This window comes from Ruegeria sp. AB6, from assembly GCF_056542685.1.
In genome coordinates, this window is sequence record NZ_JBQGAD010000002.1 from 166,939 (window position 1) to 222,236 (window position 55,298).

The window sequence follows — 55,298 nt, forward strand, 5'->3', positions numbered from 1 at the left end:
GGCAGAACCGGATTACCGGTCAGCCACGGGTCGATCAACAGCACTTGTCCTCCGGTTTCGATGCGGAAACTGCCGTGGCCCAGCCAAATGATATTCATGAATAATTCCTCCCAATCAGACTGTTGGCTTTACCCTAGCATCGGCTATGTAAAATTCTATGGACTGGTTTCAGGAAATTGACAGCTATTGCGAGCGCTTGTCGCCCGCCTATTGGGCCGAGCCCATAAACGCCGTGACCAACGCTGCCTTTCTGATTGCCGCTTTCATCATGTGGCGTCGGGTGCGTGGGCAGGGGATGGCGCTGGCAATGGTGCTGGTGGCGATTTTGGCGGCGATCGGCGTGGGTAGCTATCTGTTTCACACTCATGCGCAGGTCTGGGCCGCCATGGCTGACGTGCTGCCGATCGTGCTGTATATCCTGGTCTATATCTTTGCCATCAACCGTGATGTCTGGCAGATGCGACCGCTTATTGCCGGAGCCGTAACCGCGCTGTTTATTCCCTACGCTGCCGCGACGGTGCCACTGTTTCAACTGATACCGGGACTGGGCGCGTCATCAGCCTATGCACCGGTCCCCTTACTGATTCTGATCTATGCCTATCTGCTGCGCCATCGCGCCCCCGGCACGGCCAAGGGGCTAGCCATCGGCGCAGCCATCCTGATCGCCTCGATCACGTTCCGCGCACTGGATGAACCGATCTGCGGCCACCTGCCGTTGGGCACACATTTCATGTGGCATATCCTGAACGCCACCATGCTGGGCTGGATGATCGAGGTCTATCGCAGGCACATGACCCGCATGGCTTAACCCCGAAAGGCGTCGGCAAGGTCAGCGGGCAGGTCGAATTCGTCCAATACCCGCGCGCGACCCTCAGCCGACATCTTGCGGGCAGTCTTTTCGACGATGCTTTGGATTTTCTCGGCAGAGTGCTTTGCGGCAAAGGGTGCGAAATACCACTTGAGGAAGACGAAACAGATCACATCTTCCAACGCCTGAACTTCGGCATCGCGCTTGATGCCTTGTTTGCGCAGCATCCGCCGGGCCGCGTCGATGTCGCCAGCGCCATATTCACTCAGCTCCATCAGACCGGCCACCACCTCGGCATGATGCTCCGCCTGAGCCTTGCGCCAGGTCAGATAACCCGTGCGCCCCTCGGGATATTCGCTGCGCGCCAGTTTCCACCGCTCGACATGCTGTCCACGCGCGGCGATCTGCAACGGGTCTGATGCGTCAGGGAACAGCCGGTCCAGCTCGGCGCTCATCCGCTGGCCATAAAGCAATGCGGCCGGCTGACCGTCTTCAAGGGTGGGGTCTTGGGTATTGGCCGCGTCGATTGCGTCCAGAACGGCTTGCTTGCGGGTGGTCATCGGGGGCTCCGTCGGATGAGACATCTTTCGAGCATCGTAACGCGTCATCACGCTAAGCGCAGCACATGATTGTAAAAACCCGGGTCGGGAGGAGGAGTTCCCGACCCGGACGAAGGGGTCATATCATTTACCGACCTTCGTTTTGTCTTGCGAGACAGGCTCTGCGACCGTTTCGGGGAAGTTTAGGTCGCGAGTCAGGCTGTCCATGGTCGGCCCGAATGCCTGTGCTTGGGCGGCCAGAACGGTCGAGGCCAGTACAAGGGCGGTCATGAACGTTTTCATCGTCTTTCTCCGATATAGCGTTTCCGTGTAAATGAAATGAACAGTACAGTTTAGTTTTTCAAGGGCAAAAATGAACTAATTGGTTTACTTTTATGCATGACAGCTATGCGGAATTGATGGCGCAAGGGCGCCGTCTGGGCCGGGACAGGGGAAAACAGGCCTCTGCCGCTCTTGCGACCGGGGCATCAGACGGGTAAATGCCCCCTAACGCACAAGAGGTTTTCCGATGTCGATTGACCAAAGCACCGCCGCCAAGGTGGCCAAACTGGCCCGGATCAAGGTCGAGGATGACGCGCTGCCCGCGCTGGCGTCCGAGTTCAACACCATCCTTGGGTTCATCGAGCAACTGAACGAAGTGGATGTCGAAGGCGTCGAGCCCATGGTCTCGGTCGAGCCGATGCGCCTGAAACGGCGCGAGGATGTGGTCACCGACGGAAACCAGCAGGACAAGGTTCTGGCCAACGCCCCCGACGCCCGCGAAGGCTTTTTCGCAGTCCCCAAAGTGGTGGAGTAAGACATGAGCGATCTGAACAAACTGGGCCTGGCCGAGGCCCGCGATGCGCTGCGCAAGGGTGATGTGACCTCGGTCGAGCTGACCGAATCTTGCCTGAAAGCCATTGATGACGCCGACGCGCTGAACGCTTTTGTCCACAAAACGCCCGAGATTGCGCTGGAGCGCGCCAAGGCCGCGGACGCACGCATCAAGGAAGGCGACGCGCCATCCATGTGTGGTCTGCCGATCGGCATCAAGGATCTGTTCTGCACCAAGGGCGTGCCCTCGCAGGCGGCCTCGAAGATTCTGGAAGGCTTCAAGCCGGAATACGAATCCACTGTGTCTCAGCAACTGGCCGATGCCGGTGCCGTGATGCTGGGCAAGCTGAACATGGACGAATTCGCCATGGGCTCGTCCAACGAAACCTCGGTCTACGGAAACGCGGTCAGCCCGTGGCGGCGCGGCAATGACGACGCGCAACTGACACCTGGCGGCTCGTCGGGAGGTTCGGCGTCTGCTGTGGCTGCCGACCTTTGTCTGGCGGCAACCGGCACCGATACCGGCGGCTCGATCCGTCAGCCTGCCGCTTTTGTTGGCATCACCGGCATCAAACCCACATATGGCCGCTGCTCGCGCTGGGGCATCGTGGCCTTTGCCTCCTCGCTGGATCAGGCCGGTCCGATGACCAAGAACGTGCGCGATGCGGCGATCATGCTGGAAACCATGTGTGGCCATGACCCCAAGGATTCAACCAGCGCCGAGCTGGCCGTACCCAACTTCGAAGCGATGCTGACCGGCGATATCAAAGGTAAAAAGATCGGTATTCCGAAAGAATACCGCATGGACGGAATGCCCGCCGAGATCGAAAAGCTTTGGGCCGATGGCGCCGAGATGCTCAAGGCCGCAGGGGCCGAGATCGTCGACATCTCGCTGCCCCACACGAAATACGCGCTGCCAGCCTACTACGTGATTGCTCCGGCCGAGGCGTCCTCGAACCTCGCCCGTTATGACGGTGTCCGCTATGGCCGCCGAGCGCATCTGGCGCAAGGCGATGGCATCACCGAGATGTATGAGAAAACCCGCGCCGAGGGTTTTGGCCACGAGGTACAGCGCCGCGTGATGATCGGCACTTATGTGCTGTCGGCTGGTTTCTACGACGCCTATTACAACCGCGCACGCCGTGTTCGCACCCTGATCAAGAAAGACTTTGAAGACGTCTTCGCCGCAGGTGTCGATGCGATCTTGACCCCAGCCACCCCTTCGGCCTCGTTCGGTCTTGGCGAGATGACCGAGGCCGATCCGGTCCAGATGTATCTGAACGACGTCTTCACCGTCACCGTGAATCTCGCCGGTCTTCCGGGTGTTTCAGTCCCCGCCGGACTGGATGCGCAAGGGTTGCCGCTGGGTCTGCAACTGATCGGTCGCCCTTGGGAAGAGGGTGATCTGCTTAATACGGCCTACGCGCTGGAAAACGCGGCAGGCTTTGTGGCCAAGCCGGGCAAATGGTGGTAGGTCTGGGCCAAGGCAAGACATCGCAACACGGAGCAGCAGGATGCGCATCACGCTTCTGATCCCCGCACTCGGGCTTGTAACCGCCTGCAATACGGTGGCCCCCATTCAGGGCGCCGGGTTCAACACACCCTCCTATCAAGCACAGCGCGAGGCCGCGCTGACGGGGCAGGGATATACGGGCAACCCGCTGACCGGTCCCGTAGATGTGTCTGAACAGGCTCTGGGTGCGCCGGGCTCCGCGCTGCCCCCGACAGGTGAAAATGCCGACTTGGCCTCGGCCACGGCGGCAGCCTTGGCCAGCACGTCCAATGCGCAGCCAGTGGGCGGCTTTGATCCGGCCACGACGGCCCCGGTTCAAACCGCGATCCCAAGCAACAACACCATCTCTGACGAACAGGATTTCGCCGCTGTATCCGACCGACGCACGATCGAATCGGACGCGGCCCGGATCGAGCAAAACCGCCAGACCTACGAAGTGGTCGCCCCTACCGCGGTCCCGCAGCGTGGCACCGACGGACAGCCCAATATCGTCCAATATGCGCTGAATACATCCAACCCGGTCGGAACACAGCTCTACAGCCGGGCGGGGTTCAACCTGCAGGCCAAAGCGCAGCGCAACTGCGCCAAGTTCCCGTCGGCGGATCAAGCGCAGATCGAGTTCCTGGCCAGTGGAGGCCCGCAACGCGACCGCAAGGGTCTGGACCCGGATGGCGATGGCTATGCATGCAGCTGGGACCCAAGCCCGTTCCGCAGTGCCGTCGCAAACTGAGCTTAGCCCGATCTGGCACCCGTCGCCCAACTTTGGCGTGCGACGGGATAACCTGAAGCCCAGCCTGATCGTCCTGCATTACACAGCGATGAGCAGCGCGCAAGCCGCGCTGACCCGCCTGTGCGATCCGCAATACGAGGTCTCGGCCCACTACCTGATCGGCGCAGACGGAACGCTCTGGCACATGGTGCGGGAAACAGACCGTGCATGGCATGCAGGCGCGGGGGAGTGGATGGGGCAAAGCGACATAAACTCGCACTCCATTGGGATCGAATTGGACAATCGCGGCGATCACCCCTTTTCCGATCCGCTGATGACCTCGCTTGAGGCCCTGTTACCTGCCATCATGATCCGCTGGAATATCCCCGAAACCGGCATTATAGGTCATTCCGACATGGCTCCGGGCCGCAAAATCGACCCCGGCCCCCGCTTCGACTGGCAGCGGTTGGAACGCCAGGCGCTTGCCGCCCGCCGCGGCAACGGCGTCCCGCAGCAAGACACTTCGCCCGCATCCTTCCGCGCCTGCGCGCAAACGGCCGGATACACCGCAGACGCGGACGACAAAACTCTCCTGTCAACAATCCGCCTCAGATACCGCCCCTGGGCGACCGGACCCCTGACCGCCGAAGACTTCATTCCCTTGATGCCGCCTGCCGCTAACGCATGATCCGCCCTTCATCTGGCTAAAAATATCCCGGGGATGAATTGGCCGCAGGCCAAGAAGGGGCTGGCCCCTTCCACCTACCGATCAACTCTTGACGCCGCCGGGCCTAACGCCTAACCCATCCCACGCGCGGAGGGCCGGATGGCCGCTGGGGCCCAAGGGCCCGAGAGGAAAGTCCGGACTCCACAAGACAACGGTGCCGGGTAACGCCCGGGCGGGGCAACCCGACGGAAAGCGCCACAGAAATCAGACCGCCACACGCGTGTGGTAAGGGTGAAACGGTGGGGTAAGAGCCCACCGCGCCGCTGGCAACAGGGGCGGCACGGCAAGCCCCACCGGGAGCAATGCCAAATAGGGTCCCCGCGCGGGCCGGTCGGCGTCCGCCGATACCGCCGCTAAGCCTGTCTTGGCCCAGAGGGACCGGGTTGGCAGCTTGAGCCGCGCAGCAATGCACGGCCTAGAGGAATGGTCATCGAAGGGGGCAACCCCGGAACAAGATCCGGCTTACAGGCCCTCCGCGCATATTCCTCTCTAAGCAAGCGGCAAGACCCCACGCCCGATCACCCAGATACCGGCGATGATCAGGGCAACCCCGGTTGCCGGGACCAACCACCGCCCCTGGGGAAGTAGTTTCTCCAACCCGACATAAAGCGCGATACCGGCGATCCAATAGAGGTTCATCACGCCGCCAACGAACAGCAGCAGCATCAACGCCCAGCAACACCCCAGACAGTAAAGCCCATGCAACACGCCGACCTGAAACGCGCCATAGGGGCCTGGGCGGTTGTGGTCGGCCAGAAACCGCGCCGGACTGCGGCAATGGCGCAGACAGGCCGTCTTGAGGCTGGAAAGCTGATAGAGACCAGCGGCCAGCAAAACAGTACCTGCAAAGACCTCGGACCGGATCGTCATCATCGGCCCGTCCGACAGGCCGATCTGCTCCAACCCCCATTGGCTGCCGGTTGCGAGCATACTGAAGGCGGCCCATGCGACGAGATACCCACTTAGAAACAAAAGGCTCAGCCGGGTTGAGCGCGCCCGCTCAGATCCCATTCGTTTGATCGCCGTATACAGCAGCACCGTTGGTGCCGCGCTGGGTGTCATCATGGCAACCATCATGACCCACCACATCAGGAAGATCAGAATGCCATAGCTTAGGGACCAATGAACCTCACCGCCCATTTGCATCGGAGTGCCGATCGGTCCGGCCATCGCGGTCATATCAACCGCCGTCATGTTCATGCCGATGCCCGCAACCGTATACCAACAGGCAAACAACACGATCATCAGAACGCAGAACAGCACGATACTGCCGTCACGACGCAGCACTTGCTCGACCACCCCAGGCGTGGGTGCAGATGGATTTGGTTTCATCTAAGCGCCCAGAACGCCATGGCCCGAGATATTCAGATGCGCCAGATGGGCATGGGTCGCATCAAAGCTCAGGCTGATCTCACCCCCATGGGTGGTGGTAGTGCCCGAGGCTGATTCTGCGTGTCGGTATTCGAACCCGTTGGGCAGCTGGATCGCCGCACGGTGCGGTTGACCTGAAACGATATGGGGGATCGGGCTGACATTCAGGTCGAAAATACCTTTGACCTTAGCATAGCCTGTGCGGTCCTCACGCGACCAGTCCAGTTCGATGGGCAGATACAGCGTCTCATGTTTGGTCGGTGCCATGGCGCTGTAAACATACCAGAAGGTCGCCATTTCGTCCGTGTCTTGACCGGTCATGATGGCTTGTAGAGCCGCACGTTGCGCGTCGCTGGCGCTTTCGTCGATGATCAACTGCATCTGACCGTTGCCTTCGTGAATCGGGCCGGGCCAGTAGTACACGCCAGCGGCGCGGACCCCGGCAAGGTCAGTGTCGCCGTAATGGCCGGACTCAATGTCATAGACGACAACAGCTTCACAGTTGCCATGGGTGGGAAGAACGCTGAACTGGCACGGGCAGCCGAAATTGCAGTTGCAATTGGCCAGCTCTTCAGCCTGAATTGTCCATTCTGTCATGATTGCCCCCAAGTAAATTTGCACAAAAAAGAACTACTCGGTCAGGGGTTGCCGTCAGATCTGTGCCTCAACTGTCGCGTCGATTTCCAACGTCTTGGTTTGACAAACTGGATGCACACTATCACGGAACCGTGATCTCGCCAAACGAGGGCAGGCTTGTTGTCGGAAACTCGATTGGAAAACTGCGCAATTCGGCCCGATTCCGGTTGACTCGGCTGCGCGACCGGGTAAAAGCGCACGCTCATAGGAATTCAACCGAAAGGCCCCTGCCTTTCCGGACGCAGGAGATAACCATGGCGAAGCCGACGACAATCAAGATCCGTCTGAACTCGACCGCGGGCACGGGCCACTTCTACGTGACCAAAAAGAACGCGCGCACCATGACCGAAAAAATGACCATTCGTAAATACGATCCGGTCGCTCGGAAGCATGTCGAGTACAAGGAAGGCAAGATCAAGTAATCTGCCGATCCGCTTGGACAGTTTAAAAGGGTTGCGCTACGGCGCAGCCCTTTTTTCATGTTCGATCGGCATCCAGTTGCGCTGAGGTCAGCACCTGTCCGTTGCAGCGGCGCATCAGCCACCTGCGCATTCGAGTGAGGTGCGGGTTGCTTTTTGGGACACCTTGCCCATACGCTTCAGCTAACCGTTCCAAAATGTTGGCCGTCATGAAAAAAATCTTGTTATCCACAATCACCGTTCTGGCCCTTGCGGGCTGCGAAGATCTCTATAACCGTCAGGGCGTCGGCTTTGCTGGCCTTAGCGGAGAGCCCCGGACATCCTCGGACGTGCCGGGCACTGTCGCATTTGTTCCCGAGTCGCGGAACATCCCAGCTGATCTGGCGGAATTGACGCCGGTCTCGGTGTCGACAGGCGAGACTGAAGCCCAGAAAGTCGCGCGCGTCGCAATCGACAATGGCGGGCGCGGAGACAGTAACGCGGTTGTTCTGAATGGCTCGGGTACCAACTTGTTCCTAAGCACGGTCAATGTGAATGGCACGCCCTATGGCGTGCTGCGTACAGCTAACAACAGCACTCGCGTGGACAATGAAATCGGTGCCGCCTTTGGCCGGAACGCCGAGCAGTTCACCGGATGCCTTCCCGCCGGAGACGTATTCCGCAAAGGTTCGTCCTCGCGCAGCTCGGGCTTCGCGGTTGCGTTGAACTGTAGCTGACCCCGGTCTGAGAGAACTCCAAAGCCCTCGCCCATCTGGGTGGGGGCTTTTTCTTTTGCCCGATAGGTCTTGGATCTTCAGGCGCAAATGAAAAAGGGCGGGTCAATAACCCGCCCTATGTTTGATGTGTATCGGTTGCTTATTCGCGGTTGCCGAACAGTTGCAGCAGGAACATGAACATATTGATGAAGTCCAGATACAGGCTCAGCGCGCCCATGATTGCGGCCTTGCCCAACCATTCCTGATCGCCCGAATGGGCCATTTGCAGGTAGGTGGTCTTGATGTTCTGCGTGTCATACGCGGTCAGGCCTGCGAAGATCAGGACACCCAGAACGGAAACTGCGAACGCGATGGCCGACGAGGCGATGAAGATGTTCACAACGGACGCAACGATCAGGCCGATCACGCCCATGATCAGGAATGTGCCCATGGCCGACAGGTCCTTTTTGGTCGTATAGCCATACAGCGACAGGCCGGCAAAGGCGATCGAGGTGATTAGGAAGACTTGGATGATCGACTGACCGGTGAAGACCAGGAAAATCCAGCTGATCGAAATACCCATCACTGCGGCGAAGGTGTAGAACACCAGCTGAGCCGCTGCTGCCGACAGGCGGTTGATTGCTGCGCCAAAGCCGAACACAAAAGCCAGCGGGGCAAACATGATCACCCATTTCAGGGGCGATGTGAACAAGGTCGCGCCGAATTGGGTCAGATACGTGTTCGCGCTGATCTGGTATTCGGTCGGAACGCTGGATACAGCCATGCCGGCAATCGCCCATGCAGCAGCAAAAGTAATCAGCATGCCCACGGACATGGTGCCGTAGACTTTGTTCATATGGACGCGCAGGCCCTCGTCAATCTGGGCAGCGCGCGCGCCGGCCGCCGTCCGGATCGTGTCAAATTGTGCCATAAAAGGGTCTCCCTTCGTTAATTCTTTGGTGCGCCTGCAAGCGAGACGCCTTCCCCGCAAATATCGGCAAGTGGGGGCTGTGTTTCAAGAGTTTAACGCTGGAAACTGGCTAAAACACGCAACAAAAATGGCGACCTGCTGACGCGGGTCGCCATTGATGAGAAAAAGATACATTCAGAAATCACTTTTGCCAGAAATCCGGCGCATCCCAAATGGGGCGAGCAGCCTCGGCTTCGGCTTGTTCGCGGGTGATACCGATGTCTTTCAATGCGCGGTCGTCCAATCGGGCCAGCTTGTGGCGCTGGCGAAGCAGGGATAAGGCGTCCAACAGAGTCAAAACGGAAAACCTGCGATGCGGTTTGCAGCGGGATGTCAGTGCAATCTGGGTCATAGGTATTGTCCTTTCTTTTGTTTCCGATGGTTTTTAGAATTCCCATCAACTTCCTTGATCTATATGTCCCGATGTGACACATTTTAAAAATGAATATTTTTGACGTAACACATAAGGGATCGTGAAGATGCGAAATCTGGACATCACCACTCTGCGCTCATTCGTGGCCGTTGCCGATCAAGGCGGCGTAACGCGGGCAGCCGGTTTTTTGCACCTGACGCAATCTGCGGTTTCGATGCAGTTGAAGCGGCTGGAGGAACTGCTGGGGCTTGAGTTGCTGGACCGCAGCGGACGCACGATTGCGCTGACGGCATCGGGGGAGCAACTGCTGGCTTATGCGCGCCGCATGATTGCGTTGAATGACGAGGTGATCTCGAAGCTCACCGATCAGGCGTTCGAGGGCGAGGTCGTTCTGGGTGTGCCGCACGACATCGTTTACCCCGCGATTCCAAGGGTTCTGAAGCGATTCAACGCTGATTTCCCACGCGTGAAGGTACAGTTGTTCTCGTCTTTTTCGATGCAGTTGAAAGAGATGTATAGGAAAGGCGAATGCGATCTAATCCTGACGACGGAATCAAACGCCGCGGAAGGGGCAGAAACGATTGCCGAATTGCCTCTGCGCTGGGTAGGCGCGCCGGGTGGGTCGGCATGGCGCAAGCGACCGATCCCCTTGGCCGAGGGGCGACGCTGTCTGTTTCGGCCCAAGGTCATCAGCGCACTGGACGGAGCCGATATTCCCTGGGAACTGGCCGTTGATTCCGAAGATGACCGCACCATCGAGGCCACGGTCAGCGCCGATCTGGCTGTCTCGGCCATGCTGGAAGGCACTGAGGCCGCCCATCTTGAGCTGATCGAATCGGGCGGCGCTCTTCCCGATCTACCGGTTCAAATGATCAACCTTTACGGCGGCGACTCGGGTCGCGGGGAAATCATCGAAGCCCTGGCGGCGCTGGTACGACAGAATTTCCGCATCATGGCGGGGACACCGTTGAAGGCTGTCGCGGGCTAGGGTGTGATGACGACCTTGCCTGTGGCCGCACGGTCCCTCAGCAGTTGCAGGCCTTGCGCGGCCTCGGTCAGGGGCAGGGTATGGCTGATATGGGGTTTGATTTTCCCCTCCGAATGCCAGCGAAATAGGGTGGCGAAGCTGTCCTGCACGATCTGAGGGCGGAATCTCAGATAGCCGCCGATGTAAAAGCCAATGACAGTCAAGTTCTTGACCAGAAGGTGATTGGCGGGGATTTGTGGCACGTCTCCGCCCGCGAACCCGATGGGCAGCAGACGGCCCTCGGGATTGGTGGCACGAAAGGCGGCCTGGAACACGTCGCCGCCGATAGCGTCATAGACCACATCGGCGCCGCCCAAGTCCTTGACGCGCGATCGAAGATCTTCGGACGCGTCAATCAGGTGATCGGCTCCTGCGGCGCGCGCGACCTCCAGCTTTTCCGCCCCGCGCGCCTGCGCAATCACCGTGGCCCCCATCAACTTGCCGATTTCGACAGCCGTCAATCCGACGCCACCAGCAGCCCCTGTGACCAGCAAGGTTTCACCCGGCTGCAATCGGGCGCGGTGATCCAGCGCAATGTGACTGGTTCCATATGCAATTTGGATGGCGGCGGCGTCCTCAAAGCTCATCGAAGCGGGTAGGGGGATCGCACGATCTGCGTCGAACACCCCAAATTCCGCCAAACCGCCCTGACCTGAATAGACAGCCACACGATCCCCCACGGACAGGGTGGTCACATCTGGGCCAATCTGATCGACAACACCAGAAATTTCCATCCCTTGCGTGAAGGGGGCTGAGGGGGTGTCCTGATAGGTGCCCTTCTGCATCAGCAGATCCGCGAAGTTCAGACCGCAGGCCTTGATGGCGACGCGAATCTGCCCCGGACCAGGGTCCGGACGCGCGATATCGCACAGCTGAGCGTCCGCGCCTTTCGATGAGATTCTGTAGGCCAGCATAAAGGTGCTCCGTGATTTTGGGCGGAGTAGATTCGTTTTCTGGTTGAATTGTCAATCAGTGACCTTGCGCGCAAAAAACTGGCACGAACGCTAATATATACATAATGCAATAAACATAGAGGTATTATGTGTGCGCATCGCACAACCACAAATCCTTACCCTTGAAATCTTACTCAACCTTCTTGAAAAAAAACGCAAATAGGGCAATAGTGCGCTATGGTGCTGATTTGGGGGCATGTTCCAACTTAGTGAGCGGTTAAGAACTGCTCGTTAGTTATGCGATGATGAAATATATCGCACGTCCCCGGTAGTTGTGTAGTAGAGGAGAATACCAATGACCCATCACGTCGATGTCCATGTGGGCAAGCGCGTCCGGCATCGCCGCTGGCTGATTGGAATGACCCAGCAGCAACTGGCGCAGCAAGTTGGTATCAAGTTCCAGCAGATTCAGAAATACGAAACGGGTGCGAACCGCATCAGTGCGTCGCGTTTGTGGGACATCGCCGAAGCGCTGGATGTTCCAGTCAGCTTTTTCTTCGAAGGTTTGGAAGAGGCTGAGAAGGAAACCTCAAGCAAGAAATCGGTGCCTGCTGATCTGATGGGAGACAAAGAGGCGTTGGATCTGGTTCGGTCCTACTATGCGATCCCGGAAAACCAGCGCCGTCGACTGTTCGAACTGGCGCGTGTTCTCAGCGACGTTGCCTGATTAAGCGGGTTGACTTTGATGCGTGTGCCCCGCACGGGTAGCGCATGACACAGCCTATTCTGACCGATCTGGACGTAGCAGAAGAAATGGCCGACGCAGCGCGCGCGGCCATTCTTCCGTTTTTCCGCCAAGCAAATCTGGAAACCTCGAACAAGCTGTCACAGGGGTTCGATCCGGTGACGATCGCCGATCGTGAGGCCGAGCGTGTAATGCGCGACATTCTGGCCAAACATCGCCCTGATGACGGGATTTTGGGGGAAGAATTCGGTCAGGTGCCGGGCAGCAGCGGCCGAACCTGGGTCTTGGACCCGATTGACGGCACGCGCGGGTTCATCAGCGGGACGCCCACATGGGGTGTTCTGATTGCGCTCAGCAGCGCTGACGGGCCGATCATGGGGGTCATTGATCAGCCATATATTGGTGAACGGTTCGTGGGCTCGGTCGATATTGCGCAGGTCAGCGGACCCACGGGAACCCGGCCTTTGGACACGCGGGCGACAACCTCGCTGGCTCAGGCCATCGTGTTTACCACTTTCCCCGAGGTCGGCACCCCGGAAGAACGCGCCGGGTTCGAGGCCGTGGCGCGGCACGCGCGCCTCACGCGATATGGCATGGATTGCTACGCCTATGCCTTGCTGGCCGCCGGGCAGGTGGATCTGGTGATCGAGGCCGGTTTGCAAGCCTATGACATCCAGGCACCCATAGCCGTGATCGAGGCGGCTGGCGGCATCGTCACCGACTGGCAGGGTGGTCCCGCCCACAACGGCGGTCGCGCTCTGGCAGCGGCCAATGCCGATCTGCACGCCGCTGCGCTGGATATCTTGCGCCAATACTGAATCCGGTTGCCCGGACCGGCCCGGTCGGTTATTTTCTGACCGGTTGGTTCTTACGCCCGTTTTCCGCCAGCCCGCATTCTCCAAGCATGAGACGGGTTGATGCGACGGAGGGGCGAGATGACCGAAATCCTTATCAAACACGCAGATACCATCCTCACAATGGATGACACGCGACGCGAATTGCGCGGGGCCGATATTCTGATCCAAAACAGCCAGATTGCGCAGATCGGGCAGGGCCTGACCACGACCGGAGAAATCCATGACGCGACAGGATGCGTGGTGACACCTGGTTTGGTGAACACACATCACCATCTTTACCAAACCCTAACCCGCGCCGTACCCGGTGGGCAGGATGCGCTGCTCTTTGGTTGGCTGAAAACGCTCTACCCCATCTGGGCACGGTTCGGACCGGATGAAATGTTCACCTCAGCTCAGATTGGGCTGGCCGAATTGGCGCTGTCGGGCTGTACGCTTAGTTCGGACCACTTGTACCTCTACCCCAACGGCGCACGGCTGGACGACACCATCGCCGCCGCTGCCGAGGTCGGCCTGCGTTTCCACCCGACCCGTGGCGCGATGAGCATCGGTGAAAGCGATGGTGGCCTGCCCCCGGATGCGCTGGTTGAAACCGAGGATGCAATCCTCAACGATATGATCCGCGTCGTCGACGCCTTTCATGACGCGTCCGAGGGCGCAATGTGCCGGGTCGGCCTGGCTCCATGCTCTCCGTTTTCGGTTAGCCGTGACCTGATGCGCGACACAGCCGTACTGGCGCGAGACAAGGGCGTGATGCTGCACACTCATCTTGCCGAAAACGATGAGGATATCGCCTATTCCCAGGCGCAATTCGGCTGCCGCCCCGGTCAATACGCCGAAGATCTGGGCTGGACCGGCCCCGATGTGTGGCACGCCCATTGCGTCAAGCTGGATGGGGCCGAGATCGACCTATTCGCCCGCACACAGACCGGCGTTGCCCATTGCCCCTGTTCAAACTGTCGGCTGGGCTCAGGGATCGCGCCGGTTCGGAAAATGCGCGATTGCGGCGTGCCAGTTGGGCTAGGCGCGGATGGCTCGGCCAGCAATGACAATGGCAGCCTGGTGCTCGAGGCGCGACAGGCCATGCTCCTCCAACGGGTCGCCAATGGCGCGGATGCGATGTCCTCCCGCGAGGCGCTTGAAATCGCAACCCGAGGCGGTGCTGATGTCCTCAATCGCCCGGATTGCGGCCGGTTGGCGCCGGGCAAACGCGCAGATATAGCCATCTGGGACATAGGCGGTATCGAAAGCGCAGGCAGTTGGGATCCGGCGGCGCTGTTGCTGTCCGGGCCGATGAAGGTGAAACATTTGTTCGTCGAAGGCCGCCAAATCGTGCGCGACGGGGCTATCACCACTATGGACCTGCCACGTGTGATCGAACGGCAGAACGCGCTGGCGCGAGCCCTGCAAAGCTGAAACTCTTCTTCTGTTCAAAAATACCTCCGCCGGAGGCATGCGCCGCAAGGCGCATTCCCTCACGCGACAGCGGCCCCGCCGATCCAAACCTCGGCAATGGCGCGATCATCCCCCATCATGATGGTCGGGAAGATCGCCTCCCATATTTCATCCGCACAAGCCTCGCGCTGCGCGATGGCCGGGGTCGAGGCCAGATCAAGCACGACCAGATCCGCCTCCATCCCCAGTGCGATATTGCCAATCCGATCGTCCAACCGCAGCGACCGCGCCGATCCGACCGTGCCCAACCACAACAGTTGCGCCGCATGCAGAGGCGCGCCGCGCAGTTGCCCGATCTCATAGGCCGAGGCCATTGTGTGCAGCATCGAGAAACTCGACCCGCCGCCCGTATCCGTGGCCAACCCGACCCGATGCCCGTCATGCATCAATCCGGTCATATCGAACAGGCCCGAGCCAATGAAGGTGTTCGAGGTCGGGCAATGGATCAGCGCCGCGTCCACCTCGCGCAGGCGGTCGCGCTCGCGCGCCTCCAGATGGATGACGTGGCCATAGACCCCATGCGAACCCAGAAGACCGAATTTCTCGTAAGTATCCAGATAGTCGCGCGCCTCGGGAAACAACTCGCGGACCCAGGCGATTTCATCCGTTTGTTCACTCAGATGGGTCTGCATTAGACAATGAGGGTGCTCGGCCCACAGCGCGCCCATCGCCTCAAGCTGTTCAGGCGTGGATGTCGGTGAAAACCGCGGGGTGATAGCATAGGTTAAACGGTCAACACGATGCCATTTCTCTAGCAATGCCTCCGATTGGTCATAGGCCGTTTTCGCAGTGTCCCGCAGCCCCTCGGGCGCGTTGCGGTCCATGCAGGTCTTGCCTGCCACCACACGCTGGTTGCGCGCTTGTGCAGCCGCAAAGAACGCATCGACGCTTTCGGGGTGAATGGTGCAAAAGCTGCACATCGTCGTGGTGCCATGGGCCGCTGATAGGTCCAGATAGCGGTTTGCAATTTCGGCGGCATAGGTCGGGTCGCCGAACTTCATCTCTTCGGGGAAGGTATAGGTGTTCAACCAGTCGATCAGACGCTTGCCCCAGCTGGCAATCATCGCGGTCTGTGGATAGTGCACATGCGCGTCCACAAATCCGGCCATGATCACGTGCTGGCCGTGATCGACCACCTGCGCGTCGGGATGCGCAGAGCGCAGCGTATCGGCATCACCCACCGCGGCGATATGGCCACCCTCGACCACCACTGCTTCGCTGAACTCAACGGCGTCGGTTGGCTCGCCCTCGAACGGGGAACCGGTAAAGCTGAGCACACGCCCTTTCAGCAGCGTTTTCTGCGCCATTTTCATTCATCTCCGCCTGTATGGGACCGTCAAATAGCATAGGCGCGGGAAACTTCTGGGTAAATCGGCGCATTGTCATTGTTTTCCGGTAGCTGCTTCTTCTATTTAAAGGGCAATGACCGAAGGATAGCGGGGGCAGACATGACCACAGGCATTGACGAACCCCAAGTCGAGTCGACCAGTGACGACGACGTTTATGCGCTGGACCCGAAGGCTATCACGGCAATTCTTTATGCTGTCGATGTGGATGACCGCGACAAGCTGGTTGAGCTTATGGAGCCGCTGCACGCCGCTGACATCGCCGACCTTCTGGAACAGATCAACCCGTACGACCGCGCCCAGCTGATCCGGCTGTATGACAAAGAGTTTGACGGCGACATCTTGTCCGAACTTGACGAGGCCGTGCGGGAAGAGATCATCGGCATTCTCAAACCCGACGTTCTCGCCGACGCCGTGCGCGAGATGGAAAGCGACGATGTCGTCGACCTGCTGGAGGACCTCGAAGAGCCGCAGCAAGAGGCCATTCTGGACGCGCTGGAGGATTCCGAGCGGATCGCGGCAGAGCAAGCGCTGTCTTACCCCGAGAACTCGGCCGGTCGCCTCATGCAGCGCGAAGTGGTCATGTCGCCCGAACATTGGACGGTGGGTCAGGCCATCGATTTCATGCGCGCTAATGACGATCTGCCCGAGCAATTCTACTATGTCGTCATGGTCGATCCGCGCCTGAAACCTGTGGCGCAGGTGACACTGGGAAAGCTTATGGCGGCGCGCCGCGAAGTGCGGCTGGCCGATCTGGCCGATGAAGAGCTGCACATTATTCCGGTCGATCAGGATGAAGAGGACGTGGCCTATGCGTTCAACCAGTACCACCTGATCTCGGCCCCGGTGGTGGATGCTGATGGGCGGTTGGTTGGTGTCATTACCATCGACGACGCCATGGTGGTTCTGGATGAAGAGCACGAGGAAGATATCCTGCGTTTGGCGGGGGTTAGCGACGAAAGCTCAATCTCGGACAGTGTGGCGGATACCAGCAAGCGGCGGCTGCCGTGGTTGGCGGTGAATCTGTGCACGGCGATCTGTGCCTCGCTGGTGATTTCGCAATTCGAGGCAGCAATTGATCAGCTGGTGGCGCTGGCGATCCTGATGCCGATCGTGGCTTCGATGGGGGGCAATGCAGGTACGCAGTCGCTGACAGTCGCGGTACGAGCGCTGGCCACGCGCGACCTGACCAACGCCAACGTGATGCGGGTGATTCGGCGGGAATTGCTGGTGGGGCTACTGAACGGGCTGTGTTTTGCCATCGTGCTGGGCACGGTGGGTATGATGTGGTTCGATTCTCCGATGCTGGGTGTCGTGATCGGGTCGGCCTTGGTCGTGAACATGGTGATCGCGGGGTTCGCGGGTACAGTAGTACCAGTGGTGCTGGATCGTCTGGGCGTTGACCCGGCGCTGGCATCGGGGACCTTTGTGACGACGACAACGGATGTCATGGGGTTCTTCATCTTTCTGGGACTTGCCAGCGTGGTGCTACTGTGACCGATCTGACCGAAATCAAAGCCGCCGCGCGCAAGGCGGCCTTTGCGCGTCGAAAGGCTGCCTTTGACGCGCGACTTCCCGGTGCGGCAGGGCGTTTGTCCGAAGTGTTGGCCGGGCACCGGGGCGTGCCGATCTCGGGCTACATGCCCATCCGCACCGAGATTGATCCGCTGCCCGCCATGGCCGAGGCTTCGGCCTATGGTCCGGTCGGCGTGCCCGTGATCCAAGCTGCCGCGCAGCCGCTGAAGTTTTCGCACTGGACCCCCGAAGGCGCTCTAAAAGACGGCCCTTTCGGGGCCAAGGTGCCGGAGGTCGACGATTATTTTGACCCGGAAATCCTGATCGTGCCGCTGGTGGCCTTTGATGCGCAGGGTGGACGGCTGGGCTATGGCGGTGGATTCTATGACCGCACGCTGGAGGGACTGCGCGCCAAACGCCCGACACTGGCCATTGGTTTCGCCTTTGACGCACAAGAGGCCGAGGGCCTGCCGCTGGAGCCGACCGATCAGCCCTTGGACATGGTGATCACGGAAAGCCGGGTTCTGACGTTTTAACGCCGCTCACCCCGCATGGTTTTCGCGGAAATACTCCCACGCATCCAAATCGCGCCCATCGGGTAGGGTACACCGCCCTGTTTGGCCGTCGGCCCCGTCGACAATGCGATAATCGCCGCCGCTTTCAACACAGAACGTCGCCGCAGGGTTGGCCAGTTGTACCGAGTTGTCGGACTCAGGTTCGCATGCGGCTAGGGGGATCAGAAGAAGGGCAAGCAGGTACAGGCGGGTCATGAAACGCTCCGATGAATGGTATTGGCAGTTTATGACCTGAGTTTAACCACTTGTGCTCGTCTATTGCCACACTTAGGACGGTTCGTATGAGGATACTTTTTCTGGGTGACGTCATGGGCCGCGCCGGGCGTGCGGCGATCCAACAGCATCTGCCACGTCTGCGCGACGAATGGCGGCTGGATTTTGTTGTGGTGAATGGCGAGAATGCCTCGAACGGGATGGGGCTGACCGGCGATCACGCCAAGCTGCTGCTGGATGCCGGCGCCGATTGCCTGACGCTGGGCGATCACGCGTTCGACCAGAAAGATATGCTCCAATTCATCGAGAAAGAGTCCCGCATTGTGCGCCCGGTAAATTTCGCCAAAGGTGCGCCGGGGCGGGGGCATCGTCTGTATACCGCGCCGGGCGGGCGCAAGGTTCTGGTGGTGCAGGTGCTGGGGCAGGTCTTCATGAAACGGCCCTTTGATGATCCGTTTTCGGCCATCGAACCGATCCTGAAATCCCACCCGCGCGGTGGTCAGGCGCAAGCAATCATTGTCGACATGCATTGTGAGGCCACGTCCGAGAAGATGGCCATGGGTCATTATTGCGACAAACGGGCCAGCCTTGTGGTCGGCACGCATACCCATGTGCCGACGGCAGATGCGCAGATTCTGCCAAATGGAACCGCCTATCTGACCGACGCGGGGATGTGTGGCGACTACGACTCGGTCATCGGCATGGACAAGGTTGAACCGATGCGCCGCTTTATCACCGGGATGCCCAAAGCCCGATTTACGCCCGCCAATGGCGAGGCCACGCTGAGCGGCGTGTTTGTCGAGACTGACGACCGCACCGGAGAGGCAAAATCTGCGCAAATGGTGCGCGTTGGCGGGCGTTTGCAGCAAGCAGGGCCGCAGTAAGGCTTGCTCTGCCCATCCCAATGCGTGAAACTGCCTGACGAGCGCGCAGCTCGGGTCAGGGTTCGGACATAAACCAAGAATGCAACTCCTCCAGTTTTCAGAAACAGGCAGCGCGATACTGGCGCTCTTGGTTGTCGCGGGCATGTTCATCATGTTCCTGCGTGAGGTTTACCCGACCGAGGTAGTCGCCATCGGCGGCGTGGCCGTGATGCTGGTAACGGGCATTCTGCCCTATCAAAGCGCGCTGGCCGTGCTGTCCAACCCCGCACCTTGGACCATTGCCGCGATGTTCATCATCATGGGGGCTTTGGTGCGCACGGGTGCGCTGGATGCGTTCACCTCAACCGCGCAGAAACAGGCGCAGGTCAACCCAAGGATTGCCATTGGTCTGTTGATGGGGTTTGTGGTGCTGGCCTCGGCCGTGGTGTCGAACACGCCGGTTGTGGTTGTGATGATCCCGGTCTTTGTCCAGATCGCCCGCACGCTGGACGTGCCTGCGTCGAAATTGCTGATCCCGCTCAGCTATGCGGCGATTCTGGGTGGCACGCTGACGCTGATCGGTACGTCGACCAACCTGCTGGTGGATGGTGTGGCTCGATCACAAGGCATGGCACCTTTCACGATTTTCGAGGTAACACCGTTGGGTATTGCGGTGGTGATCTATGGGATGGTTTACCTGCGCTTCATCGCGCCGCGCCTGTTGCCGGATCGTGACAGCATGGCGACGCTTCTGTCCGACCGCTCGAAGATGAAATTCTTTACCGAGGCCGTCATCCCTCCCGAAAGCAACCTGATCGGGCGCGAAGTAACGGGCGTACAGCTCTTCAAACGCCCCGGCGTCCGACTAATCGACGTGATCCGAGGCGACGAGTCATTGCGCCGCAACCTTAAAGGCGTCGAGCTGAAGCTGGGCGACCGCGTGGTTCTGCGCACCGAAATGACGGAACTGCTGAGTCTGCAAAGTAACAAGGAACTCAAGCGCGTCGACCAAGTTTCGGCGGTCGAGACCAAGACAGTCGAGGTTCTGATCACCCCCGGCTGCCGCATGGTTGGCCGGACACTGGGCGCAATGCGTCTGCGGCGGCGGTATGGTGTCTATGTGCTGGCGGTGCATCGCCGGAACCAGAATATCGGGCGCCAACTGGATGACCTGGTGGTGCGCGTGGGCGATACGCTGCTGCTGGAGGGCGCACCCGAAGACATCCAGAGGCTGGCCGCTGATATGGATATGGTCGACGTCTCACAGCCCTCGGCCCGCGCGTTCCGACGCAGTCATGCGCCGATTGCCATCGGTGCGCTGGTCGGGATCGTGGCTCTGGCCGCGCTGGGCGTTGCACCGATCCTTCTGCTTTCCATTCTGGCGGTCGCGGTGGTGCTGCTGACTCGCTGTATCGACGCGGATGAGGCGTTTTCCTTTGTCGAAGGTCGCCTGCTGGCACTGATCTTCTCGATGCTGGCGATTGGCGCAGCGTTAGATAAATCCGGCGCAGTGTCGCTGATTGTCGAAGCGGTCGCACCGGGCCTCAGCGCCCTGCCGCCCTTCCTGATCATCTGGGCCGTGTATCTGTTGACCTCGGTGCTGACCGAGCTGGTATCGAACAACGCGGTGGCCGTGGTGGTGACCCCGATTGCCATCGGGCTGGCGCAAGCGGTGGGCATCGACCCGCGTCCGTTGGTGGTGGCAGTGATGGTGGCGGCCTCGGCCTCATTTGCGACGCCCATCGGATACCAGACCAACATGATGGTTTATGGCCCCGGTGGGTACCGTTTCACCGATTTCCTTAAGGTCGGGGTGCCATTGAACCTGACAGTGGGCTTGCTGGCATCGCTGCTGATTCCGTTGATCTGGCCGCTTTAAAGACGGCGCGATTTTGCCGACAAGGGTTTGCGCCACTTGTAAATACAGTTATCGTAACAATCTTTTCATCAAATGCGAATGTGAAAGGATTGGATCATGCCTTTTCCAAAACTCGGCCAAGCCATCGTCGTAGGCGCAGTGGCGCTAACCATTTTAGGTAGTCAGAGCCATGCAGGTACCGTCACAGGAACTGCAACCTACCGCGAGCGGATCGCGGTGGCACCGGATGCGACGCTATATGTTGAGTTGCAAGATATTTCCCTCGCGGATGCCCCCGCTGTCACGCTGGCATCGCAGCGCTATGCCTTGACAGGTGTACCGGCTGAATACGCGCTGAACTATGATGATGCGCTGATCCAGGACGGCAGGACTTATGCCGTCCGAGGTTCAATCTATCACGGCAACAAATTGCTGTTCACGACGGATACGGTGAACCCTGTCCTGACACGGGGTGGTGGAGATACCGCTGATCTTGTGCTCGTGAAGGTTTCTCCGAAAGCAACAGTCAGTCTGGACAACACCAACTGGACGGCAATCGGCATCAACGGTGATGTGGTCGAAGCGCAACGCCCGCCGCAAATCACCTTCGAACAAGACGGTGCATTCGGCGGTACAGGCGGGTGCAACAGATTCTCGGGTCAGGCTGAAATCAGCGGTGACAGCCTGAGCTTTCCCGACAACATGGCCGCCACCCTGATGGCATGCCCGCCCGAGCTTGAAGAAGTCGAAGATCAATTCTTGGCCGCTCTTCAGACCGTAACCCGCTATGCGGTCGCAGGGGACAGCCTGGTGATGCTGGATGCAGGCGGTGAGCCCGTTTTGAAATTCGTCCGGGCCGAGTAATCACGCCACAGCGCGCGACCGTCCGGCATTGCGGCCCGAGAAGATGCAGCCGCCTAGAAACGTGCCTTCAAGCGCGTTGTAGCCGTGATAGCCGCCACCGCCAAAGCCTGCGACTTCTCCGGCCGCGAACAGGCCGGGAACGACCTGACCATCTGCCCCGATCATCTGGCTGTCGAGGTTGGTCTGCAACCCACCTAACGTCTTGCGCGTCAGAACGTGGAGCTTGACCGCGATTAAAGGACCGTTGTTCGGGTCAAGGAACTTGTGCGGCTTGGCTGTGCGGATCAGCCGGTCGCCACGATAGTTACGCGCGGCCAGAACGGCGGCCATCTGGGCATCTTTGGTGAAGGGGTTATCAACCTGTGAATCCCGCGCCTCTATCTGGGCGCGCAGATGAGCCTCATCGATCGGGGCGTCGCCCATCTGGTTCATACCGCTGACCAGTTCGGTCAGGGTGTTGGCGACGATGAAGTCTTCACCATGCTGTTTGAACGCCTCGACCGGCGCGGTGGCCTTTGATCCGGTCAGCACGCGCTGAAACAGCACTTCGCGCCAACCACCTTCGGTCATGTCGGGGTTCTGTTCGGACCCAGATAGTGCGAATTCCTTCTTGATAACCTTTTGGGTCAGCACGAACCAGCTGTATTCATAGCCGGTTTTCAGGATTTCCTTTAGCGTACCCAGCGTGTCAAACCCCGGTAAACAGGGCGGCTTCATCCGGTTGCCGGTCGCGTCAAACCACATCGAACTAGGGCCGGGCAGGATGCGAATGCCGTGCGAAGGCCAGATCGGATTCCAGTTCCGCACGCCTTCGGTGTAATGCCACATTCGGTCGCCATTGATCACATGACCGCCCGCCTTCTCGCTGATGGCAATCATACGGCCATCGACGTGAAAGGGGACACCTGCGACCATATCCTTGGGCGGCTCCCCCAACCGATCACGCGGCCAGTTCTTGCGCACCATCTCGAAATTGCCGCCAATGCCGCCCGAGCTGACAATGACCGAAGGCGCGTAGACCTCGAACTCGCCCACCTCATCGCGGTTGGTCTTGGCCCCGTGTTGGGCGGTGTCATCTGCCAGCACCTCGCCCGAGACGCCCTTGGCGCAGCCGTTCTGCATGATGATATGGCTGACCTGATGGCGGAATTTCAGCTCGATCAGCCCGTTATCCACATGTTCCTGCACGCGGCGGATGAAATGTTCCAGCACGCCCGGTCCGGTGCCCCATGTGATGTGGAACCGAGGGACCGAGTTGCCGTGACCATCCGCATAGGACCCGCCGCGTTCAGCCCAGCCGACCACCGGAAACCAGCGCAGGCCCATGTCATGCAGCCAAGGACGCATCTCGCCAGCCGCGAATTCCACATAGGCCTCGGCCCATTTGCGCGGCCATGCGTCCTCATCCCGGTGGAACTGCGCACTGCCCATCCAGTCCCGCAAGGCCAGATCATGACTGTCGCGAATGCCCATGCGGCGCTGTTCTGGGGTGTCGATCATGAACAGGCCACCAAGGCTCCAGAATGCTTGCCCGCCCAAAAAATGCGCGGGTTCCTGATCGACGATAATCACCTTTTTTCCCCGGTCGCCCAACTCGGCAGCGGCAGCCAGCCCCGCCAGACCGGCCCCAACGACGATGGCATCTGCTGTGTTCTTGGTCATGTAGCGTCCTTTCAGCGGCGGCGGAACCAGAGGATGAAGGGCAGGGCCACCGCATACATGGTGATCCCGTAGACGGCGGAAGGCAGGGCCAATGGGCTGAATCCGCTTTCCGTCCCGGTGATCAGCGCAGCCAGCGTAATGCCCAGGGTCGAGTTCTGAATGCCAGTTTCGATTGAGACAGTCTTAGCCTCATCCCACGAAAGCTTCGCGACCCGCGCCAGCCCCAGCCCGATGAGCAGCAGGCTTAGGTTCAGAGTGATCAGCCCCGCCCCCATGATCCCAAGGTTATCGACAAAGAGTTGCCAATTCCCTGCCAGCGCCGCGAGCACGACCAAAACAAACAGCGTGGTCGCCAGCTTGGACAATCCGGGTTCGATCCGATTGGCAAATTCGGTTGCAAAATGGCGGATGCTGACGCCGATGGCGACGGGAAGGGTAGTGATCAGGAACATGGCGATGGCCAGCCCGGTGATCGAGACCTCGGGCGCGTCGTCGCCCATGAAGTAGTTGATCGACCATGCCGCTAGAAAGGGTACGGTCAGCATCGACAAAAGGCTGATCACCGCCGTCAGGCTGACCGACAGCGCCACGTCGCCCTTGGCCAGTTTGGACAGGATATTGCTGGTCACTCCGCCGGGGCAGAAGCTGAGGATCATGAACCCCACGGCAATCTCGGGCGGCAGCGCGAACAGCGCAACGGTCGCAAAAGCCGCGACCGGCAGCAGCACGACCTGACACAGCGCGCCGATGGCAAAGGGGTAGCCGCGCGTCAGGACGCGGCGGAAATCGGCGAACTCAAGCCCGATGCCCAACGACAGCATGATGATGGCCAGCGACAGGGGCAAGCCGACAGATATGAGTAGATCCAAGAACAACTCCTCCCAAAGCCGTTCTGGTCAGCCTATGCGAGCGGTCCGCAATTGCGCAACCGCGCCGTTGGGTCAGCCATAGCGTTCCGCAAAACGGCGCAGGATCAGTGCCGGCTGGGTGACGTCGGCCGCGTGGCAGATGTCGATCAGGCGCTGGGCGTCTTCGGGCGGGAAATAGCCGTGATGCTTGTAGATGTTGATACGTTCCTCGAAGTCCTTTGCCTCGGCCTCGGGGTGGAACTGCGTGGCATAGACGTTGTGGCCAAAGCGGATCATCTGAAACGGGCAGGGGTCCGAGGCTAGCAGATGCACGCAGCCATCGGGCAAGGCCTGCACAGCCTCTTTATGGCCGACAAAGGCGTCAAACGTATCGGCCAACCCGTTGGTGAGCGGGTCCTGGGCGCCATCCTCAGTCATGTGACAGGTCGAGGGGCCAACGGGTTCGCCGTACTGCGCCTTGCTGACCGAAGCGCCCAGATGCGCGGCCAGTATTCCCAGACCATAACAGCAGCCCATGAACGGATGGTCCTGTGCGGTAATCTGCGGCATCAGTCCCATGATCGCTGCTTCGACCCGCGCATCGACCGCCGATTTTGTTGCCGGATCATCGCTGACACATCCGGGACCACCGCCGACGATCACACCGGCATAGTCGGTCACGTCCAGCCCCTCGGGCAGGTTCTCGCAATCCAGCCGGATGCGGTGCGTTCGCTCGGGCGTCAATCCGGTTTTGTCCAGGATCGAGGCATATTCGGCATCCGAGGCATCGGTTTCGGGACGCAGTTGCAGGATCAAAAATCGTTTCATACGCAGCCTTTACCCGTCACAACGGCCAGAACACAAGGATCGAGGGGATCGAGACCGCGATGATCAAAATCTCAAGCGGCAGCCCCATGCGCCAGTAGTCGCCGAAATGATAGCCGCCGGGGCCCAGAACCAGCGTGTTGTTCTTGTGGCCAATCGGCGTCAGAAACGCAGCCGAGGCCGCAACCGCGACCGTCATCAGGAACGGATCGGGCGAGACCTCCAGCGTGCGGGCCATCTGGATGCCCACTGGGGCGGCGACAATGGCTGTGGCGGTGTTGTTCAGCACATCCGACAGGGTCATGGTGACGACCATCAACACAGTCAGGATCGCCCAGGCGGGCAGGCCATCGGTCAGTTGGATCAGCGCATTTGCGATCAATTCAGTCCCGCCAGAAGTCTCCAATGCACTGCCGAGTGGGATCATCGACCCCAGCAGTACCACGACGGGCCATTCGATATGGTTGTAGATCTCGCTAATAGGCATGATCTTGGTCAGCACATAGGCCACCACGACCAGACCCAGCGCAATCGGCAGGTAGATCAGCCCGATACTGGCCGCCAGCACGGCCGCCCCGAACAGACCAATCGCCAGCCAAGACTTGTCATTGGCGGTCACGTTCAGGCCGCGCCCGGCTAGCGGCAGACAGCCCAGCCACTCGGTCACGTCCACGCTGCGGTCACGCGGACAGAGCAGCAGCAGGATATCGCCTGCCTCGACCTCGGTTTTGCGGACTTGTTCGGTGATCTGACGACCCTGGCGCGAGATGCCCATCAGCACCGTGCTTTGGCGCCATGCCAGCCCCAACCCTTGAGCGGTGCGTCCGGTGATACGGGCGTTTTCGGTGGCGACGACCTCGATCACCTCTAGCCCGTCGCCCTCGGCGGTCAGCAATTCCTGCCGCCGCGTGTCCGAGAAATCGAGATTCAGCGCCGCGCGGAATTCGTCCAGCGCCTCGGGTCTGGCCTCCAGCACCAGCGCGTCGCCCGCGTGCAGGGTGGCATGGGCCGACCGCCCATAGCGGCGCTTGCCGTCGCGGATCAGGCCGATGATGGCGACGTCGGATTTCTCGGCCACCTCGTACAACTCGCTGACGCGCTTGCCGATTTGGGGCGACTCGGGCGGGATGGTCAGTTCAGCGATATATTCGGCCAGTGCCTCAGAACTTTCGGTCAGCGGGCCTCGATTTGGGATCAACCGCCAACCTATCAGAGCGACAAAGGCCAGACCGGCAATGGCCGCAATCCCGCCTACAGGGGCGAAATCGAACATTTGGAACGGCTCACCCAGCGTCTCGGCTCGGATCGAGGCGATGATGATGTTGGGCGGTGTGCCGATCAGTGTAACCATGCCACCCAGAATGGTAGCGAAACTCAGCGGCATCAGTGACAGGCCAACAGACCGTCCGGCCTTGCGCGCCGTCTGGATATCGACCGGCATCAAAAGCGCAAGTGCCGCCACGTTGTTCATGAAGGCCGACAGGACCGCGCCGATCCCGCCCATCAGCGCGATGTGGGCGCCAAGCCCGCGCGAGGCATCGACGAGCGAGCGAGTGATCAGAAATACCGCGCCCGAGCGCACCAGCCCGGCAGACACGACCAGAACCAATGCAACGATAATGGTTGCGGGATGGCCGAACCCGGCGAATGCGTTTTCCACGGGCACGACGCCCAGCACAACACCAATCATCAGCGCCGAAAAGGCAACCAGATCATATCGGAACCGCCCCCATAGCAGCATTCCAAAAACCGTGGCGAAAAGGGCAAAAAGAATAATTTGATCACTTGTCATGTCGCCACAATACCTGCGACGGGATATCGGGCAAGCCGCTCTCTTGATCCTGCCCCCCGCAAACGTCTATATGAGCGCCGAACACGCAAACATGATGACGAGGACGCACTATGGCAGGCCACTCCAAATGGGCCAACATCCAGCACCGCAAGGGACGTCAGGACGCCGCGCGGTCCAAACTGTTTTCCAAACTGTCGAAAGAGATCACCGTGGCCGCCAAGATGGGCGACCCCGATCCAGACAAGAACCCGCGCCTGCGTCTGGCGGTGAAAGAGGCCAAGTCGAACTCGGTCCCCAAGGACGTGATCGACCGCGCGATCAAGAAATCGGTGGCTGGTGAAGGCGACGAATACGAAGAAATCCGGTACGAGGGCTATGGCCCCAACGGCGTGGCCGTGATCGTCGAAACCATGACCGATAACCGCAACCGTACCGCCTCGACTGTGCGGTCCACCTTCTCGAAGAATGGCGGCAATCTTGGCGAGACCGGCTCGGTCGGGTTTATGTTCGACCGCAAGGGAGAGGTTGTCTATCAAGCGGACGCGGGCGATGCAGACACGATCTTTGAGGCCGCGATCGAGGCGGGTGCCGAAGATGTCGAAAGCTCGGAAGACGGTCACATCATCTGGTGCGCCGATACCGATCTGAACGACGTATCCAACGCGCTGGAAGAGGCCTTGGGCGAGTCCGAATCTACCAAGCTGGTGTGGAAACCCACGACCACGACTGAGCTGGGTCTGGAAGATATGCAAAAGCTGATGAAGCTGGTCGATGCGCTGGAAGATGATGACGATGTGCAGCGCGTAACGACCAATTTCGAAGCGACTGATGAGGTCATGGCTCAGCTGTGATCCTGTCGTTAATCGATCAGGAAAACCCGGCCTCTGGTCGGGTTTTTTTATGCGCCTTTTCAGTGTGCTTGGCGGATTGCGTTAAACTCGGTAAGCTGTTCGTAAAACAGCAATGAGAGCATGACGGACAGTCCCCCGATCCCTGCAAAACGAAACCTGCCTGTGTTGACCGGGCAAAGCATCCTGTCGCAAATCGCCTGGACGCTAGGCAGCCCCTCCATCGTGCTGCCGTTTCTTGCTGTCTCGCTGGAATTGCCGATGTTCATAGCGGGCGCGCTGGTCTCGGTTCGCATGGTGGGCAGCGTGATTGCGGATGTGTTCTTGGCGCGTTCGATTTCGGCTCACGACCGCAAGAAACGCGGCATTGCGCTGACCGAAGTCGCGGTTGGCCTCTGCCTTCTGATCGCACTGGGGGTGGCGACGACGGGCTATGTGCCACTGATCGCGGCGGCGTTTGTCCTTGTTTTCTTCATCATCGGGTTGGTCGATGAGATGCAGATGCTGATGTATACGGATTTATTGGGCGATCACGTTCAATCCAAATCCCGCATGATCATGCGTTATCTGCAACTAGGCGTCGGGGGACTTGGCGCCATCGGTCTGGCGCTTTTGGTGCATGAGATCGTCAAAGAAAACCCGCCTTTCTCGCGCCATTCAGCAATCATCTTTGTGTCCGTAGGCTTTTTCGTCCTGTCTGGGCTGGCCATTCTGGCGATGTTCGAAGGCGCGCGCAGTGGTGAAAGCACCCGCGATACCGCGCCTGAGACGAAACGCAAGTTCATCACCTATTTCACCGACATCATCGCGATGTTCAACGAGCCGTGGTTCCGGCGTTACTTGATCATGCGATTGCCTCTGGTCGCGGCCACGCTTTCAGTGCCCTTTTTCGCCCTAATCGCGGCTGAGGCGCACCATGCCTCGGCCAAGGGTCTGACGGCCATGATCGTTTCCTCGGCGTCTGGCTATCTGGTTTCCGCGCCATTGTGGCAGGCGGTGAACATGAAGTCCCACCGGGCAGTCATGGTGACGGGGAACCTGATGGTCGCCATTACCGGGTCGGTGCTTTTGGTCTTTCATTTCTTGCACTTGGATCATGATGTTCATCTACACGCCATCGCGTTGTTCATCGTGACAGTGGCCGTGACCGGTATCAGCAGCGCACGAAAACTGTACTATCTGGACGTGGCCCCCAAGGATCAGCGCGTCAAGGGCGCGGCAGCGATCAAAAGCGTCAGCCGCCTAGTCGCAGTCATCCTTTCCGCCGCGCTGGCCGCGGTGGCGCACATGCACGAGGTCGCCTGGGCCATTGCCTTTATCGTTGTGGTGGCCGTTTTTGCGGCCTTTGCCTGCTATCGTCTTGTTTTGCCGATGCCGGAAAGCTCGGCTTCAGCCTGACCTATAGCGGCCGCAACGTGCGGCTTGCACTGCGTTTCACAGCTTGGGTCAACGGTTGCAGGGCCGGGGCCAGAATGCGCCCGACCTGCCATGTCAGTGGCACGTCAAACGGGGCATCGGGTTTTAGTACAGTCAGTCGGCCATCCTCCAGCGCTGATTTCGCCAGATTTTCCGGGTTCATACCCCATCCCAATCCGGCAATGGCCGCATCGACAAAGCCATGCGACGACGCGAGAAAATGCGACGGCGGTGAGATACGCCGCCCGAATTCCTGAGCGATCCAAGCCTTTTGCAAGCCGTCCTTGCGGTTAAAGGTCAGGCAAGGGGCACGGCCAAGACTGGCTGTATCGACGCCGTTTGAGAACCACTTTTGCATAAAGGCAGTGCTGGCCGTCGCAAGATAGCGAAACGACCCCAAAGCAAAGGCATCGCATCCCGCTACAGGTTGCCCGCCAATGGTGACAGCGGCGCTGACCTCGCCCCGGCGCAACCAGTCGGCGGAATGGTCTTGATCGTCCAGTACAAGGTCGAACAACAACCCATCCACCTGCGCCATGGCTTGAATGAACCATGTCGCCAGAACATCGGCGGGTACAGCGATGCGCACGCGGGTCAGTGGAGCCTCTCGGTCCAGCGTCAGTTCACGCGCCAGTTGGGCTTCAAGCAGCCCGATATCCTCGGCATGTTGCGCAATGCGCAGCCCGGCCGGAGTGGCCGTGCACGGGGTGCCGCGCAGGATCAAGGCTGCGCCGACCCGATCCTCCAGCGCTTTGATCCGCTGGGAAATGGCCGAAGGCGTGACGGACAACTCGGACGCGGCGGCCTCGAAACTGCCGTGGCGCAGAATGGCTGACAAAGCCGACAGGTGGTTGGGATCGAGCAGCATTAGCCTGACTTAATCAAGATCAACATCTTTAATTTGATAGGGCGGCAGGATCGTCGTAGTCAACGGGGCATCGCGTAAGGAGGTCCCATGTCCACATCCCTGATCGCCGGTTTTGCGCTTGGCTTCAGCCTGATCCTTGCCATCGGGGCCCAGAATGCCTTTGTCCTGCGACAGGGGCTGCGGCGCGAGCATGTGTTTCCCCTGTGTCTGACCTGCGCCGTCTCGGACGCGATTCTGATTGCGGCGGGCGTGGCCGGGTTCGGAACGCTGGCGCAGGCGGTCCCGTGGTTTGAGACCGCGATGCGCTATGGTGGTGCTATTTTCCTGACATGGTACGGGTTACGCAGCCTGCGATCCGCGTGGCGCGGCGGCGCGGTGATGCATGTCACGGGCGGCCAGCGTGCCAGCCTGCGCTCGGTCCTGCTGACGGTGCTGGCTTTCACCTGGCTGAATCCGCATGTCTATCTGGATACCGTGGTTCTGATCGGATCAATCTCGGCGCAATATGAGGATCGTCTGGCATTTGCCGCCGGCGCAATGATTTCCAGCTTTGTCTTCTTTTTTTCGCTGGGCTACGGGGCAGGGGTCTTGTCCCCGATCTTCGCGCGCCCCAGGGCATGGCAGGTGCTGGACGCGATTATCGGTGTGGTGATGCTGTCGATTGCGGTCAAGCTTGTCTCACTCTGAGGGTCTTGCTCTTGGGCGGTATTCGGTGTTGAACCGTTAACATGACAACCCTCACCGCGCCCTCCCGGCCTGTCGCCGGCATGTTCTGGATGTTCTCGGCCGGGATATCGTTCGTGGCCATGACGGCGCTGGTAAAGTCGCTGGGGTCCAGTATGGACCCGATACAGGCCGCGTTTTTCCGGTTTGTGTTCGGGTTGGTCTTTCTGCTGCCTGCTTTGCGACTAATCGTGTCCACGCCGCTGACGCGCAAGCATCTGACCCTGTTCGGGATACGCGGGATAGTGCATGCGGTGTCGGTGATGTTCTGGTTCTATGCAATGACCCAGATCCCCTTGGCCGAGGTTACGGCGATGAACTACATGACCCCGGTCTATGTCACGCTTGGTGCGGCGCTGTTTCTGGGCGAACCGCTGGCGTTTCGGCGTATCGCGGCCATTGGCGTGGCCCTGATCGGGGTTGCCATTATCCTCAGGCCGGGGTTTCGAGAGGTTTCGCCAGGTCATATCGCCATGCTGATGACCTCGCTGACATTGGGGGCGTCTTATCTGCTCGCCAAGCGGCTGGTGCGGGATCTGCCGCCCTCGGTCGTCGTGGCGCATATGTCGATCTGGGTAACAATTGCGCTGATCCCCTTTGCGATTGCGGTCTGGACACCGCCCAGTTGGTACGATCTGGGCATCCTGTTCCTGATCGCCAGCTTCGCCACGCTGGGGCACTATTTGATGACGCTGGCCTTGCAGGCAGCCCCTGTGGCCGTCACACAACCGGTGACCTTCCTGCAGCTGATCTGGGCGACGCTTATGGGGGCGTTGGTCTTTCATGAAAGCGTCGACTTTTGGGTTGTCGCCGGTGGCACACTGATTCTGGCCGCCGTCAGTTTCATCGCCTGGCGCGAGGCGGTTTTGAACCGCAGCAGCCTGACCACGCCCAGCATTGCCCCCAAGCTCTAGTCGATTTCCAGGTGGCAGAGGTGTTATTGATTGACGAGTCAATAAAAACACCCTAGCGTTTTTCCATCCTGCGCAGTGAAAGGGGGAGAGATGCCAAAACTCGGAATGGAGCCGATCCGTCGGGATGCGATCGTCAAGGCGACGATTGCCGAGCTTGGCGCAAAGAAATCCCTCGACGTCACTGTGAGTCAGATTGCCAAGCGAGCCGGTATGTCCAGCGCACTGGCGCATCATTATTTCGGGGGCAAGGATCAGATTTTCCTGGCGGCCATGCGCCGTATCCTGTCCGACTTCGGGGCTGAGGCCCGACAAGAGCTGAGCTCCGCCGCACCTGATGAACGCCCGCAGGCGATTATCCGGTCCTGCTTTGCGCCCTCGTGCTTTACGCCCGATGTGATCGCTGCATGGATGACGTTTTATGTGCTGGCACAAACCAACGAGGAGGCCCTGCGCCTTTGGAAAATATACCAGGCGCGCATCCGTTCTAATCTGATCCACGCGCTGCGCCCATTACTGTCGGACCCTGTCGAGGTCGCGGATGACATGGTGGCGCTGATTGACGGCCTTTATATCCACGCCGCCCTGAACGCCCCGGAGGAACCGGAACTGGCAGTTAACCACGCAATGCGCGTGCTCGACACGTTTCTTGAGGCTGAAAAATGATACAACCCAACATTCTGATCCTGATGGTGGATCAGTTGAACGGGACCCTTTTTCCGGATGGTCCCGCAGATTGGCTGCATGCACCGAACCTGAAAAAACTGGCCGCCCGGTCCACGCGGTTTGCCAATGCCTACACAGCCTCACCTTTGTGTGCGCCTGGCCGGGCCAGTTTCATGTCCGGGCAGTTGCCTTCGCGCACCGGCGTCTATGACAACGCGGCCGAGTTCCGCAGCGACATCCCCACCTATGCGCACCACTTGCGCCGGGCTGGGTACTATACCTGCTTGTCAGGCAAGATGCATTTCGTCGGCCCCGATCAGTTGCACGGGTTCGAGGACCGCCTGACCACCGACATCTATCCCGCCGATTTCGGCTGGACGCCCGATTATCGCAAACCAGGCGAGCGGATCGACTGGTGGTACCACAATATGGGGTCGGTAACGGGCGCGGGCGTGGCCGAGATTTCCAACCAAATGGAGTATGATGACGAGGTTGCCTATAACGCCAAGGCCAAGCTCTATGATCTGGCGCGCGGCAAGGACGAGCGCCCATGGTGCGTGACCGTCAGCTTTACCCATCCGCATGATCCCTACGTGGCGCGTCGGAAATATTGGGATCTGTACGAGGATTGCGAGCATCTGCTGCCCGAAGTTTCGGACCTTGGCTATGACAATCAGGACGCGCATTCCAAACGGATTTTCGACGCGAATGACTGGCGTAGCTTTGACATCTCTGAGGACGATATCCGCAAGTCCCGCCGGGCCTATTTCGCCAATATCTCGTATCTGGACGATAAGATCGGCGAAATCCTCGAAGTGTTGGAAACCACGCGGCAAGAGGCAACGATCCTGTTTGTCTCGGACCACGGCGACATGCTGGGTGAGCGGGGCCTGTGGTTCAAGATGACCTTCTTCGAGGGCTCGTCGCGGGTGCCGCTGATGATCTCTTCGCCCGATTTACCAGCGGGTCGAATTGAGGCGCCGGTCTCGACCATCGACGTCACGCCGACGCTTGGCGCGCTGGCGGGTGTCGACATGGCCGAAATCGCACCATGGACCGATGGCGAAGACCTCGTGCCGCTGGCTAAAGGCGCCGAGCGGACTGCGCCCGTGGCGATGGAATATGCGGCCGAGGCGTCATACGCGCCGCTGGTTTCGCTGCGGTATGGCAAGTGGAAATACAACCGTTGCGCGTTGGACCCCGACCAGTTGTTCGACCTTGAGGCCGATCCGCATGAGTTGGAAAATCTCGCCGAAAAACCTGAACATGCAGGCACCTTGCAAACCCTGCGTGCCAAGTCCGAGGCGCGTTGGGATCTAAACCGGTTCGACGAAGATGTACGTGCCAGTCAAGCCCGCAGATGGGTGGTGTATGAGGCGCTGCGGCAGGGGGGGTACTACCCTTGGGATTATCAGCCCCTGCAAAAGGCATCCGAGCGTTACATGCGCAACCACATGGACCTGAATGTCGTCGAGGAAAGCCAACGCTTTCCCCGCGGAGAATAACAGACTGATTTAGTAATACCCCCTTCGGTTCGGCCAAGGTTTTTCGATGGAAAATCTTGGTGCACCGGTGGGAAACGGAGACCCGAAAATGGAAGCAGATTTCGTCATCGTCGGCGCAGGTTCCGCAGGCTGCGCGATGGCATATCGGTTGAGCGAGGCAGGGGCCTCGGTTCTGGTGATCGAGCATGGCGGAACGGATGCTGGACCGTTCATCCAGATGCCGGCTGCACTGAGCTATCCGATGAATATGTCGCGCTACGACTGGGGCTATCAGTCCGAGCCCGAGCCGCATCTGAACAACCGTCGTTTGGCCTGTCCACGCGGCAAGGTGATCGGAGGGTCTTCCTCGATCAACGGCATGGTCTATGTGCGAGGCCACGCGCGGGACTTTGATACCTGGGCCGAGATGGGGGCGGATGGATGGTCCTATGCGGATGTGCTGCCCTATTACAAACGGATGGAATCCTGGCACGATGGCGGACACGGTGGTGACACTGCGTGGCGCGGCACAGATGGTCCACTGCATGTGTCACGGGGGCCTCGGGAAAATCCGCTGTTCAAAGCTTTTGTCGATGCTGGGCAACAGGCGGGCTACGAGATCACAGGTGACTACAACGGCGAAAAGCAGGAAGGCTTTGGCCCGATGGAACAGACTGTCTGGAAAGGACGGCGCTGGTCGGCGGCCAATGCGTATCTGAGGCCCGCGCTCAAGCGTGAGAATTGCGATATCGTGCGGGGGCTTGCCGCGCGCGTTGTCATCGAAGACGGGCGTGCGATTGGTGTTGAGTTGATCCGTGGCGGCAAGACCGAGATCATCCGTGCGCGGCGTGAAGTGGTTTTAGCCGCGTCGTCAATCAACTCACCCAAGTTGTTGATGCTGTCTGGGATTGGCCCGGCGGCGCATTTAGCAGAACATGGGATCGAAGTGGTTGCGGACCGGCCCGGCGTTGGCGCGAACCTGCAGGATCATCTGGAACTGTATATCCAGCAGGCGTCCTTGCAACCGATCACGCTGTACAAACATTGGAACCTAATCAGTAAGGGATTGATCGGGGCGCAGTGGCTGTTCACGAAAACCGGGCTGGGGGCGTCGAACCAGTTTGAAAGCGCGGCTTTCATCCGATCAAAGCCAGGTGTCGAATATCCGGATATTCAGTACCATTTCCTGCCGATTGCTGTCCGTTATGACGGGCAGGCGGCGGCCGAGGGGCATGGGTTCCAGGCGCATGTTGGGCCGATGCGGTCGCCGTCGCGGGGTGCTGTGACATTGCGATCCAAAAGGGCCGAGGATGCCCCTGTGATCCAGTTCAACTACATGAGTCATGAGACGGATTGGGAAGACTTCCGCACCTGTATCCGCCTGACCCGCGAGATTTTCGGGCAGGAGGCGTTCAAACCTTATGCCGGCAAGGAAATTCAGCCCGGTGCAGACGTTCAAACAGATGATGAATTGAACGCTTTCATCGCCGAACATGCCGAAAGCGCCTATCACCCGTGTGGTACCTGCCGGATGGGGCGGGCGGAAGACAAACACGCTGTCGTGGACCCTGAAGGGCGCGTGATTGGTGTGGGCGGGTTGCGCGTCGCCGACAGCTCGATCTTTCCGCAGATTACCAATGGCAACCTCAATGCACCTTCGATCATGGTGGGCGAGAAGATGTCGGACCATCTGCTGGGGAAAGACGCCTTGCCCAAGGCCAATGATCGCCCGTGGATACATCCGCAATGGGCTACCGCGCAACGGTGATTTGATCCGCGTCAAAGCGGGTTGTGGAAGACATCTATAGACTTGACTCGCAACGATATATTCTAGGAGCGAACAGGAATGTCCCACACCCCGCATGAACTGGCCGAAGAATTTCCGGACAAAGTTGAATTGATGAGCCAGCTCAAGCAATCAGACGCGCATTTTGCGCGGTTGGCGGATGAGTATCATGAAATCAACCGTGTTGTTCATCGCGCTGAAACCAATGTCGAGCCGATGGAAGATCTGGCTGAGGGCGAGCTGCGCAAGAAGCGTGCGGCGCTGAAGGACGAGATCTGGTCGATCTTATCCAAGGGTTGAACATCAGGGGCGGGGGCTCTGCCCCCGTCGCCTTCGGCGACTCCCCCGAGGTATTCTGAACAGAAGAAGGTCAGGTCACTTCGTAGGGGAGGGTGCCGCGTGTGTGCGCGTCAATCGTGAGGCGTCTTTCCAGAGGCGGGACTGAGCGTTGGTGGCAGTTTTGCCGCTCGCAGATTCGGCACGAGATGCCGATAGGCTCGTAAGCGCTGGCATTGTTGATATCGAGATTGTCGGCGTAGACCAACGCTTCAGCGTGACGGATTTCGCAACCCAGAGCGATGGCATAACGACGTACGGGGGCCCCGAATGAGCCGCCGGATTTCGAGACATCCCGCGCCAGCGAGATATATTGAACCCCGTCTGGTGTCTCCGCCAGTTGGCGCAGGAAATGGCCCGGTGTTTCGAACGCGCGGTGGACGTTCCACAGGGGGCAGGCGCCTCCGAACCGGGCAAATTGCAGCCGCGTTGCAGAATGGCGCTTGGTGATGGTGCCCGCTTGATCGACGCGGACAAAGAAGAAAGGGATACCTTTGGCACCGGGCCGCTGCATGGTAGACAATCGGTGCGCTACCTGTTCAATCGACGCCCCAAACCGGTTGCTGAGCAGCTCGAGATCGTGACGACAGTCCTGCGCCGCCTCCAAAAATGTGCCATAGGGCATTAGCGACGCACCCGCGAAATAGTTCGCCAGACCGATTTTCGCGATCGCGCGGGCCTCTTCCGTCTGGAACTTGGCGAAGTCCAATGTGGCCTCGAGCAGCTTGTTTTGCTGAATCAGCGCTACTTGCAGCAAGAGTTGGAAAACCTGCGTTTGCGGCGCAATGCGGGAGGACAGCAGAAGAGTTTTGCTGTCAGCGTCATACTTGCGCGTTTCTTCGATATCGGAAAACTGAACGCGTATGTCACGCTCGGCCAAGCTGTTGATCGCGGCGGCACGCACGCCGCCAGTGTCTTGTGCGCGGGTAGCGAATCGCTCGGCCGCGCGGTCGACGGCGTCGATATAGTTGTCGCAATAATGGAAGAAATCCCGAACCTCCTCCCAGGGACTGGCTTGAATCTGCGCGTCTTCGCGCCCCAGCGCTTCGTCCAGTGAGGCTAGCCGTTCATGGGTTTGGCGGTAGGTTTGATGCAGTGCGATGAAGGCGCGGGCCAATGCCGGTGCGTTTGAGGCCGCCAGCCGCAGATCGGCAAGAGGTGGCGTGGCATCATCAAAGACGGGGTCGGCCAGGGCCTCGCGCATATCCGACACCAACCGTTCGCTGTCACCAGTGCTAAGCTCGGTTACGTCCATGCCGAATTCCTGCGCCAAGGCCAGAACCACGGTGGTGGAAATCGGACGGTTGTTGTTCTCCATCTGGTTCAAATAGGGCAGGGAAACCCCAAGTTTGGCAGCGAATTCTTTTTGCGTCAGGGTCAGGCGCGTGCGCATTTCGCGTAGTTTCGCACCGGCATAGAGTTTCTGGGTCGCCATGGCGGGCCTTTGCAACTTTTCTGTTGCGGCAAGCTAACTTTGCAAAAATAACTGTGCAAGTACCGCTATAGACCCAGCCGTCTTTCCCGCCGAATAACAGAGACTATCGCGCCTACGGCAAGCAGAGCGGTAATCAGCATCAGCCAAAGCAACGGCATCGCTCCTGTTTCATGGGTTAGGAGGAACCCGGCCAGTGCACTCAGACCAGCACCGCCTGCCAGCATGATGGCACCGCTTAGACCCGCCGCCGTTGCCGCCAGATGCGGGCGCACCGACAGGGCACCGGATGTTGCATTGGGAATTGTCATGCCATTTCCGATACCCACAATCGTCATCAAGCCGAAAAAGCTGAGCGGTGTCCCAAGTCCAATCAGGAACAACAGCGCGGAAATCAGCACGCCGCACGCGTTCAGAATGCAGCCGCGCAGGACCATCCGGTTCACACCGAATTTGACGGAAAACCGCCCGCTGATGAAGTTCCCGGCAAAATAGCCCAGAGCGGGTGCACCGAAATAAACGCCGACCTCGGCTGCGGACATGCCGAAGATCTCGGTTCCGATGAAAGGTGCGCCGCCGAGATAGGCAAAAAACGCGCCGGATGACAGGGCGGACGACATCGAATAGCCCCAGAAGCGGGGCGAGGTGAGGAGTTCGGGGTATTCGCGGAACTGTTGCAGCAGCGTCTTGCCGCTTTTGGCCGAGGTTTCACCGAAATCCTTGAAACACAGGATCAGTGTCAGAGTGCCCAATACGAAAGGCAGCCAGAAATTTGCCTTCCAGCCGAAGGATTCCTCCAACAGCCCTCCGATTGCCGGGGCAATCATCGGAACGACGGCCATGCCCATGGTTACATAGCCGATCATCGACGCCGCCTGATCCTGATCATACAGGTCTCTCACAGCTGCCCGGCTGAGGACCATACCTACGACAATAATCGCCTGCGACATGCGAAAAGCCAGAAAGACCTCGGCATTAGGCGCGTAGATGCAGCCAAGTGTTACGATCAGGAACAGGGCCATGCCCCACAGCAAAACGGGTCTGCGACCGGCCTTGTCCGCAATCGGGCCAATGAGAATCTGCAAGATCGCACTGACCATCAGGTACAGCGCGATGGACAACTGCATAACCCTGTAGTCGGTTTGGAAATGCACGGCCATGTTGGGCAGGCTGGGCAAATAAAGATTCAGGCTGAGCGCCGACAGGCCCGATAAGAGTACCAGCGTGGCGATAGACGGAGGCGAACGCCGTGCGGGAGGTGGTCCGAACTGCATGGTTCAATGGTATAATCTGGGATTTCGGGAATGCCACCTACCATTTGACATGAGTATGTAACTTTTCAATTTTGCATTATTCTTTAGCTGTGTAGTCAAAACTTTGCAAATTTGCCGAAAGTTGCTTTGGAATGGCGCTTTGTCCGTATAGTGTCCCGCCAAATTACATAGGGGATTATCGTCATGAAAGACATCCTGACCGAGCTTGAAGACCGCCGCAACAATGCCCGCCTGGGGGGTGGTCAAAAGCGGATCGACGCGCAGCATGGGCGCGGCAAGCTGACGGCGCGCGAGCGCATAGAGCTGCTGCTCGACGAAGACAGCTTTGAAGAGTTCGACATGTTTGTCAGTCATCGCTGCACCGATTTCGGGATGGAAAACCAAAAGCCTGCGGGCGATGGGGTGGTCACCGGTTGGGGCACGATCAATGGTCGTATGGTCTATGTGTTCAGCCAGGATTTTACCGTGTTTGGCGGGTCTTTGTCTGAAACCCATGCGCAGAAGATCTGCAAGATCATGGATATGGCGATTCAAAACGGTGCACCGGTGATCGGGATCAACGACTCGGGTGGGGCGCGTATTCAGGAAGGTGTCGCCTCGTTGGCGGGTTATGCCGAGGTGTTCCAGCGCAATGTTATGGCTTCGGGTGTGGTGCCGCAGATCAGTGTCATCATGGGTCCGTGCGCGGGCGGCGCAGTGTACAGCCCGGCGATGACCGACTTCATCTTTATGGTCAAAGACACGTCCTACATGTTCGTAACTGGCCCTGACGTGGTGAAGACTGTCACCAATGAGGTCGTTACCGCCGAAGAACTGGGCGGCGCATCGACCCACACCAAGAAATCCTCGGTCGCTGATGGAGCATTTGAAAACGACGTTGAGGCGCTGGCCGAAGTGCGCCGTCTGGTCGATTTCCTGCCGCTCAACAACCAGGAGAAACCTCCGGTCCGCCCGTTCTTTGATGAACCCGACCGGATCGAGACCTCGCTGGATACCTTGATCCCGGACAATCCGAACACGCCTTACGACATGAAGGAACTGATCACCAAGGTAGCGGATGAGGGCGACTTCTACGAAATTCAGGAAGACTACGCCAAAAACATCATCACCGGTTTCATTCGCCTCGAAGGGCAGACCGTAGGTGTAGTCGCCAACCAGCCGATGGTTCTGGCCGGGTGTCTGGACATCGACAGCTCGCGCAAGGCGGCGCGGTTCGTGCGGTTCTGCGATTGCTTTGAAATTCCGATCCTGACACTGGTCGATGTTCCGGGCTTCTTGCCGGGTACCAGCCAGGAATATGGCGGCGTGATTAAGCACGGTGCAAAGCTGTTGTTTGCCTATGGCGAGGCCACCGTTCCAAAAGTCACGGTGATTACCCGCAAAGCCTATGGCGGGGCCTATGACGTTATGGCATCCAAACACCTGCGCGGCGACTTCAACTATGCTTGGCCCACAGCCGAGATCGCGGTGATGGGTGCCAAGGGCGCGACCGAGATTATTCACCGCGCCGATCTGGGTGATGCCGAGAAAATCGCGCAACACACGCAGGATTACGAAGATCGTTTCGCCAATCCCTTTGTCGCAGCCGAGCGGGGCTTCATCGACGAGGTGATCATGCCGCAATCGACGCGACGTCGTGTTTCGCGCGCCTTCGCAAGCCTGCGGAACAAGAAGCTTAAGAACCCATGGAAAAAGCACGACAATATCCCTCTGTAACAGAGGGCTGGTTTCGGTATGCGCGATGAATCGCCGAAATTCACGCGCTGCCGGCCAATGTCACATAACTTTTACAATTGGCCAAGTTTGACTCTGAGTGCAAAGCTGATACATGGATACCCTTATCAGAAATAGAAAAGCGCGGGCCAAAAGCCATGCGCGCGCAATCCCGGAGAGAGGAGCTCACCTTTGGTGGGTCCGGGATTGCGCCTTAACTCTGATTTTCCTGAATATTTCTTTGCCTGCGGTTGCTGAAACGCCCCCTCAGCTGCCCGTGCCGTCCGGTCAACCCGTTCATCTGACTCAAGTTCTGTTGGATGAAAATCCGGGCGAACTGTGGCTGCGCTTTCGCTTTGTGGCGCCCAAGATCGGATCAGATGTTGGTCGTATTGGGTATGACGTCGCCTCGGTGGACATGCAACATCTGTGCCAAACGCTGGCTGTCGCCTATGTCGCCGAATACGATTTGAATCCTGCGCGCGTGGTGATTTCGCTGTCGGACCGGCCGACCGAGTTTGGGCAGACCGAGCCCGATGCCACGCAGTTTTTCGAAGCCTACCGGTTGGAGCAATCGCAGTGTATCTGGGAGGGGCTCTGACCATGAATGCTGATTTTCAGACGGACAGAGCGTTTCTGACCAGCCATGCAGCTTTGGAGGCGTGCGATATGACCTCGTCCATCAACGGATGTGATTTTCTTTTCCCGGAAGGCACTAATGCCAGCGGGGTGGCGGTATGCTGAAGCATCGCGGATTTCCGGGGCGCCTTGCCGGAACAGATTTTCAATTCACCATTCGCCGCGCCAACCCCAAGGGGGTAACGCCCCTGACCCGGCGCGAGCGCTTTCGGGATCGTAAACCAGCCGACCGGCGCGCCGATGCGGGTTTTATGGAGGCGCTATGGCAGCACTTCGGGGATCAACCATTTGAGCGTGGCAATCTGGATGCCGGCCGTCTGAGCTGGTTGTTCGAACGCGAGGTCGTTCCGGCCGAGGACCCGTTTGATCCTGCCAGCTATGATGCGCTTTTGGTGATTGATCTGGATGTGGCCAAGATGTCCTTTCCCGACATCTTTGACGGACTGCGCTAAGCGTGCTTGCTGAGGTCGCATATCCTTCACGGGTGTTTCCCAATGGGAAAACCCTGCCCCGCAGTGGGGGGCAGGGTCGTAATATGCGATCAGAAGTTCAACTGCGCCGCAACCTGAACGCGGCTACCGTCAAAGTCCTCACCCGAGATTACGTCGTTCCGCTCGCCGTAGATGTATTCAGCGCTCAGAGTCAGAGTCTCGGTTGCCTGATAGAAAGCATTGATGTGGATCGTCTCCAGTTCGGTGAAGGCCAGATCGCCAGTCGAGGTGGCAAGGTCATAGTCTTCGTAACCGTAGGCGATACCAACATTCCACTTGTCGTTGACTTGCTGACGCAGTTCAACGGTGAAGCCGTCGACATCGTTGGCTTCACCGCCAACGACCGGATCACCCAAGCCGATCAGCCACGGACCCAGCGCCTGACCAGTCACGTAGTTGACCTGGAACAGACCGCCTTCCCACAAACGAGCAGAACCAGACAGGGTCACGCCCCACTGGTCGACTTCGTTGAGGCCGCCGCCGTCTTGCGCGCGACCGTAAAGGCCGGCAATGCGTCCGATGTATTTGCCGTCATTGTATTCAGCCGACGCGGTGAAGACCGGATCATCAGAGTTCGAGCCGCCGACGTTTTCTTCGATTGCGAAAGCGATATCGGTGTTTTCGACCGAGGTGACAGTATAACGGATCTGCGGAACACGGGCAAAGGCGATACCGACGGGACCGTTAAATTCGACCGAGGTCGGATAGGTGTCCAGCGGCTGGAAGTTGGTCCAGAACTGGCCAATCAACCATGCGTCACCAATGCGGATGTTGGCGTGACGCAGGCGCAGTTCAGCAGCACCGCCGCCTGCAAACAGGTCAAGTTCCAACTGCCCGCCAATGTCTCCAATGGCGCTGGGCGTGCTGGTCAGCAGTCCAATCCGCGACTGGCGAACAGTCGCACCAAAAGTGCCGCTGGTTGCCGTCGAAGGTTCACCGATGACGTTCACGAAAGCGGTGTCGCCTTGATCAAAGTCGAAGTCATAAAAGAAGTCGGCTTTGACATAGCCGTAGACGTCCAGCGTCGTATTCCCGATCCTAAATTCACCGGGGGTCGCGTTCGGTCCCTGAGATTCCAAGGCTTCGATCCGAAGGCGCAGTTCCTCCAGTTCGGCCTGCGTATTCGCATCCTGGGCATAAGCAAGCGTGCCAGTCACACTGAGCGCAGTGGCAGCGAGCAGAGATGCCGTTTTTCTCTTTGTAATCATTTGGATGTTTCCTTGTGTGCGAGTGTGCACGCGCAACCTTCCACGGCTGCGAAATTCTTGGAAATCACGAGATCGGGACTGCAGAGCGTAAATTTCTCAAGAAAAAGTGCTCCGAAAAACGCTCGATTTCACACGCGTGTGAAGCCTGTATTTAAAACGTGGAATACAAGGGATTTTGACGTTCACATTGCGGTGGCGAAAAGTGATGCTGCACTTGCAAAGTATCTCATTTCGATAGTAAATCGTAACGAATTTGTGACGCTTTTGGGCCCAGTTCCTCATGAAGGCGTGAGAATCGGTATAGGCGCTTATTTGCGCGGCGTTTTCGGGAATGGGCAGATTCCAGCCGGAAACCGTGTGCCTCGTGGATCGCAGTTTTCACGTGCAACTTCACCGTGCATGTTGAGCGGGCCGTGCGGCTCTACTTTGCCTGCGTCGCACATGCACCTACTATTCCGTACCCCTTCCTACCGCGGGCAGGCTTGTGAGTTACACAAAACCCTGCCCGCGTTTTTCTTTGTCCATGAATCGGTTCTAGGACGGCAAAAAGCTGCGCATATTCTGCAATTTCCCCTGGTGTTATTGAATATCACTCCGCAAATCCGACATCAGCGTTCGAATGCAGTAAAAATTCTGAAGGGGCAGACATCATGCAATTCTCGAAACTGGCACTGGCGCTGGCCGTCTGCGGGGGCCTGTCGGCCTGCGGCGACAACTTTGGCGAACAGGCGCTGTTCGGCGGCGGCGCGGGGGCGCTGGGTGCCGCCGTTCTCAACGCGGACCCCATCGTGGGCGCAGCCGTCGGGGCCGCTGGCAACGTCTTGTATTGCAAAACGCAAAACAACTGTAGGTAAAGAAATCAACGGGGCGCGTGTCGCCTCGACCGTCATCGCGCGAAACGCCGTCGTGGGGTCTATGCCCCGCGGCGGCGTTTTGCGTTTCTCAAACATCAAGACAAAGGACGTTCCATGTTCAACAAGATCCTGATCGCCAACCGGGGCGAGATCGCATGTCGGGTCATTAAGACCGCGCGCAAAATGGGGATTGGCACCGTCGCCATCTACTCGGACGCGGACCGCAACGCGCTTCATGTGTCGATGGCGGATGAGGCCGTGCATATCGGCCCGCCCCCCGCGAACCAGTCCTATATCGTGATTGACAAGGTGATGGACGCGATCCGCCAAAGCGGCGCACAGGCCGTGCATCCCGGTTACGGCTTCCTGTCTGAAAACGCCAAGTTCGCCGAGGCGCTTGAGGCCGAAGGCGTGGCTTTTGTCGGCCCTCCGGTCGGTGCGATTGAAAGTATGGGTGACAAGATCACCTCGAAGAAGATCGCGCAGGACGCGGGCGTGTCGACGGTGCCGGGTTATATGGGCCTGATCGAGGATGCCGATGAGGCCGTGAAGATTTCCAACGACATAGGCTATCCAGTAATGATCAAGGCCAGCGCTGGTGGCGGTGGCAAAGGCATGCGCATCGCGTGGAATGATGAAGAAGCGCGCGAGGGCTTTCAATCGTCCAAGAACGAGGCTGCGAATTCCTTTGGCGATGACCGGATTTTCATCGAAAAATTCGTGACCCAGCCGCGCCATATCGAGATTCAGGTTCTGTGCGACAGCCACGGCAACGGTATCTATCTGGGCGAACGTGAATGCTCGATCCAACGCCGGAACCAGAAGGTTGTGGAAGAAGCTCCGTCGCCGTTCCTTGACCCGGAAACGCGTAAGGCGATGGGTGAACAAGCTGTCGCGCTGGCCAAGGCCGTGAACTATGCCAGCGCCGGGACCGTCGAGTTCATCGTGGATGGCGAAAAGAATTTCTACTTCCTTGAGATGAACACCCGCCTTCAGGTGGAACACCCTGTGACCGAGTTGATCACCGGCGTCGATCTGGTCGAACAGATGATCCGCGTGGCCGCAGGTGAAAAGCTGTCGATCACCCAAGACGACGTAGCTCTGACCGGCTGGGCCATTGAAAACCGCCTGTATGCCGAGGACCCGTATCGCGGTTTCCTACCCTCGATTGGGCGGTTGACCCGCTATCGTCCTCCGGCGGAAACGGCGGCTGGCCCTATGCTGGTGAACGGTAAATGGCAGGGGGATGCACCCCAAGGGGCGTCGGCAGTGCGTAATGATACCGGCGTCTATGAAGGTGGCGAGATCAGCATGTATTACGACCCGATGATCGCCAAACTGTGCACCTGGGCCCCGACTCGTGATCAAGCGATCGAGGCGATGCGTGTGGCGCTCGACAGTTTCGAGGTCGAGGGCATTGGTCACAACCTGCCATTCCTGTCAGCGGTGATGGATCATCCCAAATTCATCAGTGGCGACATGACCACCGCTTTCATCGCCGAAGAATATCCCGACGGTTTTGAAGGCGTCACCTTGCCAGAAGAAGACCTGCGCCGTATCGCAGCGTCTTGCGCGGCCATGTACCGTGTTGCTGAAATTCGTCGCACCCGCGTCTCGGGCCGTATGGATAACCACGAACGCAAGGTCGGCGCGCATTGGAATGTTGCGCTGCAGGGTCAGGAGTTCGACGTCAGGATCGAAGCGGATAAAGAGGGCGCGACGGTTGCCTTCTCGGACGGCACGAGCCTGCGGATCGCCTCGGATTGGACACCGGGCGACCAACTGGCTGTTTTGGATGTCGACGGAGAGTCGCTGGTCATGAAGGTCGGCAAAATTTCGGGTGGGTTCCGTATCCGCAACCGGGGTGCAGACCTGAAGGTGCATGTCCGCCGTCCGCGTCAGGCGGAACTGGCCAAGTTGATGCCCGAGAAACTGCCGCCAGATACTTCGAAAATGCTGCTCTGCCCGATGCCCGGCCTGATCGTGAAGATCGACGTCGAAGTGGGGCAAGAAGTACAGGAAGGTCAGGCGCTGTGCACCGTCGAGGCGATGAAGATGGAAAACATTCTGCGCGCCGAGAAAAAAGGCGTGGTCGCCAAGATCAACGCGGGCCCTGGTGACAGCCTTGCCGTGGACGATGTGATCATCGAGTTCGAATGATCATGAGCGTGCTATTGTCATATCCCTATGACGTCCCGGCGTTCTGCGCCGGGAACTTGGGGCGTGGCGAAGGCGCTCAACCGCCCTCGCGCCGTTCGCGAATCTCGCGTTCGCGCAGGGGGGTTTTGTCGATGGATCGGCCAATCTCACGCACGCTCCAAGGGGACGGTTTGCGCAGTTTTACCACGCCGTCCTTGTCGACAAACACCATCTGGAACCCGCGCGGGCGCAATTGCGAGCGGATCGGGGAGCGGTCAGACGGGTCCGTGTCGGTGATGACAATCACATCGCGATCACGCATCGCGGCTTCGCCTTCGACCAGCATGTCGATCTGTTGCTGGAATCGCGGATCGGCGGGGGTATCGGCAAAGACGATGATGGGCCGGTTGACCCACAGAAACTCGGACAGTTCGCTGTCGCCTGCGGGTCGAACAAACTCATCTTCCGCAGGTGCGGACCCATCGGCCGCCATCGCAGCCAGCGGGATTAGTGCCGAGAAAACAAGGGCAAGCGTGCGTGTCATGGGGCCTCCTGTTCCATTGAATATAGCTGCTGCTTTGACGAATGCGACCGGCGATTTGCCCGGATCGCTCAAAATTTCGCGCTTTGACCGGGTTGGCGGGGCAGGGTGCAGCACAACACCGCGGTGGCCTCAGCCCGCCGTGATCCGAATTGACGAGAGGAAATCGACATGACCAACACCAAGGACTGGCAGGCGCTGGCGGAAAAAGAGCTGCGCGGACGGCCGTTGGATGATCTGACCAAAGAGACGCTGGAAGGCATCGACGTCAAACCGCTTTACACGGCTGAAGATACCGCAGATCTGCCGCATATGGGCAATTTGCCGGGGTTCGGCCCGTTCACGCGCGGGGTAAAGGCCACGATGTATGCGGGCCGTCCCTGGACCATCCGGCAATATGCGGGCTTTTCGACAGCCGAGGAATCGAACGCCTTTTACCGCCGCAATCTGGCCGCTGGTCAGCAGGGCGTGTCGGTGGCTTTCGATCTGGCCACGCACCGGGGCTATGACAGCGATCATGCCCGCGTGGTGGGCGATGTGGGCAAGGCGGGCGTCGCCATCGACAGCGTCGAGGACATGAAGATCCTGTTCGACGGTATCCCGCTGGACAAGGTCTCGGTCTCGATGACCATGAACGGGGCGGTGATCCCGGTTTTGGCCAGTTTCATTGTTGCGGGCGAAGAACAGGGCCACGACAAAAGCCTGCTGTCTGGCACCATTCAGAACGACATTCTGAAAGAGTTCATGGTGCGCAACACCTATATCTATCCGCCCGAACCATCGATGCGGATCATCTCGGACATCATCGAGTTCACGTCGAACGAGATGCCCAAGTTCAACTCGATCTCGATCTCGGGCTATCACATGCAGGAGGCCGGGGCGAACCTGGTGCAGGAACTGGCCTATACGCTGGCGGACGGGCGCGAATATGTGCGTGCTGCGACTCAGGCTGGGATGGATGTGGACAAGTTCGCGGGGCGGCTTTCGTTCTTTTTTGCTATCGGCATGAACTTTTTCATGGAGATCGCCAAGCTGCGCGCCGCCCGCACGCTGTGGCACCGGGTGATGACCGAGTTCGGGGCGAAATCCGAACGGTCCAAGATGCTGCGCACCCATTGCCAGACCTCGGGCGTCAGCTTGCAGGAACAGGACCCATATAACAACGTGATCCGCACCGCCTATGAGGCGATGAGCGCGGTTCTGGGCGGCACCCAGTCGCTGCACACCAACGCTCTGGATGAAGCCATCGCGCTGCCCACCGATTTCTCGGCCCGCATCGCGCGGAACACGCAGCTTGTGCTGCAGGAAGAGACTGGCGTGACCGACGTGGTCGATCCACTGGCTGGGTCCTACTATGTCGAAAGCCTCACCAACGAGCTGATCGACAAGGCTTGGGCCCTGATGCAGGAGGTCGAGGAGATGGGCGGCATGACCAAGGCAGTTGCCTCGGGCATGCCCAAGCTGCGGATCGAGGAATCGGCGGCGCGCCGTCAGGCGATGATCGACCGGGGCGAAGAGGTGATCGTCGGCGTCAACAAGTACCGCAAGGAACAGGAAGACCCGATCGACATTCTGGATGTGGACAACGTGGCCGTGCGCGATGCGCAGGTGGCGCGGCTGGAACGCATCCGCGCCACGCGGGATGAGGCCGCGTGCCAACAGGCGCTGGACGCCCTGACCAAAGCTGCCCAAGAGGGCGGAAACCTGCTGGCCGCCGCCGTTGAGGCCGCCCGCGCCCGTGCATCCGTAGGAGAGATCAGTATGGCTATGGAGAAAGAATTCGGCCGCCACCGCGCCGAAGTAAAGACGCTGGCCGGTGTCTATGGCGCGGCCTATGAAGGTGATGAAGGCTTCGCCGCCATTCAAAAATCCATCGAAGATTTTGCCGAGGCCGAAGGCCGCCGCCCGCGTTTGCTGGTGGTCAAGATGGGGCAGGACGGGCACGACCGGGGTGCCAAAGTGATCGCAACCGCCTTTGCCGATATCGGGTTTGACGTGGACGTGGGCCCTCTGTTCCAGACGCCGGCCGAAGCTGCGCAGGACGCGGTGGACAATGACGTTCATGTGGTCGGTATCTCGTCGCAGGCCGCCGGGCACAAGACGCTGGCCCCGCAACTGGTCGAGGAACTGAAGAAAGCCGGGGCCGAGGACATCATCGTTATTTGTGGCGGCGTGATCCCGCAGCAGGACTATCAATTCCTCTATGACAACGGTGTTAAGGCGATCTTTGGTCCGGGCACGAATATCCCCGAGGCGGCGCAAGACATCTTGAGTCTGATCGACGAGACCCGTGCGTAGACTGAGATTTTTCGTCGAAAAATCTTATGCTAGAAAGTCTTCGATGAAGACTTTCTAGCAGGGGGCACTTATGCAACTGGATCATCTGGCCGTGGCGGGCGAGAGTTTGGAAGAGGCCACGGCCCATATTGAACGAGCGCTTGGCGTCGCCCTGCAGGAAGGTGGCAAACACGAGGCGTTTGGAACGCATAACCGGCTACTAGGCTTGGCTGACGGACTGTATCTAGAGGCAATCGCTGTCGATCCCGATGCCCCCAACCTTGAACGCACACGCTGGTTCGATCTGGACCGGTTTCAGGGAACCGCGCGCCTGTCCAACTGGATTTGCCGCGTCCCCAGTATCGCAGCGGCGCTGGATATGTTCCCCGACGGTGTCGGACAACCAATTGATCTGGCACGAGGCGCCCTGCGGTGGCAGATGGCAGTTCCGCCCAGCGGGCGTTTGCCGTTCGACAACCTGTTTCCTGCGCTCATCCAGTGGCAAGGGGATTTGCACCCAGCCCGGATGTTGCAACATAGTGGTTGTCAGCTGAGGCGGTTGGTGGTCATGCATCCCGAAGGGTTGGAACTGGCAAAACTGGTGGGCCAAATGGATCGCGTGGTGTTTGATACTGGCCCCGCCGCGCTGAAGGCCGAGTTTGAGACGCCGCATGGCCTGCGCGTGCTGGAATGATCATTCGCCCTGCGCAGGTTTTGGACGCCCCGGCCATAGCTGACATCACCAATGCGATCATCCGAGACACTTTGATCACCTTCACAACGGATCAAAGGAACGTCGAGAGCATCACAGAAGATATCTCCGGGCGTGGCCCCGCTTTCTTGGTGGCCGAGCAACACGACAAGGTGCTGGGTTTTGCCACTTACGCTCCGTTTCGGTCTGGTCCCGGATACGCGCAGTGCCGCGAGCATTCCATTCAACTGACCTCTGCCGCGCGCGGGCAGGGTGTCGGGCGCGCGCTGATGAATGCTTTGGAAAAAGTAGCAAGAACCCAACAGGTGCATGTTCTGGTCGCGGGGATTTCCTCGGCCAATCCTGGTGCGATGGCGTTCCATACGGCGATGGGGTTCGCCGAGACCGGTCGGATGCCCGAGGTGGGCTTCAAATGGGAAAAACGGCTGGATCTTGTGCTGATGCAGAAAATTCTGACACCGCAGTGATTGGTCGCACCTGACACGGGCGAATTCAGAGGGTAGGGTGCCCTCATGTCGATCTGGACCCGCATATCCGACGCGCTCAGCGCGCTTGCCCAAGGCGAAAGCCTTACGGCTGTTTTCGAAAAGCTGCGCACGCCGCCAGAGCGTTCGGTCGCGTTTACGATCGCTGTTATCGCGCTCGGGGCCAAGATGGCCAAGGCCGATGGTCAGGTAACGCGGGATGAGGTCACGGCCTTTCGCGACGTCTTTCAAATCGCACGCGAGGACGAAGCCGACGCGGCCCGCGTTTTCGACATGGCCCGGACCGATGTTGCCGGCTATCAGGAATACGCCCGCAAGATCGCCGGGATGTTCGCCGATGACAGCACCACCTTCTGCGACCTGATGGAGGGACTGTTTCACATCGCCATGGCCGACGGGTTCTATCACCCCAACGAAAACGAGTTCCTGGAGGAGGTCAGCCGGATTTTCGGCCAGACCGAAGCTCAGTTTCTGGCCCTGCGCGCGCGGTTTGTGCCGGATGCGCCGAATGACCCTTACACGGTGCTGGGGGTGCCTCGGGATATGCCTTTGCCAGATATCCGCAAGATTTGGCGTCAATTGGTGCGCGAAACACATCCCGATGCAATGATGGCGCGCGGTGTCCCGGAAGAGGCGATCCGGTTGGCGGAGAAAAAGATGATCGACATCAACCGCGCCTGGGATGAGATCAACGGCGCGCGAGCCTGACCGCGATGCGGCTGGCGACCTACAATATCGAATGGTTCGCCAATCTGTTTGACCGCAAGGACAGGCTGATTGTTGATGACAGTTGGTCTGGCAGGCAAAATATTACCAAAGCTCAACAGGTCGAAGCCATCGCTAAGGTCCTGACTGCGGTCGACGCGGATGCGATGTTGATTGTCGAGGCGCCAAATACCGGCAAAACTCAGAACAGCGTGCGCGCCCTGCAAGGGTTTGCAGAGGCGTTTAATCTACGCACCAGCCATGCGGTGATGGGATTTGCCAACGATACGCATCAGGAACTGGCGCTGCTCTATGATCCTGCGGTACTGACGGTTCGTCATGACCCAAAAGGGACCGGGTCAAATGATGCTCCTCGTTTTGATGGGGCGTTCCGAATTGATCTCGACATTGACGCCACCGAAGACCTTGTCGAGTTTTCAAAACCGCCGATGGAGCTTGCGGTGACGACGTCCGATGGAGCCAGTTTTCGCCTTATTGGCGCGCATCTCAAATCCAAAGCCCCCCACGGAGCCAGTAGCCGGGACGAAGCGATCCGCATATCGATTGCCAACCGGCGCAAACAGCTGGCGCAGGCAGTGTGGCTGTCGCGGCGCGTTCGGGCGCATCTTGAGGCGAATGAGCCGGTCATTCTGTTGGGCGATCTCAACGACGGGCCGGGACTGGACGAATTCGAAAACCTGTTCGGGCGATCCTCGGTCGAGATTCTGGTGCAAACCGGATTGTTTGATCCCCATGCGGTTTCGGCCCACACAGAAACGCCACCGTCAACGGCCCGTTTCGCGCGGCCGGCCGATGGCGGTTATCTTGAGGCCCTGCTGGACTACATCATGATCAGCGATGGTTTGCGGGCGCTCAACCCGCGCTGGCGGATTTGGCATCCGTTCCATGACCCGGCATGTTTGGCCGCAAAGGAGTTACACGACGCGCTTCTTACGGCCTCTGACCACTTTCCGGTCACGTTGGATATCGACCTGTGACCTTACATGCGCGGTATTTTCGCCTTATATTCTCACCATGAGACATTTCATCACGATCTGCGCAATTTCCACGGCGCTCAGCACGCCTGTTCTTGCCGAGGACGAGCCCGGCCCATCACTGATGGAGCAGGGCGCCGAATTGTTCTTTGAAGGATTGCGGAGGGAAATGGAACCGGCGTTGGATGAATTGCTAGGGCTGGCCGACCAGTTTGGTCTGGCAATGCAGTCCTTTATGGCCGAAATGGGTCCGGCTTTGGCCGATCTGGCTGCCGAAATTGAGGATTGGAGCGCCTATGAGGTGCCTGAAATCCTGCCCAATGGGGACATCATCATCCGCAAAAAACCGGAACCCCCGGAAGTTGCGCCGCAGACGCCACCCGAGGCACCCGAAGGTGAGATTGATATCTGAGGTTCAGCCTTTCAGCACGATCCGGGTTTCGGATTTCAACGCAGTTGCCAGAGAATTCAGCCGCGCCTCGGCCACTTCGCTGAACAAGGCGGCAGCGGTTTCGGGCAAGAACAACTCAAGCTGGCGTTTCTTGGGGTAAAAGCGCAGCTTGCCCATGGTAGCGTCGTTCTGCATCCACAACATTGCACCAAAGCGCATGGCCTTGCCCAGAATCTCGGCCTGTTTCTGGCCGTTTTCGTCCAGCAACTCGTATAGCGGCGCAAAGCGGGTGTCCTCGCGCTTGTTGCGATAGCGGTGCTGCAAAGCCAGCCCGATAAATACCCGTTCCGAGTGTTTCAGCCCGCCCAGATTGGCGCGGGTGACATAGTCAAAGCAGGTCTCTGCCCGGTAGTCGGGATGGGCGCGCCAGCTAACGTCATGCAGCAGACAGGCCGCCTTGATTAGCCGCACCCGCGCTGGCGGGGCAGATTTGAACAGGGGCATCACGAAGTCGAACAGGTGTTTGCCGAAACCGGGCAGGCGCGCATCCTTGGCCTCGGAAAACCGGCTGGCTTCGATCAGCGGATCACGGTCGCGCAGAATTTGAGGCATCTGTTCGTACAGTAGTCCCTCGCGGATACCGTAGCTTGAGATCGCAATATCCTTTGGCTTGAAGGTGCGCAGCAACCGCGCGAGCACGTCCATCGCGTAAGGGATCAGTGCCATGCGCGAGCTTGAGACGCCGGCGCGGTTGCGCAGTTTTTCGGGGTCGCTTTTTTCGATGAACTTGATCGTTTCATGTACCTGCTTGGTGGTCATGCGGTATTCATGCAAAACGTTCAGGGGATAGCCCCGACGCAACATGTCCAGACGCGCAAAGGCCCGCCAACTGCCGCCGACCAGAAACAAACGATCCCGCTGCGGACCAAGCCGGTCGCGCAGGTCCTCCATCGTTTCCTTGATATGCGCCTTGCGTGCCCGGCGACCACCTTTGATGTCGCGCAGTTTCAGCGGACCAAGGGCTGATGTCAGGCGGCGGCCTACGTCTCCACCCCCGATTTCGGCCAGTTCCATCGAGGAACCGCCGATGTCGCAGATCAACCCATAGGCACCGGGCCAGCCTAGCAGGACGCCTTGGGCAGACAGGCGCGCCTCTTCCCCGCCATCGATGACCGAGACGGTCAGACCGGTCTCGGAATGGACGTCCTCGCAGAAGGCCGGGCCATCTTCGGCCTCACGCACGGCGGCGGTGGCGACCACGTGCAGGCCGGGCAGACCCAGATCATCTGCCAGTTGGGCAAAGCGGCGCAGGGCGGCCAGGGCGCGCTCTCGTCCGCGCGGATTGAGCCGTCCGGTCTCGGACAGACCTGCGCCCAGCTCACACATGACTTTTTCGTTGTAGAAATAGGCGGGCGAGCGCGCCGCGCCGTCAAAGATCACCATCCGGACCGAGTTTGACCCGACATCGACAACGCCGACGCGCGACAGAGCGCGGGCCTCGGGGTTGTCGAATAGCGGCTTTCCGAAAGGTCCCCAGTCGGGGATGTCGGTCTCGACGGTCTGATCCATGTCTCTTCCAGATATTCCGTGCTTAGAATGCGAAATCGTTCGTTGCGGGTCAATCGCCGGATGCGACTTCGGCGGGGTCCGAATTGAGAACCCGCACAGCCAACGCGCGGGTAATGTCGCGTTTCTCGGTCAGGGCCAGCATATCAAGCTGGGCGACCACGTCGGCAGCTGTTTCAAACCGACGGTCCATATGTTTGACGAGGTACGAGATCACCTCGGGGCCAGGGTTCAACTGCCGGTCCACGAATAGTTTAGCCAGAACCGCGCCCAGTAAAGCATCGTCGGGCGGGTCCAGCGAAACGTGATGCGCGCCTTCGATCCTGCTTTGCAGATCGGGCAGGGGCAGTTCCCAGAATTTCGGAGCCAGACGCCCGGTCATAAGCAGGGCATTACCTTCGGCCAAAGTCAGGTTGTGCAGGTGAAACAGCGTTTTTTGCCGTTCGGCATCGTCGGCGATCATCGGCACATCTTCGATGGCAATCGGAGTTTGGGCCAGTGCGGGAACATCTTCGTGGCGCAGATCGGTGGCATGCAGAATACGCCCGCCGGTTTCCGCCGCCCAAACATGGGCCAGATGCGTCTTACCTGAACCGGCGGGGCCGCTCAGGACCAGCTTGTTACCCGGCCAGGACGTTGCCGAGATCATGGCGACCGCCAGCGCGTTTGCGGGCGAGACGAAAAAATCCTCGCGCCCCAGCGCAGTTTTGGCTGGAAGATCGAAGTTCAGTTGGCGAGCCATTCAGTCGTCTTTCTGGTTCAAGCCTTCCAGGCCGGTATACAGTCGGCTGTCCAGATAGACCGAGGTGCAGAACCGTGCAAGAACTCCCAGCGCCGCTGCGACCGGAACTGCCACCAGCATTCCGACAAAGCCAAACAGCGCTCCAAACACTGACAGGGCCAACAACAGCCAGACCGGATGCAGCCCGACCGAGCTGCCGACCAGCTTTGGAGTCAGGAAATTGCCCTCGGTCACCTGACCGACCGCAAAAATACCCGCGACAAGCGCGATATGGGCCCAGTCGCCCCAGAACTGAAATAGGGCCAGACCGATGGCCAGGGTGCCCCCGATCAACGCTCCTAGATATGGGATGAATGTCACCAAGCCAGCAATGAAGCCCACGATCAGTCCGAATTGCAAACCCACCGCCATCAGGGCAACCGCATAATAGGTGCCAAGGATCAGGCAGACCGTGCCCATGCCACGCACAAACGAGGCGAGCACGGCGTCAATCTCGCTGGCCAGCCGCTTGATGGTCGGGGCGTGGTCACGGGGCAGCAGCTCTCCGATCCGAGCGATCATGCGATCCCAGTCCAGCAGAAGGTAGACGGCCACAACGGGCACGATCACCAGCAGGACAACGACGTTGATCGCCGACCCGAGCGAGGCGGCGACGGATTGAAGAACATCCCCGGTTTTGGATTGCAACGTTTCACCCAGCGACACCAGGAACTGATGCGAACTGGATTGGGTATCAAGGAGGGAAGGGAATTTTTGTTCGACAAAGCCGCGCAGCTGTTTGACGAGGCTTGGCATGAACTCGATCAGATCAATCAGCTGCGTCACTAGCGCAGGAACCACCATCAGGATCAGCAGGACAAAACCCAAAATGCCAACCACGGTGATAAGCCCGGTGGCGGCCATCCGGGACAGGCCAAAGTTTTCAAGACGGTCGGCGACCGGATCAAGGAAATAGGCGATGGCCCCGCCGATCACAAATGGAAGCAAGACATCGCCAAGGGCCCATAACATCAGCACAAATACGGCTGCGGCGATGCCCCAATACCTAAGCTGATCCTTCACCGGCAAAGCCATGGCTGTCCCCTTTTTGCGGCGCTTGCCATCGTTCTTGGCGTATGCAGCACGGTGATGCAAGTGCTTCATGCACGGGATATTTTCAGCCTGTCA

The 55,298-nt window shown here is 59.1% G+C and carries 58 protein-coding genes and 1 other RNA gene (2 of these 59 only partly in view); 36 read left to right on the forward strand and 23 right to left on the reverse strand.

Going from position 1 to position 55,298, the window contains the following annotated elements; translation table 11 throughout:
- On the reverse strand, nt 1–98 hold the 5' portion of the coding sequence (locus tag ACR0DB_RS04950; RefSeq protein ID WP_480503235.1) for a metal-dependent hydrolase. Its footprint begins 595 nt before the window's first position; 98 of the gene's 693 nt are visible here — the first part of the coding sequence; it begins with the start codon at nt 96–98; the stop codon falls past the left edge of the window.
- Nucleotides 99–157: 59 nt separating this feature from the next.
- On the opposite strand from ACR0DB_RS04950, the gene ACR0DB_RS04955 reads away from it, so the two are divergent.
- Complete coding sequence (locus ACR0DB_RS04955) at nt 158–808, forward strand: ceramidase domain-containing protein (protein ID WP_170788241.1); 651 nt, start codon at nt 158–160, stop codon at nt 806–808.
- Here the strand turns inward: ACR0DB_RS04955 and ACR0DB_RS04960 are convergent.
- Nucleotides 805–1,368: a DUF4202 domain-containing protein gene (locus ACR0DB_RS04960; RefSeq protein ID WP_170788243.1), complete on the reverse strand. Its 564-nt coding sequence runs from the start codon at nt 1,366–1,368 to the stop codon at nt 805–807. The two genes, ACR0DB_RS04955 and ACR0DB_RS04960, sit on opposite strands and share 4 nt — an antisense overlap.
- 123 nt (nt 1,369–1,491) lie before the next feature.
- Nucleotides 1,492–1,650, reverse strand: a complete 159-nt coding sequence (locus ACR0DB_RS04965; RefSeq protein WP_170769114.1) for a hypothetical protein — start codon at nt 1,648–1,650, stop codon at nt 1,492–1,494.
- 226 nt (nt 1,651–1,876) lie between these two features.
- Here ACR0DB_RS04965 and gatC point away from each other — a divergent pair, with 226 nt between their 5' ends.
- From gatC to rnpB, 5 genes are all read left to right on the forward strand, one after another.
- Entirely contained in the window at nt 1,877–2,164 is a 288-nt protein-coding gene (gene gatC / locus ACR0DB_RS04970; RefSeq protein ID WP_170325838.1) for an Asp-tRNA(Asn)/Glu-tRNA(Gln) amidotransferase subunit GatC, read from the forward strand.
- 3 nt (nt 2,165–2,167) lie between these two features.
- Entirely contained in the window at nt 2,168–3,655 is a 1,488-nt protein-coding gene (gene gatA / locus ACR0DB_RS04975; protein ID WP_480549314.1) for an Asp-tRNA(Asn)/Glu-tRNA(Gln) amidotransferase subunit GatA, read from the forward strand.
- 40 nt (nt 3,656–3,695) lie between these two features.
- On the forward strand, nt 3,696–4,424 hold the full coding sequence (locus ACR0DB_RS04980) for a hypothetical protein (protein WP_480549316.1): 729 nt from the start codon (nt 3,696–3,698) through the stop codon (nt 4,422–4,424).
- A complete protein-coding gene (locus ACR0DB_RS04985) occupies nt 4,375–5,091 on the forward strand; it encodes an N-acetylmuramoyl-L-alanine amidase (RefSeq protein ID WP_480549318.1) in 717 nt (238 codons plus the stop codon). Before ACR0DB_RS04980 ends, ACR0DB_RS04985 begins: the two co-directional genes overlap by 50 nt.
- Before the next feature lie 126 nt (nt 5,092–5,217).
- An RNA gene (gene rnpB, locus ACR0DB_RS04990) (RNase P RNA component class A) lies at nt 5,218–5,611 on the forward strand.
- Nucleotides 5,612–5,619: 8 nt separating this feature from the next.
- Here the strand turns inward: rnpB and ACR0DB_RS04995 are convergent.
- A complete protein-coding gene (locus tag ACR0DB_RS04995) occupies nt 5,620–6,462 on the reverse strand; it encodes a DUF2182 domain-containing protein (protein WP_480549320.1) in 843 nt (280 codons plus the stop codon).
- Nucleotides 6,463–7,098 carry a DUF1326 domain-containing protein gene (locus tag ACR0DB_RS05000; protein ID WP_480549322.1) on the reverse strand — a complete coding sequence of 212 codons (636 nt, stop codon included), beginning with the start codon at nt 7,096–7,098 and terminating at the stop codon, nt 6,463–6,465. It lies immediately after the preceding gene.
- Nucleotides 7,099–7,391: 293 nt separating this feature from the next.
- On the opposite strand from ACR0DB_RS05000, the gene rpmG reads away from it, so the two are divergent.
- Nucleotides 7,392–7,559, forward strand: coding sequence for a 50S ribosomal protein L33 (gene rpmG, locus ACR0DB_RS05005; protein WP_010441901.1), 168 nt, complete (start codon nt 7,392–7,394; stop codon nt 7,557–7,559).
- 206 nt (nt 7,560–7,765) lie between these two features.
- Nucleotides 7,766–8,272 carry a hypothetical protein gene (locus ACR0DB_RS05010; protein ID WP_170769120.1) on the forward strand — a complete coding sequence of 169 codons (507 nt, stop codon included), beginning with the start codon at nt 7,766–7,768 and terminating at the stop codon, nt 8,270–8,272.
- A gap of 139 nt (nt 8,273–8,411) precedes the next feature.
- Here the strand turns inward: ACR0DB_RS05010 and ACR0DB_RS05015 are convergent, their stop codons facing one another.
- Together ACR0DB_RS05015 and ACR0DB_RS05020 are read right to left on the reverse strand one after the other, a co-directional pair.
- Nucleotides 8,412–9,182, reverse strand: a complete 771-nt coding sequence (locus tag ACR0DB_RS05015) for a Bax inhibitor-1/YccA family protein (RefSeq protein WP_480549324.1) — start codon at nt 9,180–9,182, stop codon at nt 8,412–8,414.
- Between the two features lie 181 nt (nt 9,183–9,363).
- Nucleotides 9,364–9,573, reverse strand: coding sequence for a DUF1127 domain-containing protein (locus ACR0DB_RS05020; RefSeq protein WP_170769122.1), 210 nt, complete (start codon nt 9,571–9,573; stop codon nt 9,364–9,366).
- Nucleotides 9,574–9,700: 127 nt separating this feature from the next.
- On the opposite strand from ACR0DB_RS05020, the gene ACR0DB_RS05025 reads away from it, so the two are divergent.
- Entirely contained in the window at nt 9,701–10,582 is an 882-nt protein-coding gene (locus ACR0DB_RS05025) for a LysR family transcriptional regulator (protein ID WP_170769123.1), read from the forward strand.
- Here ACR0DB_RS05025 and ACR0DB_RS05030 read toward each other — a convergent pair.
- Nucleotides 10,579–11,535 carry an NADPH:quinone oxidoreductase family protein gene (locus tag ACR0DB_RS05030; RefSeq protein WP_480549326.1) on the reverse strand — a complete coding sequence of 319 codons (957 nt, stop codon included), beginning with the start codon at nt 11,533–11,535 and terminating at the stop codon, nt 10,579–10,581. The two genes, ACR0DB_RS05025 and ACR0DB_RS05030, sit on opposite strands and share 4 nt — an antisense overlap.
- Nucleotides 11,536–11,869: 334 nt before the next feature.
- Between ACR0DB_RS05030 and ACR0DB_RS05035 the strand changes: the two genes are divergently transcribed.
- The 3 genes from ACR0DB_RS05035 to ACR0DB_RS05045 all read left to right on the forward strand — a co-directional run bounded on the left by ACR0DB_RS05035 (nt 11,870) and on the right by ACR0DB_RS05045 (nt 14,529).
- A complete protein-coding gene (locus ACR0DB_RS05035) occupies nt 11,870–12,241 on the forward strand; it encodes a helix-turn-helix domain-containing protein (RefSeq protein WP_170769125.1) in 372 nt (123 codons plus the stop codon).
- Between the two features lie 44 nt (nt 12,242–12,285).
- The gene (hisN, locus tag ACR0DB_RS05040; protein WP_170788252.1) at nt 12,286–13,077 is read left to right on the forward strand and encodes a histidinol-phosphatase; all 792 of its coding nucleotides are present in this window, start codon (nt 12,286–12,288) and stop codon (nt 13,075–13,077) included.
- A gap of 117 nt (nt 13,078–13,194) precedes the next feature.
- Nucleotides 13,195–14,529: an 8-oxoguanine deaminase gene (locus ACR0DB_RS05045; RefSeq protein ID WP_480549328.1), complete on the forward strand. Its 1,335-nt coding sequence runs from the start codon at nt 13,195–13,197 to the stop codon at nt 14,527–14,529.
- Between the two features lie 59 nt (nt 14,530–14,588).
- Here ACR0DB_RS05045 and guaD read toward each other — a convergent pair whose 3' ends face one another.
- A complete protein-coding gene (gene guaD, locus ACR0DB_RS05050) occupies nt 14,589–15,875 on the reverse strand; it encodes a guanine deaminase (protein WP_480549330.1) in 1,287 nt (428 codons plus the stop codon).
- Between the two features lie 141 nt (nt 15,876–16,016).
- Here guaD and mgtE point away from each other — a divergent pair, with 141 nt between their 5' ends.
- On the forward strand, nt 16,017–17,411 hold the full coding sequence (gene mgtE / locus ACR0DB_RS05055) for a magnesium transporter (protein WP_480549332.1): 1,395 nt from the start codon (nt 16,017–16,019) through the stop codon (nt 17,409–17,411).
- Nucleotides 17,408–17,965 (forward strand): 5-formyltetrahydrofolate cyclo-ligase, encoded by a 558-nt coding sequence (locus ACR0DB_RS05060; protein WP_170783987.1) that lies wholly within the window; start codon nt 17,408–17,410, stop codon nt 17,963–17,965. Before mgtE ends, ACR0DB_RS05060 begins: the two co-directional genes overlap by 4 nt.
- Nucleotides 17,966–17,971: 6 nt before the next feature.
- Here ACR0DB_RS05060 and ACR0DB_RS05065 read toward each other — a convergent pair whose 3' ends face one another.
- Nucleotides 17,972–18,199 carry a putative hemolysin gene (locus ACR0DB_RS05065; RefSeq protein WP_170783989.1) on the reverse strand — a complete coding sequence of 76 codons (228 nt, stop codon included), beginning with the start codon at nt 18,197–18,199 and terminating at the stop codon, nt 17,972–17,974.
- A gap of 86 nt (nt 18,200–18,285) precedes the next feature.
- Between ACR0DB_RS05065 and ACR0DB_RS05070 the strand changes: the two genes are divergently transcribed.
- The 3 genes from ACR0DB_RS05070 to ACR0DB_RS05080 all read left to right on the forward strand — a co-directional run bounded on the left by ACR0DB_RS05070 (nt 18,286) and on the right by ACR0DB_RS05080 (nt 21,802).
- Nucleotides 18,286–19,101, forward strand: coding sequence for a TIGR00282 family metallophosphoesterase (locus tag ACR0DB_RS05070; protein WP_480549334.1), 816 nt, complete (start codon nt 18,286–18,288; stop codon nt 19,099–19,101).
- Nucleotides 19,102–19,180: 79 nt separating this feature from the next.
- A complete protein-coding gene (locus ACR0DB_RS05075) occupies nt 19,181–20,959 on the forward strand; it encodes an SLC13 family permease (protein ID WP_480549336.1) in 1,779 nt (592 codons plus the stop codon).
- A gap of 96 nt (nt 20,960–21,055) precedes the next feature.
- On the forward strand, nt 21,056–21,802 hold the full coding sequence (locus tag ACR0DB_RS05080) for a YbaY family lipoprotein (RefSeq protein WP_480549338.1): 747 nt from the start codon (nt 21,056–21,058) through the stop codon (nt 21,800–21,802).
- Here the strand turns inward: ACR0DB_RS05080 and ACR0DB_RS05085 are convergent, their stop codons facing one another.
- The 4 genes from ACR0DB_RS05085 to ACR0DB_RS05100 form a co-directional block, all read right to left on the reverse strand.
- Nucleotides 21,803–23,464, reverse strand: a complete 1,662-nt coding sequence (locus tag ACR0DB_RS05085) for an FAD-binding dehydrogenase (RefSeq protein WP_480549340.1) — start codon at nt 23,462–23,464, stop codon at nt 21,803–21,805.
- Between the two features lie 11 nt (nt 23,465–23,475).
- The gene (locus tag ACR0DB_RS05090) at nt 23,476–24,333 is read right to left on the reverse strand and encodes a bile acid:sodium symporter family protein (protein WP_480549342.1); all 858 of its coding nucleotides are present in this window, start codon (nt 24,331–24,333) and stop codon (nt 23,476–23,478) included.
- Between the two features lie 72 nt (nt 24,334–24,405).
- Complete coding sequence (locus ACR0DB_RS05095) at nt 24,406–25,140, reverse strand: glutamine amidotransferase (RefSeq protein ID WP_480549344.1); 735 nt, start codon at nt 25,138–25,140, stop codon at nt 24,406–24,408.
- A gap of 16 nt (nt 25,141–25,156) precedes the next feature.
- Nucleotides 25,157–26,929, reverse strand: a complete 1,773-nt coding sequence (locus ACR0DB_RS05100; protein ID WP_480549346.1) for an SLC13 family permease — start codon at nt 26,927–26,929, stop codon at nt 25,157–25,159.
- Nucleotides 26,930–27,039: 110 nt separating this feature from the next.
- On the opposite strand from ACR0DB_RS05100, the gene ACR0DB_RS05105 reads away from it, so the two are divergent.
- Both ACR0DB_RS05105 and ACR0DB_RS05110 read left to right on the forward strand, forming a co-directional pair.
- Nucleotides 27,040–27,780 (forward strand): YebC/PmpR family DNA-binding transcriptional regulator, encoded by a 741-nt coding sequence (locus ACR0DB_RS05105; RefSeq protein WP_170352472.1) that lies wholly within the window; start codon nt 27,040–27,042, stop codon nt 27,778–27,780.
- A gap of 120 nt (nt 27,781–27,900) precedes the next feature.
- The gene (locus ACR0DB_RS05110; protein ID WP_480549348.1) at nt 27,901–29,175 is read left to right on the forward strand and encodes an MFS transporter; all 1,275 of its coding nucleotides are present in this window, start codon (nt 27,901–27,903) and stop codon (nt 29,173–29,175) included.
- Nucleotide 29,176: 1 nt separating this feature from the next.
- Here ACR0DB_RS05110 and ACR0DB_RS05115 read toward each other — a convergent pair whose 3' ends face one another.
- The gene (locus ACR0DB_RS05115) at nt 29,177–30,061 is read right to left on the reverse strand and encodes a LysR family transcriptional regulator ArgP (RefSeq protein WP_480549350.1); all 885 of its coding nucleotides are present in this window, start codon (nt 30,059–30,061) and stop codon (nt 29,177–29,179) included.
- A gap of 87 nt (nt 30,062–30,148) precedes the next feature.
- Here ACR0DB_RS05115 and ACR0DB_RS05120 point away from each other — a divergent pair, with 87 nt between their 5' ends.
- The 6 genes from ACR0DB_RS05120 (at nt 30,149) to ACR0DB_RS05145 (ending at nt 35,931) form a co-directional block, all read left to right on the forward strand.
- The gene (locus tag ACR0DB_RS05120) at nt 30,149–30,748 is read left to right on the forward strand and encodes a LysE/ArgO family amino acid transporter (protein WP_170784007.1); all 600 of its coding nucleotides are present in this window, start codon (nt 30,149–30,151) and stop codon (nt 30,746–30,748) included.
- Nucleotides 30,749–30,789: 41 nt separating this feature from the next.
- The gene (locus tag ACR0DB_RS05125; RefSeq protein ID WP_170788270.1) at nt 30,790–31,698 is read left to right on the forward strand and encodes a DMT family transporter; all 909 of its coding nucleotides are present in this window, start codon (nt 30,790–30,792) and stop codon (nt 31,696–31,698) included.
- 90 nt (nt 31,699–31,788) lie between these two features.
- Entirely contained in the window at nt 31,789–32,361 is a 573-nt protein-coding gene (gene betI / locus ACR0DB_RS05130; protein WP_170769143.1) for a choline-binding transcriptional repressor BetI, read from the forward strand.
- Nucleotides 32,358–33,866 carry a choline-sulfatase gene (gene betC, locus ACR0DB_RS05135; RefSeq protein WP_480549352.1) on the forward strand — a complete coding sequence of 503 codons (1,509 nt, stop codon included), beginning with the start codon at nt 32,358–32,360 and terminating at the stop codon, nt 33,864–33,866. The genes betI and betC overlap by 4 nt, the downstream gene beginning before the upstream one ends.
- Before the next feature lie 88 nt (nt 33,867–33,954).
- The gene (betA, locus tag ACR0DB_RS05140) at nt 33,955–35,613 is read left to right on the forward strand and encodes a choline dehydrogenase (protein WP_480549354.1); all 1,659 of its coding nucleotides are present in this window, start codon (nt 33,955–33,957) and stop codon (nt 35,611–35,613) included.
- Nucleotides 35,614–35,691: 78 nt separating this feature from the next.
- The gene (locus ACR0DB_RS05145) at nt 35,692–35,931 is read left to right on the forward strand and encodes an HP1242/YdcH family protein (RefSeq protein ID WP_170769146.1); all 240 of its coding nucleotides are present in this window, start codon (nt 35,692–35,694) and stop codon (nt 35,929–35,931) included.
- A gap of 70 nt (nt 35,932–36,001) precedes the next feature.
- Here ACR0DB_RS05145 and ACR0DB_RS05150 read toward each other — a convergent pair whose 3' ends face one another.
- Together ACR0DB_RS05150 and ACR0DB_RS05155 are read right to left on the reverse strand one after the other, a co-directional pair.
- Nucleotides 36,002–37,402, reverse strand: a complete 1,401-nt coding sequence (locus tag ACR0DB_RS05150) for a helix-turn-helix domain-containing protein (RefSeq protein ID WP_170769147.1) — start codon at nt 37,400–37,402, stop codon at nt 36,002–36,004.
- 65 nt (nt 37,403–37,467) lie between these two features.
- On the reverse strand, nt 37,468–38,673 hold the full coding sequence (locus ACR0DB_RS05155) for a multidrug effflux MFS transporter (protein WP_170769148.1): 1,206 nt from the start codon (nt 38,671–38,673) through the stop codon (nt 37,468–37,470).
- Between the two features lie 183 nt (nt 38,674–38,856).
- On the opposite strand from ACR0DB_RS05155, the gene ACR0DB_RS05160 reads away from it, so the two are divergent.
- From ACR0DB_RS05160 to ACR0DB_RS05170, 3 genes are all read left to right on the forward strand, one after another.
- Nucleotides 38,857–40,389: an acyl-CoA carboxylase subunit beta gene (locus ACR0DB_RS05160; RefSeq protein ID WP_170784020.1), complete on the forward strand. Its 1,533-nt coding sequence runs from the start codon at nt 38,857–38,859 to the stop codon at nt 40,387–40,389.
- A gap of 238 nt (nt 40,390–40,627) precedes the next feature.
- A complete protein-coding gene (locus ACR0DB_RS05165; RefSeq protein ID WP_174819314.1) occupies nt 40,628–40,987 on the forward strand; it encodes a DUF6497 family protein in 360 nt (119 codons plus the stop codon).
- 136 nt (nt 40,988–41,123) lie between these two features.
- A complete protein-coding gene (locus ACR0DB_RS05170; RefSeq protein WP_170769150.1) occupies nt 41,124–41,477 on the forward strand; it encodes a hypothetical protein in 354 nt (117 codons plus the stop codon).
- A gap of 89 nt (nt 41,478–41,566) precedes the next feature.
- On the opposite strand, the gene ACR0DB_RS05175 is transcribed toward ACR0DB_RS05170, so the two are convergent.
- Nucleotides 41,567–42,724, reverse strand: coding sequence for a DcaP family trimeric outer membrane transporter (locus ACR0DB_RS05175; RefSeq protein WP_480549357.1), 1,158 nt, complete (start codon nt 42,722–42,724; stop codon nt 41,567–41,569).
- Nucleotides 42,725–43,374: 650 nt separating this feature from the next.
- Here ACR0DB_RS05175 and ACR0DB_RS05180 point away from each other — a divergent pair.
- Nucleotides 43,375–43,578 (forward strand): hypothetical protein, encoded by a 204-nt coding sequence (locus ACR0DB_RS05180; RefSeq protein WP_170769152.1) that lies wholly within the window; start codon nt 43,375–43,377, stop codon nt 43,576–43,578.
- A gap of 114 nt (nt 43,579–43,692) precedes the next feature.
- On the forward strand, nt 43,693–45,738 hold the full coding sequence (locus ACR0DB_RS05185; RefSeq protein WP_480549359.1) for an acetyl-CoA carboxylase biotin carboxylase subunit: 2,046 nt from the start codon (nt 43,693–43,695) through the stop codon (nt 45,736–45,738).
- Nucleotides 45,739–45,814: 76 nt separating this feature from the next.
- On the opposite strand, the gene ACR0DB_RS05190 is transcribed toward ACR0DB_RS05185, so the two are convergent.
- Nucleotides 45,815–46,261: a DUF4174 domain-containing protein gene (locus ACR0DB_RS05190; RefSeq protein WP_170769154.1), complete on the reverse strand. Its 447-nt coding sequence runs from the start codon at nt 46,259–46,261 to the stop codon at nt 45,815–45,817.
- A gap of 168 nt (nt 46,262–46,429) precedes the next feature.
- On the opposite strand from ACR0DB_RS05190, the gene scpA reads away from it, so the two are divergent.
- From scpA to ACR0DB_RS05220, 6 genes are all read left to right on the forward strand, one after another.
- Complete coding sequence (gene scpA / locus ACR0DB_RS05195; protein ID WP_480549361.1) at nt 46,430–48,556, forward strand: methylmalonyl-CoA mutase; 2,127 nt, start codon at nt 46,430–46,432, stop codon at nt 48,554–48,556.
- Between the two features lie 70 nt (nt 48,557–48,626).
- Nucleotides 48,627–49,229 (forward strand): VOC family protein, encoded by a 603-nt coding sequence (locus ACR0DB_RS05200; protein WP_480549363.1) that lies wholly within the window; start codon nt 48,627–48,629, stop codon nt 49,227–49,229.
- Nucleotides 49,226–49,714: an N-acetyltransferase family protein gene (locus tag ACR0DB_RS05205; RefSeq protein WP_480549365.1), complete on the forward strand. Its 489-nt coding sequence runs from the start codon at nt 49,226–49,228 to the stop codon at nt 49,712–49,714. Before ACR0DB_RS05200 ends, ACR0DB_RS05205 begins: the two co-directional genes overlap by 4 nt.
- A gap of 45 nt (nt 49,715–49,759) precedes the next feature.
- On the forward strand, nt 49,760–50,440 hold the full coding sequence (locus tag ACR0DB_RS05210) for a molecular chaperone DjiA (RefSeq protein WP_170769158.1): 681 nt from the start codon (nt 49,760–49,762) through the stop codon (nt 50,438–50,440).
- 5 nt (nt 50,441–50,445) lie between these two features.
- A complete protein-coding gene (locus tag ACR0DB_RS05215) occupies nt 50,446–51,435 on the forward strand; it encodes an endonuclease/exonuclease/phosphatase family protein (protein WP_480549367.1) in 990 nt (329 codons plus the stop codon).
- Nucleotides 51,436–51,472: 37 nt separating this feature from the next.
- Nucleotides 51,473–51,844, forward strand: coding sequence for a hypothetical protein (locus ACR0DB_RS05220; RefSeq protein ID WP_480549369.1), 372 nt, complete (start codon nt 51,473–51,475; stop codon nt 51,842–51,844).
- 3 nt (nt 51,845–51,847) lie between these two features.
- Here the strand turns inward: ACR0DB_RS05220 and ACR0DB_RS05225 are convergent, their stop codons facing one another.
- From ACR0DB_RS05225 to ACR0DB_RS05240, 4 genes are all read right to left on the reverse strand, one after another.
- Complete coding sequence (locus tag ACR0DB_RS05225) at nt 51,848–53,392, reverse strand: Ppx/GppA family phosphatase (RefSeq protein WP_480549371.1); 1,545 nt, start codon at nt 53,390–53,392, stop codon at nt 51,848–51,850.
- A 49-nt stretch (nt 53,393–53,441) separates the two neighbouring features.
- Entirely contained in the window at nt 53,442–54,131 is a 690-nt protein-coding gene (locus ACR0DB_RS05230) for a P-loop NTPase family protein (RefSeq protein WP_170784037.1), read from the reverse strand.
- Nucleotides 54,132–55,205 carry an AI-2E family transporter gene (locus ACR0DB_RS05235; protein ID WP_480549373.1) on the reverse strand — a complete coding sequence of 358 codons (1,074 nt, stop codon included), beginning with the start codon at nt 55,203–55,205 and terminating at the stop codon, nt 54,132–54,134.
- Between the two features lie 90 nt (nt 55,206–55,295).
- Nucleotides 55,296–55,298 carry the 3' portion of an isopenicillin N synthase family dioxygenase gene (locus ACR0DB_RS05240; RefSeq protein WP_170784039.1) on the reverse strand. 972 nt of this gene lie beyond the right edge of the window, so 3 of the gene's 975 nt are visible here — the last part of the coding sequence; its start codon lies beyond the right edge, outside the window; it ends in the stop codon at nt 55,296–55,298.

Bases quoted from the DNA above. Each gene is read 5' to 3' on its own strand.
- ACR0DB_RS05160 (WP_170784020.1), top strand. From the start codon at position 38,857: ATGAAAGACATCCTGACCGAGCTTGAAGACCGCCGCAACAATGCCCGC.
- ACR0DB_RS05150 (WP_170769147.1), bottom strand. From the start codon at position 37,402: ATGGCGACCCAGAAACTCTATGCCGGTGCGAAACTACGCGAAATGCGC.
- ACR0DB_RS05210 (WP_170769158.1), top strand. From the start codon at position 49,760: ATGTCGATCTGGACCCGCATATCCGACGCGCTCAGCGCGCTTGCCCAA.
- ACR0DB_RS05125 (WP_170788270.1), top strand. From the start codon at position 30,790: ATGACAACCCTCACCGCGCCCTCCCGGCCTGTCGCCGGCATGTTCTGG.
- ACR0DB_RS05145 (WP_170769146.1), top strand. From the start codon at position 35,692: ATGTCCCACACCCCGCATGAACTGGCCGAAGAATTTCCGGACAAAGTT.
- ACR0DB_RS04955 (WP_170788241.1), top strand. From the start codon at position 158: ATGGACTGGTTTCAGGAAATTGACAGCTATTGCGAGCGCTTGTCGCCC.
- ACR0DB_RS05070 (WP_480549334.1), top strand. From the start codon at position 18,286: ATGAGGATACTTTTTCTGGGTGACGTCATGGGCCGCGCCGGGCGTGCG.
- ACR0DB_RS05045 (WP_480549328.1), top strand. From the start codon at position 13,195: ATGACCGAAATCCTTATCAAACACGCAGATACCATCCTCACAATGGAT.
- ACR0DB_RS04965 (WP_170769114.1), bottom strand. From the start codon at position 1,650: ATGAAAACGTTCATGACCGCCCTTGTACTGGCCTCGACCGTTCTGGCC.
- mgtE (WP_480549332.1), top strand. From the start codon at position 16,017: ATGACCACAGGCATTGACGAACCCCAAGTCGAGTCGACCAGTGACGAC.
- ACR0DB_RS05015 (WP_480549324.1), bottom strand. From the start codon at position 9,182: ATGGCACAATTTGACACGATCCGGACGGCGGCCGGCGCGCGCGCTGCC.
- ACR0DB_RS05120 (WP_170784007.1), top strand. From the start codon at position 30,149: ATGTCCACATCCCTGATCGCCGGTTTTGCGCTTGGCTTCAGCCTGATC.
- ACR0DB_RS05115 (WP_480549350.1), bottom strand. From the start codon at position 30,061: ATGCTGCTCGATCCCAACCACCTGTCGGCTTTGTCAGCCATTCTGCGC.
- ACR0DB_RS05235 (WP_480549373.1), bottom strand. From the start codon at position 55,205: ATGGCTTTGCCGGTGAAGGATCAGCTTAGGTATTGGGGCATCGCCGCA.
- ACR0DB_RS05035 (WP_170769125.1), top strand. From the start codon at position 11,870: ATGACCCATCACGTCGATGTCCATGTGGGCAAGCGCGTCCGGCATCGC.
- rpmG (WP_010441901.1), top strand. From the start codon at position 7,392: ATGGCGAAGCCGACGACAATCAAGATCCGTCTGAACTCGACCGCGGGC.
- guaD (WP_480549330.1), bottom strand. From the start codon at position 15,875: ATGGCGCAGAAAACGCTGCTGAAAGGGCGTGTGCTCAGCTTTACCGGT.
- ACR0DB_RS05105 (WP_170352472.1), top strand. From the start codon at position 27,040: ATGGCAGGCCACTCCAAATGGGCCAACATCCAGCACCGCAAGGGACGT.
- ACR0DB_RS05155 (WP_170769148.1), bottom strand. From the start codon at position 38,673: ATGCAGTTCGGACCACCTCCCGCACGGCGTTCGCCTCCGTCTATCGCC.
- ACR0DB_RS05185 (WP_480549359.1), top strand. From the start codon at position 43,693: ATGTTCAACAAGATCCTGATCGCCAACCGGGGCGAGATCGCATGTCGG.
- ACR0DB_RS05080 (WP_480549338.1), top strand. From the start codon at position 21,056: ATGCCTTTTCCAAAACTCGGCCAAGCCATCGTCGTAGGCGCAGTGGCG.
- ACR0DB_RS05025 (WP_170769123.1), top strand. From the start codon at position 9,701: ATGCGAAATCTGGACATCACCACTCTGCGCTCATTCGTGGCCGTTGCC.
- ACR0DB_RS05205 (WP_480549365.1), top strand. From the start codon at position 49,226: ATGATCATTCGCCCTGCGCAGGTTTTGGACGCCCCGGCCATAGCTGAC.
- ACR0DB_RS05095 (WP_480549344.1), bottom strand. From the start codon at position 25,140: ATGAAACGATTTTTGATCCTGCAACTGCGTCCCGAAACCGATGCCTCG.
- ACR0DB_RS05110 (WP_480549348.1), top strand. From the start codon at position 27,901: ATGACGGACAGTCCCCCGATCCCTGCAAAACGAAACCTGCCTGTGTTG.
- ACR0DB_RS05215 (WP_480549367.1), top strand. From the start codon at position 50,446: ATGCGGCTGGCGACCTACAATATCGAATGGTTCGCCAATCTGTTTGAC.
- ACR0DB_RS05220 (WP_480549369.1), top strand. From the start codon at position 51,473: ATGAGACATTTCATCACGATCTGCGCAATTTCCACGGCGCTCAGCACG.
- ACR0DB_RS04960 (WP_170788243.1), bottom strand. From the start codon at position 1,368: ATGACCACCCGCAAGCAAGCCGTTCTGGACGCAATCGACGCGGCCAAT.
- betA (WP_480549354.1), top strand. From the start codon at position 33,955: ATGGAAGCAGATTTCGTCATCGTCGGCGCAGGTTCCGCAGGCTGCGCG.
- gatA (WP_480549314.1), top strand. From the start codon at position 2,168: ATGAGCGATCTGAACAAACTGGGCCTGGCCGAGGCCCGCGATGCGCTG.
- ACR0DB_RS05180 (WP_170769152.1), top strand. From the start codon at position 43,375: ATGCAATTCTCGAAACTGGCACTGGCGCTGGCCGTCTGCGGGGGCCTG.
- ACR0DB_RS05190 (WP_170769154.1), bottom strand. From the start codon at position 46,261: ATGACACGCACGCTTGCCCTTGTTTTCTCGGCACTAATCCCGCTGGCT.
- gatC (WP_170325838.1), top strand. From the start codon at position 1,877: ATGTCGATTGACCAAAGCACCGCCGCCAAGGTGGCCAAACTGGCCCGG.
- ACR0DB_RS04980 (WP_480549316.1), top strand. From the start codon at position 3,696: ATGCGCATCACGCTTCTGATCCCCGCACTCGGGCTTGTAACCGCCTGC.
- ACR0DB_RS05100 (WP_480549346.1), bottom strand. From the start codon at position 26,929: ATGACAAGTGATCAAATTATTCTTTTTGCCCTTTTCGCCACGGTTTTT.
- ACR0DB_RS05065 (WP_170783989.1), bottom strand. From the start codon at position 18,199: ATGACCCGCCTGTACCTGCTTGCCCTTCTTCTGATCCCCCTAGCCGCA.
- betC (WP_480549352.1), top strand. From the start codon at position 32,358: ATGATACAACCCAACATTCTGATCCTGATGGTGGATCAGTTGAACGGG.
- ACR0DB_RS05030 (WP_480549326.1), bottom strand. From the start codon at position 11,535: ATGCTGGCCTACAGAATCTCATCGAAAGGCGCGGACGCTCAGCTGTGC.
- ACR0DB_RS05010 (WP_170769120.1), top strand. From the start codon at position 7,766: ATGAAAAAAATCTTGTTATCCACAATCACCGTTCTGGCCCTTGCGGGC.
- ACR0DB_RS05085 (WP_480549340.1), bottom strand. From the start codon at position 23,464: ATGACCAAGAACACAGCAGATGCCATCGTCGTTGGGGCCGGTCTGGCG.
- ACR0DB_RS05020 (WP_170769122.1), bottom strand. From the start codon at position 9,573: ATGACCCAGATTGCACTGACATCCCGCTGCAAACCGCATCGCAGGTTT.
- ACR0DB_RS05075 (WP_480549336.1), top strand. From the start codon at position 19,181: ATGCAACTCCTCCAGTTTTCAGAAACAGGCAGCGCGATACTGGCGCTC.
- ACR0DB_RS04995 (WP_480549320.1), bottom strand. From the start codon at position 6,462: ATGAAACCAAATCCATCTGCACCCACGCCTGGGGTGGTCGAGCAAGTG.
- ACR0DB_RS05200 (WP_480549363.1), top strand. From the start codon at position 48,627: ATGCAACTGGATCATCTGGCCGTGGCGGGCGAGAGTTTGGAAGAGGCC.
- ACR0DB_RS05225 (WP_480549371.1), bottom strand. From the start codon at position 53,392: ATGGATCAGACCGTCGAGACCGACATCCCCGACTGGGGACCTTTCGGA.
- ACR0DB_RS04985 (WP_480549318.1), top strand. From the start codon at position 4,375: ATGCATGCAGCTGGGACCCAAGCCCGTTCCGCAGTGCCGTCGCAAACT.
- scpA (WP_480549361.1), top strand. From the start codon at position 46,430: ATGACCAACACCAAGGACTGGCAGGCGCTGGCGGAAAAAGAGCTGCGC.
- ACR0DB_RS05000 (WP_480549322.1), bottom strand. From the start codon at position 7,098: ATGACAGAATGGACAATTCAGGCTGAAGAGCTGGCCAATTGCAACTGC.
- ACR0DB_RS05230 (WP_170784037.1), bottom strand. From the start codon at position 54,131: ATGGCTCGCCAACTGAACTTCGATCTTCCAGCCAAAACTGCGCTGGGG.
- hisN (WP_170788252.1), top strand. From the start codon at position 12,286: ATGACACAGCCTATTCTGACCGATCTGGACGTAGCAGAAGAAATGGCC.
- betI (WP_170769143.1), top strand. From the start codon at position 31,789: ATGCCAAAACTCGGAATGGAGCCGATCCGTCGGGATGCGATCGTCAAG.
- ACR0DB_RS05175 (WP_480549357.1), bottom strand. From the start codon at position 42,724: ATGATTACAAAGAGAAAAACGGCATCTCTGCTCGCTGCCACTGCGCTC.
- ACR0DB_RS05170 (WP_170769150.1), top strand. From the start codon at position 41,124: ATGCTGAAGCATCGCGGATTTCCGGGGCGCCTTGCCGGAACAGATTTT.